The following is a 56339-nucleotide window of genomic DNA, read 5'->3' on the forward strand; positions in this document are numbered from 1 at the left end:
CTGCACGCCTACCTCCAGCACGGCGGGCGTCCCGCCTTCGAGGTCCGCGCCGTCCTGGCCGCCACCCTCTCCCCCGCCTGGGGCATCTACAGCGGTTACGAACTGTGCGAGAACACCCCGCTGAAGGACGGCAGCGAGGAGTACCTCGACTCGGAGAAGTACCAGCTCAAACCCCGCGACTGGGAAGCCGCCGCCCGCGAGGGCCGCACCATCGCCCCCCTCATCACCCGGCTCAACACCGTCCGGCGGCGGCACCCGGCGCTCCAGCGCCTGCGGAACCTGCACTTCCACCGGACCGACAACGATGCCGTGCTCGCCTACAGCAAGAGCACCGGCACGGACACGGTCATCGTGGTCGTCAACCTGGACCCGCACCACACCCAGGAGGCCACGGTCTCGTTGGACATGCCGCAACTCGGCCTGGACCGGCACGCCGCCCTGTCGGTGCACGACGAACTGACGGGCGAGACGTACCACTGGGGCAGGGCCAACTACGTGCGTCTGACGCCCGGCAGGACGCCGGCGCACGTGCTCCACGTCGGGCGATCGACGCCCCAGAGCGAAGGGTCCGCAGTGTCATGACCGTCAACGAGCCCGTTCCGGACACCTTCGAGGACACGCCCGCCAAGGACCGGGACCCGGAGTGGTTCAAACGCGCCGTCTTCTACGAGGTCCTGGTGCGCTCCTTCCAGGACAGCAACGGCGACGGCATCGGCGACCTGAAGGGCCTGACCGCCAAGCTCGACTACCTGCAGTGGCTCGGCGTGGACTGCCTGTGGCTGCCGCCGTTCTTCACGTCACCCCTGCGGGACGGCGGTTACGACGTCTCCGACTACACCGCCGTCCTCCCGGAGTTCGGCGACCTGGCCGACTTCGTGGAGTTCGTCGACGCCGCGCACCAGCGCGGCATGCGCGTGATCATCGACTTCGTCATGAACCACACCAGCGACCAGCACCCGTGGTTCCAGGAGTCCCGCAAGAACCCCGAAGGCCCCTACGGGGACTACTACATGTGGGCCGACGACGACAAGCAGTACGATGACGCCCGGATCATCTTCGTGGACACCGAGGTGTCCAACTGGACCTTCGACCCGGTGCGCGGCCAGTACTACTTCCACCGCTTCTTCTCGCACCAGCCGGACCTCAACTACGAGAACCCGGCCGTGCAGGAGGAGATCCTCGCGGCCCTGCGGTTCTGGCTGGACCTGGGCATCGACGGCTACCGCCTCGACGCGGTCCCCTACCTCTACGCGGAGGAGGGCACCAACTGCGAGAACCTCCCCGCCACGCACGCCTTCCTCAAACGGGTCCGCCGCGAGATCGACGCGATGTACCCGGACACCGTGCTGCTGGCCGAGGCCAACCAGTGGCCCGAGGACGTCGTCGACTACTTCGGCGACTACCCCTCCGGCGGCGACGAGTGCCACATGGCGTTCCACTTCCCCGTCATGCCGCGCATCTTCATGGCCGTACGGCGGGAATCCCGCCATCCGGTCTCGGAGATCCTCGCCAAGACCCCCGCGATCCCGTCCGGCTGCCAGTGGGGCATCTTCCTGCGCAACCACGACGAGCTGACCCTGGAGATGGTCACCGACGAGGAACGCGACTACATGTGGGCCGAGTACGCCAAGGACCCGCGGATGCGCGCGAACATCGGCATCCGGCGGCGCCTGGCACCCCTGCTCGACAACGACCGCAACCAGATCGAGCTGTTCACGGCCCTGCTCCTGTCCCTGCCCGGCTCGCCGATCCTCTACTACGGCGACGAGATCGGCATGGGCGACAACATCTGGCTCGGCGACCGCGACGCCGTCCGCACCCCCATGCAGTGGACCCCCGACCGCAACGCCGGCTTCTCGACGTGCGACCCGGGACGCCTCTTCCTCCCCACGATCATGGACCCCGTCTACGGCTACCAGGTCACCAACGTCGAGGCCTCGATGTCCTCCCCCTCGTCGCTGCTGCACTGGACCCGCCGGATGATCGAGATCCGCAAGCAGAACCCCGCCTTCGGACTCGGCTCCTACACCGAACTGCCGTCCTCCAACCCGGCGGTGCTCGCCTTCCTGCGCGAGTACGGCGACGACCTGGTGCTGTGCGTGAACAACTTCTCCCGCTTCGCCCAGCCCACCGAACTCGACCTGCGCTCCTACGACGGCCGGCACCCGGTCGAACTGATCGGCGGGGTCCGGTTCCCCGCCATCGGCGAACTGCCCTACCTGCTCACCCTGCAAGGCCACGGCTTCTACTGGTTCCGGCTCACCCGAGTCGCATCCCGCATCGGCCGCCGCCGCTGAACCGGCGGCGCCGAGGAAAGGACGCGTCACCATGCCGAAGACCATCACTCCCCGACCGAGATCCGCCACCGGCCTCGACGGGCCCCTGGCCTCGCTGGGCGGGCTGCTGCGCGAATGGCTGCCGGGCCAGCGCTGGTTCGCGGGCAAGGACCGGCCCGTCACCGACCTGTCGGCGCTGTCCGTCACCGAGCTGTTCCCGGGGTGCCTGCACCTGCTGGTGCACGCCTCGCACGCGCCGGTGCCCGCCCCCGGCGGCACCCCGCCGCCCGGGGACTGCTACCAGCTGCTGCTGGGCCTGCGCCAGCAGCCCGCCCCACGGCTGGAGCGGGCGTTCATCGGACGCGCCGAGGAGGGACCGCTGGCCGGCCTCGCGGTGTACGACGCGCTGCACGACCCGCGCTCGGCCCACCTGCTGCTGGAGCGGCTGCGGCAGCCCGGCGCGGCGGGCCCCCTGCGCTTCGAGGCGGACCCGGCCGCCGAGCTGCCCGGCGGTCTGCCGCCGCGCCTGCTGGACGCGGAGCAGTCCAACTCGTCGATCGTGTACGGCGACGCCTTCATCCTGAAGGTGTTCCGCCGGATCCAGGCGGGCGTCAACCCGGACCTGGAGGTGCCGGCCGCGCTGGCCGCCCAGGGCTGCGCCCGGGTGCCCGCGCCGGTCGCCTGGTTCACCACGACCGCCCCCCGGCCGGCCACCCTCGGAGTGCTGCAGCCGTTCCTGCCGGACGCCGCCGACGGCTGGACGCTGGCGCTGCGCGCGCTCGCCGCGGGCGACCACTTCACCGTCGAGGCGCGGGCGCTGGGCCGGGCCATGGCCGAGGTGCACCTGGCGCTGGCCGAGGCCTTCCCGGCGGCCGGGCCGGCCGAGAACAGCCGCACGGCCGAGGCGATGTGCGCCCGGCTGGACGCCGCCGCGCAGGCCGTGCCCGCGCTGCTGCCCTTCGTGCCCGGCCTGAAGGCCGCGTTCGGCGCGCTGGCCACGTGCGACACCGGGCCGCCCGCCCAGCGCATCCACGGTGACCTGCACCTCGGGCAGGTGCTGCGGGCCGGCCGCGACTGGTTCGTCATCGACTTCGAGGGAGAACCCTCCCGGCCGCTGTCGGAGCGGCGGGCCCCGCAGTCCCCGGTGCGCGACGTCGCCGGGATGCTGCGCTCCTTCGACTACGCGGCCCGGCAGCGCCGCCCGTGGCGACCCGAGTGGGCGCGCCGCTGCCGGGAGGCGTTCTGCGCGGGCTACGCGGCCCGTGCCGGCTGGGATCCACGCAAGAAGCACGCGCTGCTGCGCGCGCACGAGACGGACAGGGCGGTCTACGAGGTGCTGTACGAGGCGAGACACCGACCGGACTGGCTGCCGGTGCCGATGGCGGCGATCAAGCGGCTCGCCGTGTGGGGAGGCTGACCCATGACACTGCGCGACACCAGGCCGCCCGAGGCGACGGAGCCCCGGCCGCCCGCCGCCGCCCCTCCCCCGAAAGCCGCCCCGGACGTCGTCCGGGCGGACCCCGGTCCCCACGCGCTCGACCCCGCCGACCGCGGCTGGCTGCTGGCCGGGGCGCATCACGACCCGCACGCCCTGCTGGGCGCCCACCCGGTGCCGGGCGGCACGCTGTTCCGGGCGCTGCGCCCCAACGCCCGGTCGGTGAGCGTCGTGACCGACGGCGTCCGCACTCCGCTAGAGCCGGAGGGCGACGGCCTGTTCGCCGCCGTCCTGCCCTGCCCGGCGATCCCGGCGTACACCCTGCTGGTGGCGTACGACGAGGGTGAGCTGGAGGTGCACGACCCGTACCGCTTCCTGCCCGCCCTCGGCGAGCTGGACCTGCACCTGATCCGGGAGGGCCGGCACGAGCAGCTGTGGAAGGCGCTCGGCGCCGAGCCGATGGTCCACGAGGGCGTCGCCGGCACCCGCTTCACCGTGTGGGCGCCCAACGCCCGGGGGGTCCGGGTGGCCGGGGACTTCACGTACTGGGACGGCACGCAGTACCCGATGCGGTCCCTCGGGGCGTCCGGGGTGTGGGAGCTGTTCCTGCCCGGCGTCGGCGAGGGCGCCCGGTACAAGTTCGAGATCACCTCCCGGCACGGTCACCGGTTCCTGAAGGCGGACCCGATGGCGCGGGGCACGGAGGTGCCGCCGGACACCGCGTCGATCGTGACGGCGTCGCACTACGAGTGGGGCGACGCCGCATGGATGGCCCACCGCGGTGACACCCCGGTGCACCGGGCGCCGTTCTCGGTGTACGAGGTGCACCTGCCGTCCTGGCGGCCCGGCCTCACCTACCGCGAGCTCGCGGAGCAACTGCCGGCGTACGTGACGGAGATGGGCTTCACGCACGTGGAGCTGATGCCGGTGGCCGGGTACCCGTTCAGCGGCTCCTGGGGCTACCAGGTCACCTCCTACTACGCCCCGACGCCCCGGCTCGGCTCCCCCGACGACTTCCGGTACTTCGTGGACGCCTGCCACCGGGCCGGCCTCGGCGTGATCATGGACTGGGTGCCGGCGCACTTCCCCAAGGACGACTGGGCGCTGGCCCGGTTCGACGGGGAGCCGCTCTACGAGCCCGGCAACGCCCTGCGCGCGGAGCACCCGGACTGGGGGACGTACGAGTTCGACTACGGCCGCACCGAGGTGCGCAACTTCCTCGTCGCCAACGCCGTCTACTGGTGCGAGGAGTTCCACATCGACGGCCTGCGCGTGGACGCGGTCGCCTCGATGCTCTACCTCGACTACTCGCGGGACTCCGGCCAGTGGGAGCCGAACGTGTTCGGCGGGCGGGAGGACCTGGACGCGGTGGCGTTCCTGCAGGAGATGAACGCCACCGTGTACCGCCGCTGCCCCGGCGTGGTGACCGTCGCCGAGGAGTCCACGGCCTGGGAGGGGGTGACCCGGCCGACGGACAGCGGCGGGCTCGGGTTCGGGCTGAAGTGGAACATGGGCTGGATGCACGACTCGCTGGAGTACATCCAGAAGGAGCCGGTGCACCGCAAGTACCACCACGACGAGATGACCTTCTCCATGGTGTACGCCTACAGCGAGAACTACGTCCTGCCGATCTCCCACGACGAGGTGGTGCACGGCAAGCAGGCGCTGGTGTCGAAGATGCCCGGCGACTGGTGGCAGCGGCGCGCCAACCACCGCGCCTACCTCGGCTTCATGTGGGCCCACCCGGGCAAGCAGCTGTTGTTCATGGGGCAGGAGTTCGCGCAGGGGGCCGAGTGGTCCGAGGAGCACGGCCCCGAGTGGTGGCTGCTCGCCGACGACTACCACTCCGCCGGCGACCACCGGGGCGTGCAGGACCTGGTGCGGGAGCTGAACACGGTGTACCGGGCGACGCCGGCGCTGTGGCAGCGGGACACCGATCCGGGCGGGTTCCGGTGGGTGCTGTGCGACGCGGCGGACGACAACGTCCTGGCGTTCCTGCGGTTCGCCGACGACGGGTCCCCGCTGCTGGCGGTGTCCCACTTCTCCCCCGTCGTCCGGCACGACTACCGGCTGTGGGTCCCGGAGGAGGTCCCCGCCTGGCGGGAGGCGCTGAACACCGACGACGTCCGCTACGGCGGCAGCGGCGTCGGCACGCGGGGGCCCGTCGAGCCCGAGGACGGGTCCCTGCGGCTGACCCTTCCCCCGCTCGCCACCGTCTGGCTGGCGCCGGAGCGCTGAAGGCCGCAGGTGTCGGCGGCCGTCCGGGGGGCAGTCGGGGTCATACAGACCCAGCGACTGCCCCTTGTGGCATGGAAGAAGGGCGGCACCACGTGCGCACCGTCGGAGTGGAGGAGGAACTCCTTCTGGTCGACCCGGACAGCGGCGACCCGAAGGCGCTGGCGGCGGCCGTGCTCGCGCGCGCCGAGCAGGACGATCCGGAACAGGACGTCTTCGAGAAGGAGCTGTTCGGGCAGATGCTGGAGTTCGCCACGCATCCGCAGTCGGACATGGCGTCCCTCGGCGAGGAGATCGCGCGCTGCCGCAAGGAGGCGGCCCGGCACGCCGGGGAGATCGGCTGCGGGGTCGCGGCGCTGGCCAGCTCCCCCCTGCCGGTGAGCCCTTCCCTCAGCATGAACGAGCGCTACCGGTGGCTGGCCGAGCGGTACGGCGTCCCCACCCGGGAGCAGTTGGTGTGCGGCTGCCACGTCCATGTGTCGGTGGAGTCCGACGAGGAGGGCGTCGCCGTCCTCGACCGGCTCCGCCCGTGGCTGCCCGTGCTCCGCGCGATCAGCGCGAACTCCCCGTTCTGGCAGGGCCGCGACACCGGTTACGGCAGCTACCGCAGCCGGGTGTGGAACCGCTGGCCCTCGGCCGGCCCGACCGAGCTGTTCGGCTCCCCGGAGCGCTACCACCGGCGGGTGGCGGACATGGTCGCCACGGGCGTCATCCTCGACGAGGCGATGGCCTACTTCGACGCCCGGCTGTCCGCGCGCTATCCGACGGTCGAGCTCCGGGTCGCGGACGTGTGCCTGTCCGCGGAGACGGCCGTGTTCATCGCCACGCTGAGCCGGGCCCTGGTGGAGACGGCCGCGCGGGACTGGCGGGCCGGCCGGCCCGCGCCCGACCACAGCGTGAGCGTGCTGCGGCTCGCCGACTGGCAGGCCGCCCGGTACGGCCTCGAGGGCGAGCTGCTCGACCCGGTGACGCTGCGGCAGCGGCCCGCCGAGAAGGTGCTGCGGTCCCTGCTGGAGCACACCGGGGACGCGCTCACCGCCACCGGCGACGCGGAGCGCGCCGAACAGGCCGTCGCCGATCTGGTGCGGCACGGGAACGGCGCGCGCGAGCAGCGGCGGCTCATGGAGCGCACCGACAGCCTGCGCAGCGTCGTCACCGAGTGCGTGCGCCGCACCCAGGGCTGAGCGGGCCGGTCACAGGATCAGCAGCAGGGCGTAGACCAGGAAGAAGGCGGCGATCAGCGCGACCAGGAGCAGGATGACGGTCAGCGGCGCCTTGGCCCAGTCCCTGCGCTGGACGTTCGGCTGCCGGGGCCCGGCCTCGGGCATGCTGCTCTCGGCGGGCGGGGTCTCGCCGGGCGGAACTCCCCCGCCTGGTTCCAGACCGGTGGTGCGCTCGGGTTCCGGATCGGGGTTCACATAGCTCATGGCTGCCGAGTCCCCAGGACACGCCCGCATCATCAAGCGATCAGAACTTCTCCGTTCTCGGTACCGAACGCGCTCACCTGGGCTACATTCGAGCACCGCCGACACAGAGCCGGTCGGCGGAGTGACCCTCCGTACACCCAGGAGCAGCGCATGCGGAACGTCGCCCTCGCTCCGGCCGGCGCCCCGCCGGCCCCCGGCGGCCTCGCCGACAGCGTCTTCGAGAACGCGGACCGGAACCCGGCGCTGCCGGTGCTCGCCCGTCGGGCTCCCGGTACCGCCACCGGCTGGGAGGAGGTGACGGCGGCCGAGCTGCGGGACGAGGTGACCGGCCTCGCCAAGGGCCTGGTCGCCTCGGGGATCTCCCCGGGTCACCGGGTGGCCCTGATGGCCCGCACCCGCTACGAGTGGACGGCGCTCGCCCTCGCGCTGTGGGCCGTGGGCGCCGAGGTCGTGCCGATCCATCCGGCGTCCTCCCGCGACCAGGTCGAGTGGATCCTGAGGGACGCCGGCTGTGTGGCCGTGGTCGTGGAGGACGAGCAGGGCGTCATGACCGTCGGCAGCGTGTGCACGCGGCTGCCGCGGCTGCGGCACGTCTGGCAGCTGGACGCGGGCGCGCCGGCCGAACTGGCCGAGCGGGGCGCGGCCGTGCCGCACACCACCGTGGAGTCGCTGCGCCGGATCGTGCTGCCCGACTCCACCGCGGCCGTCGTCTACACCTCCGGCGCCTCGGGCCGCCCGCTGGGCTGCGCGCTGAGCCACCGCGCCATGGCCTACCCCTGCGACACCCTGCTGGCCGGGTGGGGGCACACCGCCGCTCCCCCGGGCGAACAGCCGGCCGTGCTGCTGTTCCTGCCGTTGTCCCACGTCTACGGCCTCATGATCATGCTGACGTGCGTGCGCGGCGGGTTCCTGCTGGCCCACGAACCGGAGACGACGGAGGCGGCGCTGTCCTCGGCGCTCACGACGTTCCGGCCGACGTACCTGTACGGGGTGCCGTCGCTGTTCGAGAAGCTGTACAAGAACTTCCTGCGCGCCGCCGAGAAGGCGGGCCGCGGCGCCCTGTTCGAACGGGCCGCGCAGACCGCGCGGGACTTCGCCGAGGCCGAGGAGCGCCGCCGGCTGGGCGCCGGGCCGGGCCCCGGTCTCGACCTGAGGCTGCAACACGCGCTGTACGAGCGGACGGTGTACCGCCGGCTGCGGGCGGCGCTCGGCGGGCGGGTGGTGCGCGGCACCTCCGGGGGTTCCTCGCTCAACCGCGAACTGTCCCTGTTCTACGAGGGCATCGGGATGTTCGTGCACGACGGGTACGGGCTCACCGAGTGCTCCGGCGGGATCACCGTGCAGCCGCTCGGCCGGGAGAAGTCCGGGACCGTGGGCCGGCCGCTGCCGGGCACCGAGATCCGGGTGGCGGACGACGGGGAGATCCTGGTGCGCGGGCCGTCGGTGTTCCAGGGCTACGTCGGCGACGAGGCGGCGACGCGTGCCGCGCTGCGCGACGGCTGGCTGGCCACCGGGGACATCGGGCGGCTGGACCCCGAGGGCTATCTGACGATCACCGGGCGCAAGAAGGACGTCATCGTCACCAGCGGCGGCCGGAGCGTGTCCCCGGCCCTGCTGGAACAGCGGCTGCGCATGCACCCGCTGGTGCACCAGGCCGTGGTGATCGGCGACGACCGCCCCTGCGTCGGCGCCCTGATCACCCTCGACCCGGACCTCCTGGCGCACTGGCGGACCGCCCTGGCGCTGCAGGGCGACTGGCCGGTCCCGGCAGGCCGGGAGGAGAACGCGCTGCGGGAGGAGATCGCGCGGGCCGTGGCCTCGGCCAACAGTGCGGTGTCCCGGGCGGAGTCCATCCGGGTCTACCGTGTGCTGCAGGAACCGTTCGCGCCGGACAACGGGCTGCTGACGCCGTCCATGAAGGTGCGCCGGGACGCCGTCGTGCGGCACTATGCGGCCGAGATCGAGGCGATGTACCAGGCGCGTTCCCTGGCGCGCCGGAGCCCGCGGGAACCGGCCGACTGGGACGAGCCGGACGACGTCTTCCGCTGAGCAGGCGGACCGTGCGGACCGCCGGACCGGCAGGAGGACGGATAGCCTGCGCGGCTGTGGGAACCCGCCCTGCGCAAAGAGAGATCAGCGACGACGACCGTCCTGGCCGCAGGGGGCCGAACCGGCCCCTCGTCGGCCGGGGCCGGGGACTGTGAGATGGCAACGGAGCCGCGTTGGGACGACACACCGCCCTCGGAGGAGAGGTACGAGCGTACGTTCTCCTTCCCGGGGGAGCTGCGCAACGTCACGGAGGCACGGCTCGCGGCGGAAGAGTTCCTGAGCGTGCTGGCGAGAGAGACGCCGCCGAGCGCGCTCGAGTACTGGGACGACATCCTGCTGGTCGTCACGGAACTGGCCGCGAACGTGATCCAGTACGCGCCGGGCCCGTTCGACCTGCGGATGCGCCGCACCTTCGACGGGGTGCACGTGACGATGCGTGACACGAGCACGACCAAGCCGGAGCCGCGGCCCTTCCATCCGCGCTCGGGCGGCGGCGGCATCGGCTGGCATCTGGTGCACACGCTGTGCACCCAGGTCAGCGTCGTCGTGCACGACCGGGGCAAGGACATCCACGTGTTCCTGCCGTGGTGACGGACGTGTTCCTGCCGTGGTGACGGACGTGTCCCTGCCGTGGTGACGGACGTGTCCCTGCCGTGGTGGCGGGTGTGCGACGTGTAGGCGTGCGCCGATCGGTTACTCCACCCCGTGTGAGGGCACGCTGGTGCCACGCGTTCGCCTGCCCGCCGCCTGCGGACCGCGAAGCGGCCGGAGGCCCGGTGGGATCGACGGGAGGATCCGGGGCATGCGAACGGCGTCGAGTCGGACCGCCCGGAGCCGAGAGAGGGATGAACACCGTGACACGACCCAGGATCCTGGTGGTTGGCGCAGGCTTCGCCGGAGTGGAGTGCGTCCGCCGCCTGGAGCGGAAGCTGAGCCCCGGCGAAGCCGAGGTCACGCTGGTGACGCCGTTCTCCTATCAGCTGTACCTGCCGTTGCTGCCCCAGGTCGCCTCCGGCGTGCTCACGCCGCAGTCGATCGCCCTGTCCTTGCGCCGGAGCAGCAGGTACCGCACCCGGATCATCCCGGGCGGCGCGATCGGCGTGGACCTGAAGGCCAAGGTGTGCGTGATCCGCACCATCACGGACACCGTCGTCGACGAGCCCTACGACTACATCGTGCTGGCGCCGGGCAGCGTGACCCGCACCTTCGACATCCCCGGACTGACCGAGCACGCCTTCGGGATGAAGACCCTGGCCGAGGCCGCGTACATCCGCGACCACGTCATATCGCAGCTGGACCTCGCCGACGCCAGCGACGACCCGGCCGAGCGGGCCGCGCGCCTGCAGTTCGTGGTGGTCGGCGGCGGGTACGCCGGCACCGAGACCGCCGCCTGCCTGCAACGCCTCACGCACGCGGCCGTCCGGCGGTATCCGCGCCTGGACCCGGGCCTGATCAAGTGGCACCTGATCGACATCGCGCCCAAGCTGATGCCGGAGCTCGGCGACAAGCTCGGCCGCAGTGCGCAGGAGATCCTCAAGCGGCGCGGCATCGAGGTCTCGCTGGGGGTGTCCATCGCGAAGGCCGGCCCGGAGGAGGTCACGTTCACCGACGGCCGGGTGGTGCCGACGCACACCCTGATCTGGACGGCCGGGGTGGTCGCCAGCCCGCTGATCGCCACGCTCGGCGCGGAGACGGTCAAGGGCCGGCTGGCGGTCACCGCCGAGATGTGCCTGCCGGGCCACAACGGCGTGTTCGCGCTCGGCGACTCGGCCGCCGTGCCCGACCTGGCCAAGGGCGACCAGGGCGCGGTCTGCCCGCCCACCGCGCAGCACGCCATGCGGCAGGGCAGGAAGGTCGCCGACAACGTCATCGCGACGCTGCGGGGCCAGCCGATGCAGCCGTACGTGCACAAGGACCTGGGTCTCGTCGTCGACCTCGGCGGCAAGGACGCGGTGTCCAAGCCGCTGGGCGTGGAGCTGCGCGGGGTGCCCGCGCAGGCGGTGGCCCGCGGGTACCACTGGTCGGCGCTGCGCACCAATGTCGCCAAGGCCCGCGTGATGACCAACTGGCTGCTGAACGCGGTCGCGGGCGACGACTTCGTCCGCACCGGCTTCCAGGCCCGCAGGCCCGCCCGCCTGAAGGACTTCGAGTTCACCGACTCGTACCTGACGCCGCAGCAGGTGCGGGCCCGGGTGGAGGGCGCGGCCGACGAGCAGCCGTGAGCCGGCCGTGACCGCAGGGGCCGCCGATCCGCACCGGATCGGCGGCCCCTGCGTCTGTCCGGGCGGGAGCGCGGTCCCCGGCGCCGGGGGCGGGCGGCCCGGACGGCGTGCGATGCTGGGTGCGGAGATCGATCGTCCGGAACGGGAGAGCACAGCGGCGTGAGGGCAGCGCGACGGTCGGAACGGGTACGGACGTGGGACCGGCTCGCGGCCTCGGATCCAGGGCTGCTCCGGCTCACCGCGGGGTTGCGCACGGTCGCCGCGATCGCCCTCACCCTCGCCGTGCTCGCCGTGCTGCGGGTGGCGGTGCCGCAGCTGGTCGCCGGCGCGATGGCGGCGATGGTGGCGACCTTCGCCGTCCGCGAGAAGCAGCGCGCCCGGCAGGCGGTCACCCTCGCGCTCGGCCTGCCCGTCGCCCTGGCCTCGGTGTCACTGGGAGCGCTGCTCAGCGGCCAGGTCGTCGCCGGTGACCTGTTCTTCGTCGCCCTCATCTTCTGCGCGGTCTACGGCCGCCGGTTCGGCGACCGCGGCACGGCCCTGGGTCTGATCGGCTTCCAGAGCTACTTCCTCTCCCTGTTCGTGGGGGCGGCCCCCGCCGCGCTGCCCGCGCTGTCCGGCGTGCTCTGCGTGGCGTTCGCCTGCAGCGCCGCCGCCCGCTTCGCGCTGCTGCCGCAGACCCCCGCCGGCACCCTGGACCGGTTGCGGCGGGCCTTCCGCGCCCGGCTCGCCCAGTTGCTCGCCGCGCAGGCCGAGCTGCTGGACGCCGGCCCCGACGAGGTGGAGAGGGTGCTGGAGGACCTGCGCACGGGCACGGCCCGGCTGCACGAGACGGCCCTGCTGATCCAGGGCCGGCTGGAGGACGGCACCTCCGACCCGGCGGCGGCCCGGCTGCTCCAGCGGCGGATCGCGGACGCCGAGATCGCCGCCGAGCGGCTCGGCCTGCTGCTGCTGACCGCGCGCACGGCCGAGCGCACCGACACCCTCACCCTGCATCTGCCGGGCGCCCCGCTGCCCTCCGGGGGCGTGCTGCCGGTGCGGGAGGAGGCGACGGACGCACTGCGCCGGGACCTTCAGGCGCTGCGGCTGCTGATGCTGCGGCCGGCCGGCGAGGCGGCGGGGACCGCGCTCGCCCAGGTGCGCAACCGGCTGCTCGGCTACCGGGACGAGGAGAACCTGCCGGCGGCCTCACCGGCCGTGCAGGACGTCTTCCGCGGCCTCGGTGAGGCCGCACGGGCCGCGCTGGGCCTGCGGATCGCCATGGACGGCCCGCAGGACGACTCCGACGACACCCCGGCGGCGGCCCGCTCCCGCGAGGAACTGGACGCCGAGGACGCCGCGATCGAGGCCGGCGAGGCCGGCGAGCGGCAGGAGCCGGGGCCGGCGGGGCTGCGGCGGCCCACGACCCGGGCCGCGGTCCAGGTGGCCGTGGGTTCGGCGCTGGCGATCGCCGGCGGCGAGCTGCTGTCCACGCAGCGCTGGTACTGGGCGGTGCTGACCTGCTGGATCGTGTTCCTCAACACCGCCTCCACGGGCGAGATCCTGGTGAAGGGCTACCGGCGGCTGCTGGGCACGGTCCTCGGCGTGGTGGCCGGCATCGGGCTCGCCGCCCTGGTCGGACACCACACCTGGACGGCGTTCGCGCTGGTGCTGGTGTGCATCTTCGCGATGTTCTACACCGCGCCGCTGTCGTACACGCTGATGTCGTTCTTCGTGACCGCCATGCTCGGACTGCTGTACACGCTGCTGAACAGCTACAGCACCGCGGTGCTGGTGCTGCGGGTGGAGGAGACGGCCCTCGGCGCGGCCTGCGGGGTGATCGCGGCGGCGGTGGTGCTGCCGGTCCGCACCGACCGCCGTACCGACGAACTGCTGGTGACGGTGCTGGAGCGGCTCGCCGAGGTCACGCGGGGGGCCGTCGACCAGCTCAGCGGCGGGCCGGGCGGGGACCTGGTGGAGCAGGCGCGGGACATGGACCAGGCACTGGCCGACCTGCGCGCGGCCACCCAGCCGCTGACCCATCCGGTCACGCCGCTGCGCGCGCGCCGGGACACCGCGCGGTACGTGGTGGCGCTGCTGGAGACCTGCGCGTACCACGGGCGTTCGCTCGCGGCCACGGCCGAGCTGCTGCCGACCCATCCGGCGATCGCGGCGGATCCGCGGCTGCGCGGGGCGTGCGCGCGGATCGTGCACAACATCGAGGCGATCGCCGCGCACGTCGGGGAGCCGCGCTCCGCGGCCCGCATCGAGACCGGCCCCAGCATCGCGTCGATGCTGGAGCCGGGAACCCTGAGCACCCCGCGCTACGGCCGCGTGACCGACCGGGTGCTGCGCCATCTGCAGCGTCTGGACGAGGCCGTCTCCGGTCTCGCCCGCCCGCTGGGCCTGTCCGGTGGGCCGGCCCAGCAGGGTGGGTGACGCTCAGCGCGGGTCGCCGCCGGGGCGGCGGCCGCCGAGCGCCTCGTCGCGCACCCGGGCGCAGCTCCGGCTGATCAGCCGGGACACGTGCATCTGGGAGATGCCGAGCCGGTCGGCGATACGGCTCTGGGTCATGTCCTCGAAGAAGCGCATGTAGAGAATGGCCCGCTCGCGCTCGGGCAGCCGGCGCAGCCCCTCCTTGGCGGCCTCCCGGTCGACCACCACGTCGAAGGAGCCGTCCGTGGCGCCGAGGGTGTCGGCGAGGCTGTAGCCGTCGTCACCGGCGGACAGCTCCGCGTCCAGGGACAGGGTGCTGAAGCTTTCCAGCGCCTCCATGCCCGCGGACACCTCCTCCTCGGTGAGGCCGGTGTGGGCGGCGATGTCGGCGGCGGTGGGTTCGGGGCTGCCGGGATGCTGGGTGAGTTCGCGCCGGGCCACGCGGACCCGGTTGCGCAGCTCCTGGACCCTGCGCGGCACCCGCAGGGCCCACATCCGGTCGCGGAAGTGCCGCTTCACCTCGCCGGTGATGGTCGGCACGGCGTAGCTCTCGAAGGCCCCCCGGGACGGGTCGAACCGGTCGATGGCCTTCACCAGCCCGAGTGCGGCCACCTGGCGCAGGTCCTCGACGGACTCGCCGCGGTCGCGGAAGCGGCCCGCGATCCGGTGCGCCATGGGCAGCCAGGCGGTGACGAGCTCGTCGCGGACGGCGTCCCGCTCGGGGCCGTCGGGCAGTTCCGCCAGCCGGGCGAAGAGTTGCGCGGTGTCGGGAGCATCGTCGTGGTTCCGCCGGCTGGGCGCCGCGGCGGCGGTGGTGGCGGTCGTGCCGGGACGGCTTGTCGACATGTCGGTCAGCATGCGGAATCGCTCCTGAACGTGGTTTCAGGGCACCTCCCGGAACAGGGGTTCCGGGATCCTGGCCCGAACGGTGGTGTCAGGGGTTCGCCGCGGGTGAGCCGCCGGGCCCGCCAGGAGGGGGCCGCAGCGTGGTCTGCCCGCTGGGCGCGCGCCTCCGGTCCGAAGCACGAAACTCCGTCTGCCCGCCGGCCCCGCGGGCAAACGCCGGTGAGCGGAACTTCGGGAACCGCTTCACCGGAGCGGCACGACGGCCGTGATGCACTTGCCGCCGCGGGGCAGCTCCGCCACCCGGACGTCGCGGGCCAGCCGGCACACGATGGGCCAGCCGCGGCCCCCGGGCCGGGCGCGGTCCTGCTCGTCCGCGGCCGGACGGGCCACCGGGAGGTCGCCGCTGCGGTCGCTGACCGACACCCGCACGCCCCCGGGATCCACGTCGACGTCGAAGCCGGTGATGCCGCCGCCGTGGACCAGGGCGTTGGTGGCGAGTTCGGAGGTGACCAGCAGGACGTCCGCCACCGTCTCGGGCGGGCACGCGAGGGCGCCGTCGCGGCACCGCTCGGTCACGACGCGCTCGACGGTTCTGCGGGCGTCGGCCGGTCGGCACGGCACCCGCCGAGGCCGTTCCGGCAGGGCGGCGGAGGAGCCGGTCCGGTGCATGTCGCGCATCCTTTCCTCCCTGAACGGTGCCCGGATTGCTGTGGTGCTTCCCTTTTCGACTGACCCCGGGCAACGGTGTCAAACACCCCGGACGCCGCTGTCATCACCGGCGGGCGGGCGGGTATCCGTCGGGCATGACCGATGTGGTGGATGCGGACGAGTTGTTGCGGCGGATCCAGCGGGGCCGGGACTGCGCGGCCGAGGAGGAGCGGGCCTGGCGGGAGCGGGCGAGCAGCCTGACGGCGACGGATCCGGAGGGCGCGCGGGAGGCTTCCGTCCGGGCGCAGACGTACGAGGCGGTGCTGCGGGTGCTGGGGGAGATCGTGAACCCCGGCCGAGGGGGTGAGGGGGCGGACGGAGTGAAACAGGTCACCTGACCCGCTGCGGGGTTGGACGCCCGCCCGCGAGGTGGTTTATCGTTCATACATACGTGACGGCGGCAGGGAGTGGAACCGTCCTTCCCTCCTCCCCGCGTCACCGCGAGCGGCCCTGGCTGGTTTCCCCCGTCCAGCCAGGGCTTTTTCCTGCCCGCACACCGGTGGGCGGGCGGCACGCCGTTTCCCGAGGTGCTCGGGACGGCGGCAGCGGCTGGAATGGGCTTAGGCACAGCACCCGACCCGCACCGCCGCCGGCGAGGAGCCCCCCGGATGACCAAAGCGATCAAACTGCTCACCGCCCTGCCCCAGGCGCAGCGCGAGCGCCTGATGGAGCTGGCCGAGGAGGTCTCCTTCCCGGAGGACACCCGCATCTTCGAGGCGGGCGGCACGGCGGACCGGTTCTGGGTGATCCGCTCGGGTGCGGTGCACCTGGACCAGCAGGTCACCACCCGGCAGCGGGTGACCGTGGCCACGCTCGGCGCCGGCGACCTGCTCGGCTGGTCCTGGCTGTTCCCGCCGTACCGCTGGGACTTCGGCGCGGTGGCGTTCAGCAATGTGCGGGCCTACGAGTTCGACGGGCCGTCGGTGCTGGGGCTGTGCGTGGAGGACCCGCTGCTCGGGCTCTCGCTGGTGCGGACGGTGGCCGAGATCCTCGCCCACCGTCTGGAGACCACCCGCGGGAAGCTGATGGACCAGTACGCGATCCGCCGGCAGAGGCCGCTGTAGCCGTCAGATCCGGTAGCGGCGCAGCGCGGGAACGGTGAGGGCCAGGGCCAGCATCACCACGACGACGAGCGCGCCGCCGCCTGCGACGGCGGCCCGGGGCCCGAAGGCCGCGCCGGCGGTCCCGTGCAGCGCGTCGGCCAGTCGCGGCCCGCCCGCGACGACCACCGTGAACACGCCCTGCATCCGGCCGCGCATCTCGTCGGTCGCCGCCGACAGCAGGATGGCGCCGCGGAACACCATCGAGACCATGTCCGCGATCCCGGCCGCGGCGAGGAAGGCCACGGCGACCCGGAGGTCGCCGCTCAGCCCGAACCCGGCGACGGCCGCACCCCAGGCGACCACCGACCCGACGACCATCCAGCCGTGCCTGCGCACGCGCGAGAACACCCCGGAGAACAGTCCGCCGAGCACCGCGCCGACCGGTATGCCCGCGAACAGCACGCCGAGCGCGAGCCCCTCGCCCCAGGCGGAGTAGGTCTGGGCGGCCAGCTCCGGGAACAGCGCGCGGGGCATGCCGAACACCATGGCGACGATGTCGGCGAGGAAGGACAGCAGCAGCACCGTGTGCCGGGAGATGTACCGGAATCCGGCGGCGACGTCCCGCACCCCGGCTCGGCGGGCGGCCCCGCCGAGCGGCGGCAGGGAGGGCAGCCGCACGACGGCCCACACGGTCGCGCACAGCGCCAGGGCGTCGATCAGGTACAGGTCGGGCACCCCGACGACCGGGATGAGGGCGCCGGCGAGCAGCGGGCCCGCCACCAGGCCGGTCTGCATCACCGTCGAGCCGAGCGCCCCGGCCGCGGCCAGCTGGTCGGCCGGCACCAGCCGGGCGATGGAGGCGTTGCGGGCCGGGGCGTTGAGACCGAAGAACGCCTGCTGCACGGCGAGCAGCACCACGAGGACCCCGACCGAGTCCGCACCGGTGACGGCCTGTGCCCAGAACAGCAGCGAGGTCACCGCGATGCCGCAGTTGGTGACCAGCAGCAGCTTGCGGCGGTCCACCGTGTCGGCGACCGCCCCGCCCCACAGCGCGAAGACCACCATCGGCACCAGGCCCGCGAGGCTCGCGTAGCCGACCCAGGCGGAGGACCGGGTGAGGTCGTAGATCTGCTTGGGGACGGCGACGGCGGTCAGCTGGCTGCCGACGGCGGTGACGACGGTCGACGACCACAGGCGCCGGTAGGCGGGGATCCGCAGGGGGCGGGTGTCCATCGCCCAGCGGCGCCAGCCGCGCCGGGGCGGTACGCCGGACGGCCCGCCGGTGTCCGTCCCGTCGGCGCCGGTCCCGGTGCTGCTGCTCTCGCTGGTGTCCACAGAAGTCCTGGTCGCTCGTCATGTCTGTCGGTGTGAGAACCCGACTATCCCAGGAACGCCGGCGTGCGCCCAACGGGCGTCTCAGGAGTCCGCGATCAGGGCCGTGCCCATCGCCAGCATCGTGACGGCGACCAGGCCGTCCAGCACCCGCCAGGCGCCGGGCCGGGCCAGGAGCCGGCCGAGCAGGCGGGCGCCGAAGCCCAGCGCGGCGAACCAGCACAGGCTGGCCAGCGCGGCGCCGAGCCCGAAGGTCCAGCGCAGCGGGCCGCGGTCGGCGGCGAGGGAGCCGAGCAGGAACACGGTGTCCAGGTAGACGTGCGGGTTCAGCCATGTCATCGCCAGGCAGGTGAGCACCGCCCGGCGGCGCGAGCCGGCCGCCTCCCCCTCGGCCCGCAGCCCCGCGCCCGGCCTGAGCGCCCGGCGGGCCGCCAGGGCGCCGTAGCAGAGCAGGAAGAGACCGCCGACGATGCCGACCGCCCGCAGCACACCCGGCCAGGCCACCACGACCGCGCCGACCCCGCCCACGCCGAGCGCGATGAGCAGCGCGTCGGACAGCGCGCAGATGCCGACGACGGCGAGAACGGCGTCCCGGCGCACCCCCTGCCGCAGGACGAAGGCGTTCTGGGCGCCGATGGCGACGATCAGGGAGAGGCCGGTGCCGAAGCCCGCGGCCGCGGCGGTCAGGGTGTGGTTCATGCCGCCGACGCTAAGGAAGGCGTCCACCGCAAGTACAGCTAAAGATCCTTACGTAGCATTAGCCGTCGTGATGACAGAGTTGCCCCTGGAGCAGGTCCGGACGCTGCTGGCCGTCGTGGACGAGGGCACCTTCGACGCGGCGGCCGCCGCCCTGCATGTGACGCCCTCGGCGGTCAGCCAGCGGATCAAGGCCCTGGAGCAGCGCACCGGGCGGGTGCTGCTCCAGCGCACCCGGCCCGTACGGCCCACGGACTCCGGTGCGGTCCTCGTCCGGTTCGCCCGGCAGCTCGCGCGGCTGGAGCGGGACGCCTTCGGCGAACTGGGGCTCGCCGGCGGCGGGGAGCCGACCCGGGTGTCGGTCGCGGTGAACGCCGACTCGCTGGCGACCTGGTTCCTGCCGGCCCTGACCCGGGTGGCGGGCCTCTGCTACGAACTGCACCGCGAGGACGAGGACCACACGGCGGCGCTGCTGCGCGAGGGTCTGGTGATGGCGGCGGTGACCTCCTCGCCCGACCCGGTGCCGGGCTGCACGGTCCGCGTCCTCGGCCGGATGCGCTACCTGCCGGTGGCCTCCCCCGGCTTCGCCGCGACCCACCTGGAGGGGCAGCCCCTGGCGGAGGCGCTGCCCCGGGCGCCGGTCGTGGTCTTCGACCGCAAGGACGACTTCCAGGACGGCTTCGTCCGCCGGCTGGGGCGGGGGTCCGCCGGCCCGCTGCGGCATCTCGTGCCCACCTCCGAGGGGTTCCTGGACGCGGTCGCCGCCGGGCTCGGCTGGGGGATGGTGCCGGAGACGCAGGCCCTCCCGCTGCTGGAACGGGGACGGCTGACCGAGATCGCCCCCGGCGAGTGGACGGACGTCACGCTCCACTGGCAGCAGTGGAAGCTCGACTCGCCCGCGCTGGCGGCCCTGGCCGACGCGGTGACGGCGACCGCGGCCGAGGCGCTGCGCCGCTGACGGCACCCGGCACCGCACCGCCCCGGCGGTGACGCCGGTCCCAGCCGCGCCGCCGGCGGCACCCGGCACCGTGGCACGCCGACGCCCGCGGCACGCCTTACGGATCCGGCACGCGACCGGCGCCCGCCCGGTCGGACGCCACGCCGCCGGCGGCACCCGGCCGGCGGCACCCTCCGGCACCGCGCCCCTGGCGGCGCACACCTCGGCCCACCGGCCGCGGCCACAACGGTCGCGAGCGCCCGACACCGTGGCACGCCGTGGCACGCCGACGCCCGCGGCACGCCTTACGGGCCCGGCACGCGACCGGCGCCCGCCCGATCGGACGCCACGCCGCCGGCGGCACCCGGCCGGCGGCACCCTCCGGCACCGCGCCCCTGGCGGCGCACACCTCGGCCCACCGGCCGCGACCACGACGGTCGCGAGCGCCCGGCATCCAGCCGGCACCGCAGCGCGACGGCACACCGCCGCCGGCGATCACGACGGCCCGGCAGCAGCCGGTGCCGCGACCCGGCACCCCTCCGCCCGGCACCCGGTCGGCGCCGCAAAACGGCACGCGGCGCACGCCCCGGCGCGCCGGCGGCATCGAGGGGCGCGCACCCCGATGAGCCCCTGCGGGCCGGATCGAGGCCGTGACGGCCGTGAGCCCTGCGCTGCCGGGGGCCGCCCGGGGCTTCGGCGGGTGCGCAACCGTGGGCGGGAGGCCGTCGCCGTCCGATCTTCTTCCGGTTGTGCCGTTTCACCCCGTCCGGACCGGTCACCCGAGTCCGGAGCGAACGCATTTGACAGTGCACGGACGATTTACGACCCGATCCAGGAGAATCCGATGGAGAACTGGCGCGACCATGCCGCGTGCCGTCACGAGGACCCCGACCTCTTCTTCCCGATCGGCACCACCGGACCGGCGCAGGTGCAGGCCCAGCAGGCCAAGGCGGTGTGCCACCGCTGCCCGGTCCGGAAGCAGTGCCTGGACTGGGCGCTGGACACCGCCCAGAGCATCGGCGTCTGGGGCGGCACGACCGAGGTGGAGCGCCAGGCGCTGCGGCGCCGTGCGCGCTCCAGGCAGCGCTCCGGCTGACCGGCGCCCTGCGCCGCGGGGGCTCAGCGGCCCCCGCGGCGCAGGGTCCCCCACTCCCGCTCCTGCCGGGCCACCTCGGCCCTGGCCGCGTCGATCACCTCGTCGGCGATCCAGCACAGCGGCTCGACGTCGACCACGAGCGGTTCGTTGTCGGGGCCCCGGCCCGTCTCCCGGCCCTTCAGGAACCAGGGACGCACGCCGGGGCCCTTCTCGTGCGGCAGGTGCGCGTAGTCGTACAGCCGGCGCGCCACCCACAGCTCCACGGACCGGTCCTCCCACCAGTCCTCGACGTCCAGCGGGTTGGCGGACAGCCCGGGCATCGGGACACCGGTCAGCTCGTCGGTGCTGGACACGGCGTCGAGGTCGATGCCCGGGCCTTTGGACCAGCGCACGTACAAACCCCGCTCCCTCTCCACCAGACGAGCCGCTTCGGTGAGCGTGGAGACGACCGGCAGGGCGTCCGCTGTGCTCATGGCATGACCTCCTCGACTGCGCATTGCGCGACCGGAGTACCCCCCGCGCGCGCCGGGAATCAAGCCGTCGCGCGCCCGCCCTCATGCCGTGTCGCCGGGCGGCGGGACGGCGGGCAGCCGCAGCGTGAACACCGCGCCCGCGCCCGGCTCGCTCGCGGCCTCGGCCGTGCCGCCGTGGGCGGCGACCAGGTGGCGGACGATCGGCAGCCCGAGGCCGCTGCCGCCGGTGCGGCGGCTGCGGGACTTCTCCGCCCGCCAGAACCGGTCGAAGACGCGGGGCAGGTCCTCGGGCGCGATGCCCCGGCCGGTGTCGGTGACGGTGAGGACGACGTCGTCGCCGTCGCGGCGGGCGGCGAGGGCGACGGCGCCGTCGGCGGGGGTGTGCCGCAGCGCGTTGGAGACCAGGTTGCCGAGCGCCTGCCGCATCCGCACCGGGTCGGCGTCCAGCCAGGCGGCGTCGTCGGCGTCGGTGCGCAGCACGACCCCGGCGGCGCCGGCCGCCACCCGGTGCGCTGCGGCCACCTGCTCCAGCAGATCGCCGGCCCGCAGCGGCTCGCGGTGCAGGCGCAGGGTGCCGGCGTCGGCGGCGGCGAGGTCCTGCAGGTCGTCGATGATCCGCTGCAGGACGAGCGCCTCCTCGTGCAGGGAGTCCAGCAGCGCCGGGTCGGGGGCGACGACGCCGTCGCGTACGACCTCCAGCCAGCCGCGGATGTTGGTGAGCGGGCTGCGCAGTTCGTGCGCGATGTCGCTGACCATGGCTTTGCGCTGGGCCTCCAGACGCTCGCGGCGCTCGGTCAGGTCGTTGAAGGACTCGGCGAGGATGCCGGTCTCGTCGCGAGTGGTCACCGGGACGCGCACGTGCAGCTCGGGCGGCTGCTGCGCGGCCAGAGTCAGCGCCCGCAGGGGCCGTACCAGCCGGACGGCGACCACGGCGGTCACGGCGACGGTGACGGCGAGGACCAGGCCGGCCACGCCCACCACCTTGGCCTTGTTGGCCGGTGACATGTCGAAGCGGGCGGGGTTCTGGTCGCCGATCCCGAGGAACAGCTCGGCCACCGGGGCGACGTAGGGCTCGAGCTGGGCGCGGCGGGCGGTCATGATGCAGTGCTGGGCCGCCCGGGCGGCGCCGCCCGTCTGCGCACCGGTGTACTTGGCGATCACGCGGCTGCCGCCGAAGGGGTCCTGCGCGCCGGGGTCGAAGAAGGCGGGGAAGACGGGCCCGCCCAGGACCAGCCCGGCCTGCCGCAGGCAGGGCCGGACCAGGCCGGAGAGGGTGTCCAGAGCCTTCGTCTCTGTCGGGGTGGGCGTGTTGAGGCGGCCGTCCTCGCAGTCGGTGGCGCCGAGGCCGGCGGGGTCGGTGTCGTCCGCTCCGGCGACCACGGGCCGGCCGCTCGGGGTGCGGACGACGGTCGCCTGCAGGCCGTAGCGCTCGTAGCAGCGTTCGCGGACGGCGGCCAGCGCGTCCAGCCGGGTCCGCTCCCGGGCCGGCAGCCGGTAGGGGCCCACCACGCGCGGGTCGATGCCGCTGAGCTGGGCGCCGGGCTCGGTGTGGGTGTCGGTGCGCAGGGGGTCGACCGTGGCGGCGGGCCGGGGCGGCAGCGGGGCGCCGCGGGGCGCGGAATCGGCGACGAGAGTGCGGTCGGCGGTGGTGAGGGCGATCCGGCGGCCGGTCGTCGCGGCCAGTTCGCGGACCGTCCGCCGTACGCCGGACCAGTCGGAGTGGGTGGCGGCGTAGCCGCTGAGCCGGGCGAGGATGCGGTTGTCGGCGGCGAGGTCCTGGCCCTGCTCCTCCTTCAGCGCGCTGGTGGTGGTGGTGACCGCGAGCCAGGCGGTGGCGGCGACCGAGCAGACGGCGATGAGGGCCGAGACGGACAGCAGCCGGACGAGCAGCCGCTTGCGCAGCGGAATCCGGCGCCGCCCGTTGCCCTGCGCGGGGCGCGCGCTCCCCCGCCGCGGTTCCTCCCGGTCGTGGCGGGTCATGGGCGGGCGGCGCTCAGTTTGTAGCCGACGCCGAACACGGTCAGCAGACGGGCCGGGCGCCGCGGGTCGGGTTCGATCTTGCGGCGCAGGTTCATGATGTGGACGTCGACGGCCCGTTCCGTGGATGCCCGGTCGAAGCCGCGGGTGCAGTGCAGCAGCTGGCGCCGGGTGAACACCCGCTCCGGTTCGCCCGCCATGGCCAGCAGGATCTGGAACTCGGCAGGCGTGCACTCCACCGGCGTGCCGTCGCAGCGCACCTCGTGCCGTACCGGGTCGACGCTGATGGCGCCGGCCCGTACGACTCGGTCGCCGTCCCGTACGGCGCCGCCCCGCCCGCTGCGCCGGAGCACCGTGCGGATACGGGCCATCAGCTCGCGCGGGCTGTACGGCTTGGTCATGTAGTCGTCGGCGCCGAGTTCGAGGCCAAGCAGCACGTCGTCCTCGGCGGAGCGGGCGGTGAGCATCACGACGGGGACGTCCGGGTCCGCGCCGCCGCGCAGTGCCCGGCACACGCCGAAGCCGTCGACCACGGGGAGCATCAGGTCGAGGACGACGAGGTCGGGTCCGAGGCGGCGGGCGGCGTCGAGCGCGGCCGCGCCGTCGTGCACGACGGTGGCGTCGTGGCCCTCGGCCTGCAGGGAGCGGCGGATCAGCTCGGCCTGCTTCTCGTCGTCCTCGGCGACCAGCACATGTGCGCACACGAGTTCGGAGTCTAGGGGCGGCGTGTGAGGAAGCGGTGAGGAGCGCGCACCCGTTCCCGGCGTCGGCGGTGCTGCCCGGCCGATGCGCCCGGAGGCCGGGTGTGCCGGACCGTTATGTTGATCGGGACATCCGGCAGGCGGAGGTGGCATGCGGACGGCTGAAGAACGGGCCGGGGAGGCGGAAGTCCCCGAAGCGGACACGGCGGCGACCGACGACGCCGCCCCCGGCTGGCACCGGCGCTGGCCGCTGCTGCTGCTGGGCGCGGCCACCGTTCCGGGCGTGGTGCTCTACCTCGTGGGGCGGTGGGCGGAGACACCGGCGGGGCAGGCGTGGCGGACCGTCTGTCTGGCCGTGACGGTGCAGGCGCTGCCCTTCCTCCTGCTGGGCACGGCCCTGTCCGGTGCCATCAACGCCTTCGTCCCGGCGCGGGTCTTCACCCGGGTGCTGCCGCGCCGGCCGGTGCTCGCGGTACCGGTGGCCGGTGCGGCGGGGGTCGTGCTGCCGGGCTGTGAGTGTGCCTCGGTGCCGGTGGCGAGCAGCCTCATCGGGCGGGGCGTCGCGCCTGCGGCCGCGTTCGCGTTCCTGTTGTCGGCGCCCGCGATCAATCCGGTGGTGCTGACGGCCACCGCGGTCGCCTTCCCCGGTCAGCCGGCCATGGTCGCCGCCCGGCTGCTGGCCTCGCTGGGCACCGCGTCGGTGATGGGCTGGCTGTGGCTGTGGCGGGGGCGGCCCGAGTGGCTGCGGCCGGTCGCACGGCACAGCGGCCATCGGCCGGGGGGCAGCCGCTGGCGGGAGTTCCGGGTCGGTTTCCAGCACGACTTCCTGCACGCGGGCGGTTTCCTGGTGGTGGGCGCGATGGCGGCGGCCACGTTCAATGTGGCAGTGCCCCGTTCCGTGCTGGACGCGTTCTCCGGATCCTTCTGGCCGTCGCTCCTGTTCCTGGCCGGGCTGGCGATCGTGCTGGCGGTGTGTTCGGAGGCGGACGCGTTCGTGGCGGCCTCGCTCAGCGGATTCCCACCGGTCGCGCGGCTGGCGTTCATGGTGGTCGGCCCGATGGTCGATCTGAAGCTCATCGCCCTGCAGGCGGGCACGTTCGGCCGGGCGTTCGCGGTCCGGTTCTCCGCCGCGACCGTGGCCGTGGCGGTACTGGCCAGCGCACTGACCGGAGGAGCACTGCTGTGAGACGCCCGGTACCGACGATCCTGCTGCTCCTCTGCGGCACCGGCCTGCTGCGCATCGCGCTGTTCACCGATCTGTACCTGCGGTACGTCAAGGAGGGCATGCGCCCGCTGCTCATCGCGTCCGGTGTGCTGCTGGTCCTGCTGGGAGCGGCGGACGCGGTGTCGTACGTGCGGCGTCGCGGGAACGGCGCACCCGCGGACCGCGGCGACCAGAGCGGGCCCGGCGAGCGCGGCGACCAGGAGGGGCACAGCGACCAGGAGGGCCACGGCGGCCACGGCCATGGTCACCCTCACTCCGGTGCGCCCCGTGCCGCGTGGCTGCTGTTCCTCCCGGTTCTCAGCCTGGTGCTGTGGGCCCCGCCCGCCCTCGGCGCGTACACCGCGTCCCGCCAGCCGCCCAGGGCCGTCACGCAGCAGAGCGCGTTCGACCCGCTGCCGGCGGCCTCGCCCCTCCCCCTCACGCTCTGGGACTTCATCCGCCGCGTCCAGCAGGACCCCACGCGGGCCATCGAGGGCCGCACCGTGCGGATGACGGGTTTCGCCACCCCCGGCAAGCGGGGCGGCGGCTGGTTCCTGAACCGCATCATGATCTCCTGCTGCGCGGCGGACGCCCAGTCCGTGCGGGTGCGGATCTTCGGCGCCCCTGCCCCGGCGGCCGGCACCTGGGTGACCGTCACCGGCACCTGGCACTCCGGTGGCGCCCTCGGCACGGCTTCCGCATCCGTCGCGCTCGATGCCCGTTCCGTGCACAGGGTGGCCAAGCCGGCGAACGCGTACACCGACGCCCTCCCGCTCACCCCCTCACGGTGAACCGGGCGGCCGTCCGCCGTTGCCCGGCGCGGACGGTGCTCACCGGCCGCTCCTCATGACACCGGGCAGCTCCCCCGCGTGGGCCGTCAGAGTGAGCCGGACGTGGCGGCCCTCGCTCCGCAGCCAGTAGCGCCTGCGCTGGACGCCGGGGTCGAAGCGGCGCCTGCCGCGCCGGTGCGAGTGGGACATCCGGTGCCCGAAACCGGGGCGTCGGTCGCAGCTTAATGAAAATGAAAACCATCGTGTATTGTGTGGCGCATGGCCCGTAACGAACTGCGCCCGATCATCAAGCTGCGGTCCACCGCCGGCACCGGCTACACCTACGTGACCCGCAAGAACCGCCGTAACGACCCCGACCGGCTGACGCTGCGCAAGTACGACCCCGTCGCCGGCCGCCACGTCGACTTCCGTGAGGAGCGCTGAGAGCCGTGAAGCCCGGAATCCACCCCGCCTACCGTCCGGTCGTCTTCCGTGACCGGGCCGCCGGCTTCGCCTTCCTGACGCGCTCGACCGCCACGAGCGACAGGACCGTCCAGTGGGAGGACGGCCACACCTACCCGGTCATCGACGTCGAGATCTCCTCGGCGAGCCACCCCTTCTACACCGGGACCCAGCGCGTCCTGGACACCGCCGGACGGGTCGAGCGCTTCGAGCGGCGCTACGGCAGCGGACGGAGCGAGCGGTGAGCGGAGGACTGGCGCGGCTGCCGGTCGCGATCGTCGCCGGGTTGCACGCGGACGCCCGCCGTGCCGCCGTGGAGGAGATCCTGCGCTCGGTCCCCGGCGCGGTCGTGCTGCACCACGACCTGACGTCCGCCGTGGACGGCAGGGTGCGCCGCACCGTGCGCGACTCCGGCGGCCTGCTCGACCGCGGCGAAGCGCCGCTGGTCAACGGCTGCGCGTGCTGCGCGCTGCGGGAGGACCTCGTCCCCGAGCTGCTACGGCTCGCCGGAGAGGGCAGGCACCGGCTGGCCGTCGTGGAACTGTGGGACTCCGTCGAACCCCAGGCCATAGCCGGTGTCGTCACCGCCGCAGGCGCACCGCTGGCGCTGACCGGGGTCACCACCGCGGTCGACCCCGCGCTCCTCCTGCCCTGTCTGACCGACGGCGACGACCTGGCCGACGTGGGCCTCGCCGCCGCCGCGACGGACCGGCGCACCGTCGCCGACACCTTCGCCCGGCAACTGGAGTACCCCACGCTGCTCGCCGTCGCGGAGGACGGCTCAGCCGCCGGACCGGCGGAGGACCGCGACCACGCGCTGCTCTCCCAGCTCACGCCGGGCGCACGCCCGGTGCGCGTGGGCGACGGCCGGCTGGGAGTCGCGCTGCTGGAGGGCTTCGACGTCGCGGCGGCCGCCGCGCGCCTCCATCCGGCGTGCGCGCTGCTCCCGCAGGAGAGCGACGAGCACGGAGTGAGCACCTTCGTCTGGCGGCGCGCACGGCCCTTCCACCCGCAGCGCCTCCACGCGGCGCTGGAGGACCTGGCCTGTGCGGCCGCCCGCAGCCGCGGGCGCTTCTGGCTGGCCGACCGGCCCGACACCCTGCTGTCCTGGGACGCCGCGGGCGGCGCCCTGTGCGTGGAGTCGGTCGGGCCGTGGCTGGCGGCGCTGCCCGATGCCGCCTGGGAGATGGTGCCCGCCGAACGCCGTCTCGCCGCCTCGCTGGACTGGCACCCCGAACACGGCGACCGCTGCCAGTACCTCACCTTCACCTCACCGGGCCTGGACCGCGAAGGCCTGCCGGCTCTGCTCGACTCGTGCCTGCTCACCGACGACGAGTACGCGGCGGGCCGGGACTGCTGGCGGCGGCTCCCGCCCGCCTTCGACGACTTGCTCGACCCTGTGACCTGAAAGAGAGGACGGACCGCACCATGCCGAGCCGTACGACCGCCGGGCGCCGGGACGCCGCGCGCCGGCGCAACCCGCTGGACGCTGCCGGCATCACCCGCATCGACTACAAGGACACCGGCCTGCTGCGCAGGTTCATCTCCGACCGAGGGAAGATCCGCAGCCGCCGGGTGACCCGGCTGACGCGACGGCAACAGCGGCGACTGGCGCGCGCCGTGGCGAACGCGCGCGAGATGGCGCTCCTGCCCTACGGCTCCCGATAGCCGGGACGGCCGGCCACTTCCCGGACGCACCCTGGCGCTCAGCGGGCGAGCCAGTCGGCAGGGCCCATGACGATCACCGGGTGCCGGTCCGGGTCGAGGGTGCGCAGCAGGTCCTTCATGTGGGCCTTGGCGAGGCCGACGCAGCCGTGGGTGGGCCCGCCGTGGTCCACGTGCAGCCACACTCCCCCGCCGCGCTCCGGGCCGAGGGGCCTGGTCCAGTCCAACGGCGAGGTGCCGGGCCTGCGGTTGTAGTCGATGGCGACGACGTAGTCGAAGGAGCCTTCGAGCGACTCGCCCTCGAAGCCGGTTCCGGGCGAGCGGAATCCGCCCGAGCGGTGGTAGGGGAGCCTGCTGCCGGGGTCCGGAAGCAGGCCGCCGGCGTCGGAGAGGGTGTGGACGCCGATCGGGGAGCGCAGGTCGCCGGCCATGTGGTGGGCGCTCCAGCCGTGCAGGGCGTTGTGCGCGGGCCAGGCAGGGCCCGCCTGCCAGCCGGTGGGGGTGCGCCGGTGCAGGACGGCGGTGCAGCGCGGGGAGTTCCTGCCGCGCCCGGTGACGACGACGGCCTGCGCGCACCGCCCGGGTATCGCCGCGGACCGCTCGGGGCCGAGACCGGGGATGCCCTGCGGCGCCGGCGCCGCGGACGTCTCGGGTACGGACGTCTCGGGTACGGGAGTCGGGCGGCGGGACGGCCTGCGGCGCTCGGTCGCCTCGGCTCCGCCGCCGCAGCCGGTGAGCAGCAGCGGGGAGGCGAGGAGAGCGAGGGCGGTTCTGCGCTGGATCATGAGCCGACCCTGGCCGACGGTTGTGTGGAACCGGTCAGGGTGCGGCGGTGGTTCGGCTCGCCCGGCGCGCAGGGCGTCGACGGGGCCGTGCGCCCGGACGCGGCGCCGCCGGGGTCACCGGCGCGGTGGGCGGTGCGCGGCCGGGGGGCTGCCCGCAGGGGCGTCGGGCGCGCGCTCCTCGGGCGGCGGATCGGCCGGGCGCCGTTCCCGTGGGCCGGGGCCCGTCACTCCCCCGGCCCGGCACGTCGCGCCGCGTCGCCGCCCGGTGGCGGGGGTGCGCCGCGTTAGGCTCGCGGGACCGTCCGCGACCCGAGAGGGGCCCGACCGTGAGTGTGCGCCTGCGCCGCGTCTACGAACCGCCCGAGCCCGACGACGGCCTGCGCGTGCTGGTCGACCGGCTGTGGCCGCGCGGCCTCGCCAAGGACGCCGCCCGGGTGGACGAGTGGCCCAAGGGGCTGACCCCGTCGGACGAGCTGCGCAAGTGGTACCACGCGGGCGAGGGCCCGTACGAGGAGTTCCGCCGCCGGTACTCGGCGGAGCTGGACGCGCCGGAGGCCGCCGAACTCCTCGACGGCCTGCGCGCGTCGGCCCGCGCGGGGCGGGTGACCCTGCTGACGGCGTCGAAGAGGCCCGAGTCGAGCCATGCGCAGGTGCTGGTGGAGCTGCTGGGCGGCTGAGTTCAGCCCGTCTGCCGGGCCGCGTGCCGGCCCGCGGCCCGTCCCGAGAACAGGCAGCCGCCGAGGAAGGTGCCCTCCAGGGCGTTGTAGCCGTGGACACCGCCGCCGCCGAACCCTGCCACCTCGCCCGCCGCGTACAGGCCGTCGATCGGGGTGCCGTCGGCGCCGAGGGCACGGGAGTCGAGGTCGGTCTGGATGCCGCCGAGGGTCTTGCGGGTGAGGACGCGCAGCCGGACCCCGATGAGGGGACCGGCGGCCGGGTCCAGGAGGCGGTGCGGGGCGGCGACCCGGCCGAGCCGGTCGCCGATGTAGCGGCGGGCGTTGCGGATGCCCTGGATCTGGGCGTCCTTGCTGTACGGGTTGGCGATCTGCAGGTCGCGGGCCTCGATCTGGCGGCGGACCTCGGCCGGGTCCAGCAGCGCCTCGCCGGTGAGGGCGTTCATCCTGTCGACCAGCTGTTCCAGGCCGGCGGCGGTGACGAAGTCGGCGCCGTGGTCGAGGAAGGCGCGCACCGGTCCGGGGGCGCCCTTGCCGAGCAGCCGGTCGCGCAGCACGGCCTTGCGGTCCCCGGCGGTGATGTCGGGGTTCTGCTCGGAGCCGGACAGCGCGAACTCCTTCTCGACGATCTTCCGGGTGAGGATGAACCAGGAGTGGTCGTAGCCGGCGATGTCCTCGGTGGTGCGCAGGTACCTGAGGGTGCTGAGGGTGTCGTAGCCGGGCAGGCAGGGGTCGGGCAGCCGGCGGCCGAGGGCGTCGAGCCAGACGGAGGACGGGCCGGGCAGGATGCGGATGCCGTGGCCGGGCCAGACGGGGTTCCAGTTCTGCAGGCCCTCGGTGTAGTGCCACATGCGGTCGCGGTTCACGAGCCGGACGCCGGCCTCGGCGCTGATGTCGAGCATCCGGCCGTCCACGTAGGCCGGGACCCCGGTGACCATCTCGGCGGGGGGTGTGCCGAGCCGTTCGGGCCAGTGCCGGCGGACGATGTCGTGGTCGGCGCCGATGCCGCCGGTGGTGACGACGACGGCCTGGGCGGTGAGGGAGAAGTCGCCGATCCGGTCGCGGCCCGAGGCGACGCCGCGCGGGGAGTCGTCGGGGGCGAGGACGGCGCCGCGCACACCGCGTGCCGTGCCGTTCTCGACGACCAGCTCGTCCACCCGGTGGCGGTGGTGGAACGTGAGCAGCCCGTCCCGGGCGGCCTGCCGGGCGTACCGGACGAAGGGCTCGACCACGCCGGTGCCGGTGCCCCAGGCGATGTGGAAGCGCGGGACGGAGTTGCCGTGTCCGTCGGCCCGCAGGTCGCCGCGCTCGGCCCAGCCGACGGTGGGCAGCAGTTCGATGCCGTGCCCCCGGAGCCAGGACCGCTTCTCGCCGGCGGCGAACTCGACGTAGGCGCGGGCCCAGCGGACTGCCCAGGAGTCCTCGTCCTGGAGGCGGTCGAACTGGGCGCTGCCCCGCCAGTCGGTCCAGGCGAGCTCGAAGGAGTCCTTGATGCCGAGGCGCCGCTGTTCCGGCGAGTCGACGAGGAAGAGGCCCCCGAAGGACCAGAACGCCTGGCCGCCGAGGTTGGCGGCGTTCTCCTGGTCGACCAGGGCCACCCGGCGGCCCCGGCTGGTGATTTCGTGGGCCGCGACCAGGCCGGCGAGCCCCGCTCCGACGACGATGACGTCCGCGTCCATGGCGACTGTGTCCTTTCCGAGGGTCATGCCGGGGTACGGCTGCCGTCCGTGAGCAGGGCGGTCAGCAGCTGCTTCAGCCAGGCGCGGGCGGCCTCGACGTCCTTGTCCAGCAGCAGTTGGGTGGTGACCCCGTCGTATGCGGCGACCACGGCGCGCGCGGCGCCGTCCGCGTCGCCCAGGACGGCGGGGAGTCCGGTGCGGCCACGGGCCCGGGAGAGCCGGCCGGCGACGGCACGCCGGAGCCGGGCGCGGTGGTCGAGGAGGGCGCGGGCGACGGCCGGGTCGCGGGCGGCGTGCACCAGGAAGTCGGTCTTCACCAGCAGCCAGTCCACGTCGAGCAGCAGCGCCTCGCTCACCCGGTCGACGGCGGCGGGCACGTCGAGGCCGGGTCCGTCCTGGGCGAGCGCGTCGGCCACCTGGGAGGCGATGAGGTCGGCGCGTCGGCGGTACAGGGCGAAGAACAGCTCGTCGAGGGTCGTGAAGTTCGAGTAGAAGGCGCCCCGGCTGTATCCGGCCGCCTCGCAGACCTCCTCGATGGAGACCCGGCCGAACCCCTTGGCGGCGAACACCGCGAAGGCGGCGTCGAGCAGCCGGGCGCGGGTGCGGATCCGGCGCCGCGTGACGCGCCTGGGTGTGTCTTCGCCCGGCACCGGGGGCTCCCGTCCTGGATCGTCCGGTCGTCCGCACCACGGTCGTCCGGTCACCGGCATCGCTGGATACGCGAATGTATCGGATGCATCGGTGTATCGAAAGGGGCGGCGCGGCGGACGGAAGATCACGAAATGGAACGTGCATTCGAATGCGGAGTACGCTGGGGGCATGGCCACGCACCTCCAGGGGTCCCTGTTCGACCAGAGCGACGAGCTGCGGCTCGGCCCGCTCGACGGGCTGTGCCGGACCGTGCTCGGCGAAGGCGCCTGGATCGACGTCCTGCCGGGCTGGCTGAGCGGGGCCGACGCCCTGTTCGAGATGCTGGCGGCCGAGGTGCCGTGGCGGGCCGAACGCCGGAAGATGTACGACAACGTGGTCGCCGTCCCCCGCCTGCTGGCGTTCTACGGCGCGCAGGACCCGCTCCCCCACCCCGTCCTGGACGAGGCCCGCACCGCCCTGTCGCGCCACTACGCCGAGGAGCTGGGCGAACCGTTCACCACCGCCGGACTGTGCTTCTACCGCGACGGCCGGGACAGCGTGGCCTGGCACGGCGACCGGATCGGCCGGGGCGCCCGCGAGGACACCATGGTGGCGATCCTCTCCGTGGGCGCGCCCCGGGACCTGCTGCTGCGCCCGGCCGGCGGAGGCGGCGGCACACTGCGGCGGCCTCTCGGCCACGGCGACCTCATCGTGATGGGCGGCTCCTGCCAGCGCACCTGGGAACACTGCGTCCCCAAGACCAGCCGGGCCGCGGGGCCGCGCATCAGCATCCAGTTCCGCCCGCACGGCGTGCACTGACGTCACCGCCGGGCACCGCCCGCGCCGACGTGGCCGCGGCCGCCCGGCGCTCTTGCGCGGGGCGGCGGCCCGTCTGATTGGCTGGGCCCGACGACCGCCGTCCAGGATGCGGGGAGATCATGAGGGCAGAGGTACGCCAGGTCGCCGACGGCGCCTATCTGGTGCACGGCCACCACACCAACTGGGTCATCCTCAAGGACGGCGACGCCGTCACGCTGGTGGACACGGGGTATCCCGGCGACCGGCAGGGGCTGCTGGAGTCCCTGGCTGCGGTGGGCAGTTCACCGGAGGCGGTCGTGGCCGTCCTCATCACCCACGCGCACAACGACCACCTGGGCTCGGCCGAGTACCTGCGCGCCGCCCACGGCACCCCGGTCCACCTGCACCCTGCCGAAGTCCCGCACGCACGCCGGGACTTCCTCCAGCAGGCCACCGTCGCCGACGTCGTCCGCAACGCCTGGCGGCCCGGCGTGCTGCCCTGGGCGGTGCACGTGGTCCGTGCCGGCGGCACGCAGAACCACCCCGTCACGGCGCCCGAGCCGCTCCCGGCCGACGGGCCGCTGGACCTGCCGGGGCGTCCCGTCCCGGTGCACACCCCCGGCCACACGGACGGCCACTGCGTCTACCACCTGCCCGGGGCCGGCCTCGTCGTCTCCGGGGACGCCCTGGTCAGCGGGCACGCCACCAGCCGTGTCAAGGGCCCGCAGCTGCTGCCCGGCTTCTTCCACCACGACCGCGCCCGGGCCCTGGCCTCCCTGGACACGATCGGCGCGCTCGACGGCGACACCCTGCTGCCCGGCCACGGCCCGGTCCACCACGGCCCGGTGCGGGCGGCGGTCGAACAGGCCCGGGAACGGGCCCGGGGGCGCGAGGGCAGGCGACCGTAGTCGCGCGGGCCACGGCCTTGCGGACCAGCGCGACGCACCCGGGGCGCCCGCGCTCCCGCTCGCCCTGCCCCGGGACACGGCCCTGGGTCCGCCGTCCCCGGAGCACCTCGTGCCGCTCCCCCGCGGCAACTCCCGGCAGGTCGTAGCGGTACGCGCACGCCGGTACGGCTGCCGCCTCGCCGGGTCCGCCCGGGGCGACTGCGCCACCCTGGTCCGGCGGGACGCGGGCGCCGGCGCGGCCTGTCCGGTCGGCGCCGGGACCGGTGGCCTGCACGCCCGGCTCGGCCCCGGGCGGCGGGAGCACGGCCTCGAACGGGCCCGGGACATCAGTGGGGAAGTGCCGGGGGCGTGCGGCGCGCCGCACCCGTCCGCCGCCAGGTCGCCTTCGGGCGTACAGGGCGCGGTCGGGAAGCCGGCCCGCGTCCCGCCCACCCGGCGCGCGAGCGGCACCGCGCCGCGCGCCGGATCCGCCGTCCGAGCAGCCTCCGGGCCCGCCGCGGCCGGGATGCGGACCGAGCGCTCCCCCGGCGGCGACACCGTCGCCTTCGCGCCCGAGGCCGCCGACCGCCGGACACCACCGGCAGCCGCCGCGGCTCACCGGCCCGGAGCGCCGAGAGGGAACCGGGCACGGCGGCTCCTCGGCCCGCGCAGGCGGAAGCCACCGCCCCGGCGCGGGTCACTCGTGCGGGACCACGGCCACCGGGCACTCGGCGTGGTGCAGCACCCCGTGCGCGACCGAGCCGATGCGGGCGCCGACGGCCGTGCGGTGGGCCCGGCGTCCGACGACCACCAGCTGGGCCCGGCCCGTCAGCGACAGCAGCACCTGCCCGGCGCTGCCCATCTCGACGTGCTCCGCCACCGGAACCTGCGGGAACCGCTCCCGCCACGGCCCGAGGGCCTCGGCCAGCGCCTGCTTCTCGTACGGTTCGAGACCGCCCGCCTCGTCCAGCAGCTTCAGCGAACCCGGGCTGTAGGCGAAGACCGGCGGCAGCGTCCACGCCCGGACGGCGCGGACGGCCGCCCCCCGCGCCGCCGCCGTCTCGAACGCGAACCGCAGCGCCGCCGCGCTGTCCTCCGGGCCGCCGTGCTGGCCGACCACGACGTCCCCCGCGGCCGCCTCCGCCGCCGGCCGGTCCCCGGCACGCACCAGCACCACGGGCCGGGCCGCCTCCGCGATCACCTGCTGGCCGACCGAGCCCAGCAGGAACCCGACGACCGGTCCGTGCCCGCGCGAGCCGAGCACCAGCATCTCGGCGTCGGCCGTCGCGGCGGCCAGCTCGTCCGCGGCCCCGCCCTCCACGACGTCGGTGCTCACCGTCAGCTCCGGATGCCGCTGTGCGACCGTGCGCACGGCCTCCGCCACGCCCTTGGACACCCACTCGCGCTGCGTCTCCCGGCCGGCGGCGGCGAGCGCCTCGGCGTACCGCCAGGCGTGCACCACCCGCAGGGGCAGCCGGCGCCGCACGGCCTCCCGGGCCGCCCATTCCAGCGCGGCCACGCTCTCCGCCGTACCGTCCACCCCTGCCGTGATCGGGCGTGCCATCCGTGGGCCTCCTCCGTGTCTGCCGTGTCTGCGCCGCTGCGGAGCCAGTCTTCCCTACGTTGCCGCCACGACCTTGCAGGGGGAGCAGACGCTCGGAGGGCACCGCGTTCCGCGTGCGCACCGCACCCCGGAGCTGATCACGGTCCGCCGCTTGCCGGAGCGGACCGGCGCGATCGAACATACGATGGGCTTCGAACCGGTGCGGTGGTCCCCGCGACACCGTCCCGCGGAACCGACGCCCGGGGTGGGAGACGTATGGCACAGGCCGCCGACGCAGCGCGGACCGTCATCCTGACCGTGGACGACGACCCGGGTGTCTCCCGTGCCGTCGCCCGCGACCTCAGGCGGCGCTACGGCGAGTCGTACCGGATCGTGCGCGCGGAGTCCGGTGAGTCCGCGCTGGAGGCGCTGCGCGAGCTGAAGCTGCGCGGCGACCTGGTGGCGGTGATCCTGGCCGACTACCGGATGCCGCGGATGAACGGCATCGAGTTCCTGGAGCACGCGCTGGACGTGTATCCGGGGGCGCGCCGGGTGCTGCTGACCGCGTACGCGGACACCGAGGCGGCGATCGACGCGATCAACGTGGTGGACCTGGACCACTACCTGCTCAAGCCGTGGGACCCGCCGGAGGAGAAGCTCTATCCGGTCCTGGACGACCTGCTGGAGGCGTGGCGGAACAGCGCCTACAAGCCGGTGCCCAGCACCAAGGTGGTGGGCCACCGCTGGTCGGCGCGCTCCTCGGACGTGCGCGAGTTCCTGGCCCGCAACCAGGTGCCCTACCGCTGGTACTCGGTGGAGGAACCGGAGGGGCGGCGGCTGCTGGCGGCGGCCGGGCAGGACGGGCAGCGGCTGCCGGTGGTGATCACCCCGGACTGCACGGTCCTGGTCGAGCCCGAGGCGCCCGAGCTGGCCGCGCGGGTCGGCCTCGCGACGACGCCCGCGGCCGACTTCTACGACCTGGTCGTGATCGGCGGCGGGCCGGCCGGACTCGGCGCCGCCGTGTACGGGGCCTCGGAGGGCCTGCGGACCGTGCTGGTGGAGCGGTCGGCGACCGGCGGGCAGGCCGGGCAGAGCTCCCGGATCGAGAACTACCTCGGCTTCCCCGACGGCGTCTCCGGCGCCCAGCTCACCGACCGGGCGCGGCGGCAGGCCGCCAAGTTCGGCGCCGAGATCCTGACCGCGCGGGAGGTGACCGGCCTGGAGGCCAGCGGCGCCGCGCGGGTCGTACGGTTCGCGGACGGCTCCGCGATCGCGGCGCACAGCGTCATCCTGGCGACGGGCGTGCAGTACCGGCAGCTGGAGGCCGCGGGCTGCACCGATCTGACCGGCTGCGGGGTGTTCTACGGTTCGGCGCTGACCGAGGCGGCCTCCTGCCAGGGCCAGGACGTGTACATCGTCGGCGGCGCCAACTCGGCGGGCCAGGCGGCGATGCACCTGTCCCGGGTGGCGAAGTCGGTGACGCTGCTGGTGCGCGGCCCGGACCTGTCGGCGTCCATGTCGCACTACCTCATCCAGCAGATCAACGAGACGAAGAACATCTCGGTGCGCTGCCGCACGGAGGTCGACCAGGCGCACGGGTCGGACCGCCTGCGGCAGCTGACCCTGCGTCACACACTGACCGGGGAGACCGAACGGGTCGACGCCCAGTGGATGTTCGTGTTCATCGGCGCCGCCCCGCTGACCGACTGGCTGGACGGGACGGTGCTGCGCGACGGGCGCGGGTTCATCCTGGCGGGGCCCGACCTGACCGCCGACGGACGCCCCCCGGCCGGCTGGGAGCTGGACCGCCCGCCGTACCACCTGGAGACCAGCGTGCCCGGCGTGTTCGTGGCGGGTGACGCGCGCGCCGAGTCGGCCAAGCGGGTCGCGTCCGCCGTCGGAGAGGGAGCCATGGCCGTGATGCTCGTCCACCGGTATCTGGAGCAGTCGTGAGCGGGCAGGTCGTGGCGTGCAGCCCGCAGGAGATCGGCTCGCTGTTCCTGTTCGAGAAGCTGAGCCCCGAGCAGCTGGGCCGGCTGTGCAGCCAGGGCCGGGTGGAGCTGTTCCAGCCCGGCCCGGTGTACACCGAGGGCGACCCCGCCACCTGCTTCTTCGTGATGATCGAGGGCACGGTGGTGCTGTCCCGCCGGGTCGGCGGCGACGACGTGGAGGTCACCCGGACCTCGCAGCCGGGCGTGTACGCGGGCGCGATGCAGGCCTACCTCGGCGACCGGGTGCGGCAGGTCTACAACAACTCGATGCGGGTCACCGAGCCGACGCGGTTCTTCGTGCTGCCGGCGGACCTCTTCGCGGACGTCATGCGGGAGTGGTTCCCGATGGCCGTCCACCTGCTGGAGGGCCTGTTCTTCGGCTCGAAGAACACCCAGGCCATGATCGGGCAGCGGGAGCGGCTGCTGGCGCTCGGCTCGTTGTCGGCGGGGCTCACCCACGAGCTGAACAACCCGGCCGCGGCGGCCGTCCGGGCCACCTCGACCCTGCGGGAGCGGGTGGCGAAGATGCGGCACAAGCTCGCCGTGATCACCGAGGGGCCGTTCTCCCGCGACACGCTGGCCCGCCTGATCGAGATCCAGGAGCGCACCGCCGAGCGGGTGGCCAAGGCCCCGGCGCTCAGCCCGCTGGAGGCCAGCGACCGGGAGGACCTGCTCACCGACTGGCTGGAGGACCACGGCGTCGGCCACGCCTGGCAGGTGGCGCCCACCTTCGTGCAGGCCGGACTGGACGTCGACTGGCTGGAGCAGGTCGCGGCCGTCGTGGACGAGGACATCCTGCCGAACGCGGTCGGCTGGCTGAACTACACCATCGAGACCGAGCTGCTGATGAACGAGATCGAGGACTCCACCACCCGCATCTCGCACCTGGTCGACGCGGCGAAGCAGTACTCGCAGCTGGACCGGGCGCCGTACCGGGTGGTGGACGTGCACGAGCTCCTCGACAGCACCCTGCTGATGCTCTCCGGGAAGTTCGACCCGGGCATCCGCGTCGTCAAGGAGTACGACCGCACGCTGCCGCCGGTGCCCGCCTATCCGGCGGAGCTCAACCAGGTGTGGACCAATCTCGTCGACAACGCCGTCTCCGCCATCAGGAGCGCCGGCGGCGAGGGCACGCTGACGGTGCGGACCGCGCGCGACCACGAGCGGCTGCTGGTGGAGTTCCGGGACACCGGGACCGGTGTGCCGCCCGAGATCAAGGACCGGATCTTCGACCCGTTCTTCACCACCAAACCGGTCGGCGAGGGCACCGGGCTCGGCCTGGACATCTCCTGGCGGATCGTGGTCGACAAGCACCACGGCACCCTGCGGGTCGAGTCGGTGCCCGGCGACACCCGCTTCCAGGTGCTGCTGCCCCTGACCGCCGCCACCCCCGACGAGGAGCCGGCATGAACGACGTCGACGGAATCGACCCCCGTGTCCCGCCCAGCGGCACGGGCTGCGCGGAGTGCGAGGAGGCGGGCGGCTGGTGGTTCCATCTGCGCCGCTGCGCGCAGTGCGGGCACATCGGCTGCTGCGACGACTCCCCCTCGAAGCACGCCACCGCCCACTTCCGGGAGACGGGGCATCCGCTGATCCGGAGCTTCGAACCGGGCGAGGGCTGGTTCTGGAACTACGCCACCGACGAGCTGTACGCCTCCGGACCCGAGCTGGCGCCCCCGGCCAGCCGGCCCCCGGAGCAGCCGGCCCCCGGGCCGGCGGGCCGGGTCCCGGACGACTGGGCACGGACGCTGCGCTGAGGCCGGCGGCGGGGGCTGAGCGGCCCCGGCGTGCGGATGCCCCGCGCGGGGCGGGGCATCCGGTGGCGCCGGGCTGTGCCGGGGCGTCCGTCAGCGGCGGGCGGCCGGGGTGTTGGCGGCGGTGACGTTGACCGCGGCCCACGACTTGTCGACCGTCTTGTACTCGGTGCTGCCGGCTCCGTACAGGTCCTTGGCCGCCTTCAGCGTGGCGACGCGCGCCTGGTGGAAGTCGGTCGTGGAGACCATGTAGCGGGTGAGGGCGCGGTAGTAGATCGCGGTCGCCTTGCTGCGGCCGATGCCCTTGACCGTGATCCCGTGGTACGTCGGCGAGTTGTAGGTGACGCTGCCGATCTTCTTCTTGCCGCTGCCCTCCGCGAGGAGGTAGTAGGCGTGCGAGGAGACACCCGAACCGGCGTGCACCTCGGTGAAGTAGGTGTCCGCGGACCAGTAGTCGATCGTGCCCTCGAGCTTGTCGAGCGACGGGTGGTCCAGACGGCGCAGGAACTTCTGGTCGAGGCCCAGCTTCTCGCCGACCAGGTAGTCCGGAGTGTCCTTGGCGTTGTTCGCGTAGAACTCGACGTTCGAGCCGAAGATGTCCGCGAGCGACTCGTTCAGCGAGCCGGGCTCGCCGTACTGGTTGCCGTCGGAGTCGACGATCGTCGGCTGCAGGTCGGCGGTCGCCTCCACCACGCCGTGGGTCAGCTCGTGACCGGTGACGTCGAGGACGACGAGCGGCTTCTTGAACACCTGGCCGTCGCCGTCGCCGTACAGCATGCAGGTGCAGGCGGGGTCCCAGAAGGCGTTCGGGACCTTCCTGCCCCAGTGGACCATCGCCTGGGCGGCCTTGCTGTTGTTGCGGATGCCCTTGCGCTTGAACGCGGACTTGTAGAAGTCCAGCGTCTTGGTGACGCCGTACTGGGCGTCGGCGGCGGCGCTGGCCCGGCTGGTGGTCTTGCCGTTGCCCCACACGTTGGTGGTGTTGGTGAACTTGGAGCCGGCGCTGAACTTCTGCGTCTCCGCCCCCTTGGCGTCGCGTGTCTCGGTGCCGTACCGGCTGGGGTCCTTGAGCTGGTAGTGGCCGCGCGAGGTCTGCGTGGTGGTGAGGCCGACGCTGCCCACGAAGAGGGTCTTGCCGGTGCCCTTGGCGGCCGACGGGTAGCTCGTGGCGCCGGAGACGCCGGAGCCGAGCAGGCCGGCCGTGGCGGAGGCGGATCCGGTGCCCGTGGCCGGGTCGAGGGTCTCGCCGCGCTCGCGCAGTGCGTCGAGCAGCTTCGGGGACAGGAACTCGTCCCGGGTCGGCGTGTTGCTGCGCACCTTGCCGGTCACCGCGTCGACGACGACGGTGCGGGAGCTGCCCTCGGCGGTCACGGTCACCTGGTAGGCGAGGGCGGAGGCGCCACCGCGGGCGTCCACCACGAGCTGGGCGCCGCCCGCGTCGCCCCCGGCCGCGCGGGCGGCCTTGGCGGCGGCCTGGGCCGCGGTCAGCTTCGCCTCGGAGGTGGCGGCCTCGACGGCGTGGCCGGCCGCGCGGGTCACGCCCGTGTAGCCGAGTCCCCGGTCGAGGTGGACGATGAGGTCGCCGCCGAGCACCGGCAGACCGTCGTGGGTGCGCACGAAGCGGACGTGGCGGCCGCCCTCGGGGTCGATCATGACGTCCCGGGCGTGCAGTTCGTCGCCCTCGGAGACGCCGGTCGCCGAGGCGTGCGCGAAGGCCGCGGTGCGCGCCGCCTCCACCACGACCGCGGCGTCCGGTGCGCTGGAGGCGGCGGGGCGCTCCACCCCCGCGGAGGCGCCCGCGAAAGCCGTGCCGGCCAGGCCCGTGGCAGCCGTCGTCACCGCGACGGCGACCGCCAGGGTGCGTATGTGCGGTCTACGCAATCTGATCAGGGTTCCTTCGTCCGAAGGCGGCGAGGACATCAACCGCCTTGAGGCGTGGCGCGGTTGGACGCCACGGGGGCCTGTCCGGCCCCAGGGGGCAACCCTTATGGATCAGTCATGTTCACGTAAAGCCGGAATGATCGATTTCGCGAACGTCTATGGCAATATTTTGCAAATGAACGCCACAGGGTGATCACAAGACCACCAACTGTGTGTCGGCTGTGGAGACGTCGCGGCCATCCCCTAGGTTCCCAGGGCGGAATGTGACTGATATCGCATCAGAAGCTGATGGGAGTGGGTGCCGGATGGTCTCAGCAACGGTGGGCCGGGGAGCGGTCCTCGGAGCGGTCGCGCTGTCGCTCCTCGCGGTACCCGCGCGGGCCGCGACCGGGGAGCCGGGCACCCCGGCGGCAGCGGCGCTCCCGGCGCCCGACACCGCGGGCCTGGCCGCGGTGCTGCGGTCGGCGGTGGACCGGGGCGCGCCGGGCGTCCTGGCCCGGATCGACGACCGGGGACGGACCTACCGGATGACGCGCGGCGTCGCGGACCGCGCCACCGGGCGGGCCATCAGCACGGCCGACCGGTTCCGGGTGGGCAGCGTCACCAAGACCTTCTCCGCCGTCGTCCTGCTGCAACTCGCCGACGAGAAGCGGCTGTCGCTCGACGCACCCGTCAACCGCTACCTGCCGGGGCTGCTGCCCGACGACCGCATCACGGTCCGTCACCTGCTCGGCCACCGCAGCGGGCTGTACGACTACACGAACGACATGTTCGCCAGCAGCGTCTCCGGCTTCGAGGCGGTGCGGAACAAGGTCTTCACCTACCGGCAGCTGGTCGCCCTCTCCCTGAAGAAGCCCCGCACCAACGCGCCCGGCGCCGCCTACGCGTACTCCAACACCAACTTCGTCGTCGCCGGGCTGCTCATCGAGAAGCTCACCGGGCACTCCGTCCGGACCGCGTACCAGAACCGGATCATCGCGCCGCTGCGGCTCACCGACACCTTCTACGTCCATCCGGACACCGCGATCCCCGGCCGGTACGCCCGCGGGTACCTGACGCCCGACGCGGCGGGCGCCCCGCTGGTCGACGCGACCGCCCAGACGGTGTCCTGGGCGCAGAGCGCGGGTGCGCTCATCTCCAGCGCGCGGGACCTCGATGTCTTCTACGGAGCCCTGCTGAGCGGGAAGCTGCTGTCCCCCGCGCGGCTCGCGGAGATGGAGCGGTTCGTCAAGGTGAACGGCACGACGGCGTACGGGCTCGGGCTGCGCCGGCGGGACCTGTCCTGCGGGGTGTCGGTGTACGGGCACACGGGCGCCGTGCAGGGCTACTACACGTACGCCTTCGCGACGAAGGACGGCGGCCGGAGCCTGACGGCCGTGGCCAACACCTCCAACAACGGCGCGGTGCTCGACACGCTGGCCGGAGCGCTGGAGTCGGCGTTCTGCGGGAAGCCGGAGGCGGGGTGAGCGAGGGCGCTCCCCCCGGGGCGGGCCCCCGCAGCGGTCAGGGGGTCGCGGGGTTCTGCAGGTGCCGGCGTGCGGCCAGGGCGAGGGCGGTCTCGACCAGGTCCGCGGGGCGCGACAGGGAACGGCCGGTCAGCCGCTCGTAGCGGCGCAGGCGGTTCAGCACGGTGTTGCGGTGGCAGTACAGCCGCCTGCTCGCCCGCTGGGCGGAGCCGTCGCACTCCAGCCAGGCGGTCAGGGTGGCCAGCAGCACGTCGGCGTCGGCCGGCTCCAGCCGGCCGAGCGGGCCGAAAGCCCGTTCGGCCAGCAGGGCGGCGAGTTCCGGGCAGGACACCAGGAGCGCCTCGGGGAGGCGGCCGTCGAGCCGCACGGTGCCGCCCGTGCCGGGGCACAGGCGCAGGGCGGTGTCCGCGGACCGGCGCGCCTCGCCGACGCGGGCCAGCCCGTCGACGGCGAGGCCGACGCCGACGCGCAGGCCCGGCGGCGGGCCGGCCGGTGCGGCGGCGAGGCCGTCGGCGGCCAGGACGATGCCGTGGTCCGTCTCCGGGCCGGTGTGCCAGTGCACCCGCGCGTCCCCGGGCAGCAGGGCGCGCACGGCGTCCGGGGACCGCGCTCCCGCGACGGCGACGACGACGTAGCGCCCCTGCTCGGGCAGGCCGAGGGCCTGTGCCGTCCCGGGCAGGTCGGCGATGCGCCCGGTGCCGTCGAGGAGGGCGGCGGCCAGCAGCCGCACCCGGTTCTCCCGCCGCCGCAGAAGCCGTTGTTCGGTCTGCCGGTAGGCGTCGGCGACGAGCGTGCAGTGCTCGTCGACGAAGTCCCAGACGTCTCCCGCCACATGCACCAGGAGCCGGACGTCCTCCGGGGCGGTGCGACAGGTGACGTCGACGAGTTCCTGCCACACCAGGGAGCCGCCCAGCCGGTAGGCGTGCAGCACGGCGTCCAGGGGCAGGCCCTGCTCGGCGCGGGCGACCCCGATGCGCCAGGAGCAGCTGCGCGCGGCGTCGCGGGTGCCGCGCGGGTCCAGCAGGGAGGCCACGCTGTGCCCCAGCGAGCGGTGCACCTCCTGCCGGATGCCCGGGTGGTCGTCGTCGAGCGCGGCCCGGTAGGCGGGTTCCCGCTCCCGCAGTGCGGCGACCAGCCGGTCGGTGAGGCCGGGCAGCTCGCGCAGCAGCGTGCGGGCGGCGCCGTGCAGCGCCCGCAGGGCGTCGGCGTCGACCAGCGACCGGGCCCGGGCTGCGCGCGGCCGGGGTGCGGGCTGCGCCCCCGGACGGAGGACGGGGCGTGGCCGTACGGCAGGGTGCATGGCGGTACTCCCCAGGCTCGGCTGACTCGTCGTTCAGGAAGAATGACATACCGATCGGTCGGTCCCTAGGGGTGTGCAACGGTCCTCTCCGCCTGTTCCACCAGGCGCGCCAGCTCCACCCGGGAGCGGACGCCGAGGGCCGCGAAGACGTTGCGCAGGTGGTAGTCGACGGTCCGGGTGCTGACGGACAGGCACAGGGCCACCTCGCGGTTGGTGAGGCCCTGGGCGACTCCGCGGGCGATGCGCAGCTGCTGCGGGGTCAGCCGGGCCAGCCCGTCCGGCAGACCCGCCCTCGCCGCCGCCGACGCCCCGCCCGTCCCGGCCACCCCGTTCGCCCGGAGTTCCGCCGCCGCCTGCTGGACCCACGGACGTGCGCCGCAGCGCTCGAAACCCAGCAGGGCGGCCTGCAGACGGTGGCGTGCCTCGCGCAGACGGCGGCGTCTGCGCAGCCACTTGCCGTACAGCAGCTCGGTACGGGCCCGTTCGAATACGCCTGCGGCTTCCTCGTGCCGCCGCAACGCCTGCCGGTACAGCGGGTCGGCGGCGTCGGGCGGAGCCAGCAGCGCCCGGCAGCGCAGCAGTTGGGCGGGGGCTTGCGGGTCGGCGTCGCAGGCCGCCCAGCGGGCGAGGTCCTCGACCGCGCCCTGGGCCCGGTCCGGCAGGCCGGCGAGCGCGCACGCCTCCACGTAGCAGGGGACGGCGAGCATCCAGACGGCGAAGTGACCGCGTTCCCGGCCGGGCCGCACCAGCGGGCGGAGCCGTTCGGCGGCCTCCCGCGGCCGGCCGTGGCCCAGGTCGGCGCGGGCGGTCGCCCACTCGCTCAGGGCGGCGGCCTGGGCCAGCCCGTGCCGGCGCGCGGTGGCCAGGGCGTCCGTCGCATGCTCGGCGACGGTGGCGGCCTCGCCCTCGATCGACGCCGCCAGGGCCAGCACGGCGTGGTGGTGGGCGGCCGTGTTGGTCTGCCCGGTGCGGTAGGCGCTGCGCAGCCCCTCCTCGGCATGGGTACGGGCCAGCGCGTGCCGGCCGGCCCTCAGTTCGCTGTAGGCCAGGTACTCCAGGGCGCGCGCCTCGTGCACGGCGTACCGGTGCGTGCGGGCCGCCGCGAGCGCCCGCGCGCCGGCCCGCCGGGCGGCTTCGACGTCACCGAGCAGCAGCCCCGCCGAGGCCGCCCGCAGCAGGCGCTCGCAGTCGTCCGCGGAGCCCGGCGGCCGTCCGGGGTCGTCCGCCGCCCCCGGGGCCGGCTCGGGGTCGTGGGCCCGTCCCGCCCGGTCCGCCACTCGGCGCAGCGGCGCGGCGGCCTGGTCGAAGCGGCCCTCCAGGACGGCGCGCAGGCCCGCGCGGTGGTCGCGCAGGACGGCGGACGGTGCGGCAGCGCCGGCCGGCCGGGGCGGAAGGCCCGGGTCGGTTCCGGGTGGCTGGTCCGGGAGGCGAGGGTCGGTTCCGGGTGGCTGGTCCGGGAGGGCCGGGTGCGCGCCGGACCCGGGGCGGCCGTGGGCCGGGTCCCCCGCCAGCGCGCGCAGGCACGCCGTGCGGTCGCCCGCCGACCACGCGGCGTCCGCGGCGGCCAGTGCGGCCTCGGCGGACCGCTCGGGATCGTGCGGGGCGAACAGCGCGGCGGCGAGCAGCAGGGTCTCGCAGGCATCGTCGACCGGGCCGTCCCAGCGCAGCACGGTCCCGCGCAGCAGCTCGGCACGCGCGCGTACCGCCGGGGACGCCGGACGGCCGCGGGCCGCGTCGAGCAGTCGCAGCGCCCTGGCCGGCTGCCCGGCCAGCAGGGCCTGTTCGGCGGCGGCCGTGTACCGGCCGGCCTGCTCGGCGCCGTCGGCCGTGAGTTCGGCGGCGCGTGCGTGGGCGAGGCAGCGCAGTGCGGGCGCGGCCGCCGACGAAGGGTCGGCCGCGGCGGCCGTGAGATCGGCCGCGAACGGCGCGGCGGGGGCGGTGAGGGCCCATGACCGGTGGAGCAGCGCCGGGAGGCCCCGCCCGTCGGGCAGCGCCCGGGCCAGCGCCTCGTGCGCGGCGCGTCGCCGCCCGGCCGACGCGGCGGCGTACACCGTGCGGCACAGCAGCGCGCTGCGGAAGCCGAGCCGGCCGTCGAAGGCGTGGAGCGCTTCGGGCAGCGGGGCGGCACACGGCAGGAGTCGGCCGTCGTCGGCGCCCTGCGGACCGGGGGCGTGGCACGGCCCGGGCCCGTCGGCGGCGGCCGGCCCGTCCGGCGGTGCGGCACCGCACGGCGGGACAGGGCCCGCACCGCCCCGGCCCCCGCGGGCGGGAGGACCGCCGTCGGGTGCCGACGGCTGCTGCGGGGCGTGCCGGGACCCGTGACCGGCGAGATACGCCGTCGCCCGCCGCACGAGCTCGGCCTCGGCGGTCGGCTCCTGCGACGCGTGGACCGCCGCGGCGGTCACGAGCAGCAGGTCCCGGTGTCCGCGGAGCGAGGCGGCGAGGCGACCGCCGGCCAGCGCGGTGAGCGTCCCGGCGTCGGCCAGGGGACGCGGCAGCGGCGCCCGGCCGCCGCGCTGGTCCGGGGTCAGGCGGTGCAGCAGGCCGAGCAGGAGTCCGGGGTTGCCCTCCGCGGCGGCCGTGATCTCCTCCCGCACCCGGGGGTCGAGCGCTCCCCCGGCCGCCTCGTCCAGCAGGGACGCCGCGTCCGGCGCTGCCAGGGGGGCCGGCCGCAGCAGCGGCAGGCCGGTGAACTCGGGGTCGACGGGCCGGTGTCCGGCGACGCTGAGCAGGAGGGCGAGCCTGCCTCCGCCGGGCAGGCGGGCGGCGAGCCGGCCGAGGGCGGCGCGGGAGGCTGCGTCCCACCGGTCGGCGTCGTCGACGCAGAGGAGGAGGGTCCCGGGTGCGGCCGTGGCCTCCAGCGCGCCGATGAGGTCACCCACCGGGCCGGCGGCGCACGCGGCGGGCGCCCCGGCCGCCCGGCACAGGGCGCGCAGGGCGGCCAGCGGCTGCCGGAACCGCGCGCCGCGGCCCGGCACGCTCACGACGGGCCCGGCCGTGTACGCGCGGGCGGCGGCGGCCAGGAAGGCGGAGCGGCCGCCACCGGGCTCGGCGGTCACGACGCAGGCCCCGCCGCCGCGCAGCCGGTCCACCAGCGCCGCCGCCTCGTGCCGTCGCCCCGGCCGGTACCGGGGCGCGGCGGGTCCCAGGGGGGTCCGTCCCGTCATTCCCGCGACGTTACTGAGGCGTCAGACAGCGCGGAAGCTGTCCGTCCGGGCCGCCGCACGGCTGAACGGCCCGGTCACCTGCGGGTTCGGCTCAGGTCCGGGCGGCACGGCCTGTGGCAGGGCACAACGTGCCGGCCGGCACGCGGTGCACGGGCACAACGCCGGCGGCGACCGCCGCCACGGGCGGTCGCCGCCGGGTCACGGACGCGCGGGCACCGGGGCCGCGGACGGTCCGGGTGGTGCGAGGACCGCGATCGCGCCGTCGGCCGGCTCCGTGTGCGGGCGGGCCGTCAGGAGGTGTGCGGGCAGTTGCCCCGGTACTCCTCGATGGTCAGGCCCGGTCGCGGCAGGGGGCAGAGGAACTGCTCGTAGCGGGTGTCGTCGTCGATGAACCGCTTCAACCACGCGACGCTGTACTTCGCGATCGTGGTGTTCGAGGTGTTGGGCGTGAAGTGGGTGGCGCCGTTCAGCTCCAGGTACGCGCGGTCGAGGGAGCCGGGCAGGGTGTTGTAGAACGGCTCGGCGTGGCTCGCGACGGGGGCGATCGTGTCGCCGTCGGCGCCGAAGATCAGCGTGGGGGTCTTGATCTCGGGCCAGGTCTTGTCGAGGTTCCACGGTGTCAGCGGGATCGCCGCCTGCAGCGAGGGACGCGCCTTCGCGGCCTCCAGACTGCCGCCGCCGCCCATGGAGTGGCCCATGACGCCGAGGCGGGTGGAGTCGATGCGGCCGCGGACGGAGCTGCTGCGGGTCAGGTAGTCGAGGGCGGCGAGCAACTGCGCCCCGCGGGAGTCGGGTTGGTCCAGCGTGCTGAGCGTGTCGATGGTGAGGACGACGAATCCCTGGGACGCCAGCCGCGGGCCGAGCCAGGAGATGGAGGACTGGGTGCCGGTGTAGCCGGGTGAGACGGCCACGGCCCCGAAGGTGCCGTCGGCGGTGCTGGTCGGGTAGTAGACGGTGCCTCCGCCGAATCCGGTGACGGAGAGCCGGGAGACGGTCGTCTCGGAGACGGCGTACGGGCCGCGGGCCGCCTCGATGCTCGATTCGGTCGGCGCCGGACCGCGCTCGTAGGGGTTGTCGGCGCCGTGGGCCGTGGGCCCGCCGAGCAGGGTCAGGCCGACGACGGCGCCGACCGTCGCGGCGAGGGCCGCCGGCCGCCCGGTACGGCGGCCGGGGCGGGCCGGGGACGGGCGGTGGGCCGGGTGGCGGGCCGGTGCCGTGGTGCTGGTGCGCGGGTGCTGCACGACGAGTCGTCCTCTCGGTCGTGGCGGGCCGCCCGTCGGGATCCGGGGACACGCACAGGCGTGCCGCGGCCGAAGGGCGCCGCCGTGGGGATGGCGGTGCCACTGTCGGGGCTCGCCGGTCCGGACCGGACCGGCGATGTCACCGGTCTTGTCGGGACGCTCGCGGGACGATCCGGCCGGCCAGGCCTCCCGGCGCGTGCCGGAGACGTCCGGCCGGCCGGGGGGCGGCGCGGGCCGTGCGCAGCCGGAGGCATGGCGTGTTTCCGCACCGGTACGATCCGTGGTCTTGGCGGAATCCCGCCCTCCGGGACACCATGCCCCGCATGAAGGGTGATCTTTTCTCCAGTCAGCACGTGGTGCAGCCGGCCGTGGCGCCGGGGATGTCCGTCGAGAACGCCAAGTGCATCAGGTACGCGGTCGACGGCGAGATGTACGCCCGCCAGGGCGCGATGGTCGCCTACCGCGGCAGCCTCGCCTTCGAGCGCAAGGGGCAGGGCGTCGGCGGCATGCTGAAGCGTGCGGTCACCGGTGAGGGTCTGCCCCTCATGGCGGTGCGCGGGCAGGGCGAGGCCTGGTTCGCGCACGAGGCGCAGAACTGCTTCATCGTCGAGGTCGAGCCCGGCGACCGGTTCACCGTCAACGGCCGCAACGTCCTGTGCTTCGACGCCTCGCTGTCGTACGAGATCAAGACGGTGAAGGGGTCGGGGATCGCCGGCGGCGGCCTGTTCAACAGCGTGTTCAGCGGGCAGGGCCGGCTCGGCCTGATCTGCGAGGGCAACCCGCTGGTCATCCCGGTGACCGCGCAGGCGCCGGTGTACGTCGACACGGACGCGGTGGTGGGCTGGACCGCGGACCTGCAGACCTCGCTGCACCGCTCGCAGTCCATCGGCTCGATGCTGCGCGGCGGTTCCGGTGAGGCGGTGCAGTTGATGCTGCAGGGCGAGGGGTTCGTGGTGGTGCGCCCGAGCGAGGTCACGCCCCAGAAGGCCCAGCAGCACTGAACGGGGGCGGAGCGGTGGCCCGGCGACGCGAAGTGATCCACGTCGCACGGGCAACCCCGGCCGCCGTACCGGCGTCTTGATCGGCGACAGACCGAGCCCCGGCCGGCAGGCCGGGGCATGTTTCCGAGCAGCTATACACGGCGGGTATACGCTCCGTGTATAGAAGGGTACGCATGTACGGCAAGGCTTTCGCCCCGGAATACCAGGGCGCCCTGAACTCCCTGTCCGTCAACTCCTCGCTGATCGATGTGCTGGCCGAGGCCACCGAGCGGCTGCGCGAGGCGGAGCGGGCCGGACAGCCCGGCGAGGCGGCGCGCTGCGGGCTCGCGGTCGCCGAGGCGCACCGGCGGCTCGGCCACGTACGGGACGCCGACCGGGCCTGGAAGGCCAGCTACCGCGCAGCCCGCGAGGCCGGCGACACCGCCGCGATGGCCTGGGCCCTGTGGAGCGGCGGCACCCTGGCCCGGCAGCGCGGGGCGTTCCCGCTGGCCTGGCGGCTGCTGAAGCTCGCGGCCGACCTCGGCGAGCGCGGCGGGGACGTCGTCGTCCGCGGCTACTCGCTGGCCGGCCTCGCGGAGACCGGCCGCATCCAGGGCGACTACGCGGCGGTCGGCCGGCTGCACGAGCAGCTGCTGGCCGAGGCCCGCAAGCGGGGCGAGGCCCGGCACACGGTGTGGGCACTGGAGGGCATCGCCCAGATGCACCGCAACACCGGCGACCACGACACGGCGTACGCCCTGTTCGCGGAGGCGGCCCGGATAGCCGAAGGGGCCGACGACCGGCGCGGGCACGCCTGGGCGCTGCGCGGACTCGCGGACGTGCTCTCGGTGCGCGACGGCGACACCGGGCGCGCGCTGGAGCTGCTGTCGCAGGCGGAGGCCACCTGCCGGGAGATGAACCTCTCCAGCGCGCTCGCCTACAACCACAAGATGCAGGGCAACGTCCTCTACCGCGCCGGACGCTACGCCGAGGCCCGGGACCGGTACCGGCTGGCGCTGGCGGAGTTCAGGACCATGAGCGAGCCGCGCGGCGAGGCGCTGTCCCGGCTGGGCCTGGCCAAGTCCCTCGCCCGGCTCGGCCGCGACCGCGCCGAGACGGCCGCCGAACTCGCCGACCTGGCCCGGACGCTGGAGCGCAGCGGACTGCGGCACGCGCGGGAGATGGTGGCCCGGGCGCAGCGGGAGTTCGGCCTCGACGCGGAGGCCGTGCGGTGACGGCCCCACTCGCCTCGCCGGTCCAGGACTCGGCCCGGCACATCCTCACCCGCTGCCGGGACCTGGTGCGGCCCGCCCTGGAGGAAGCGGTGGGACGGCTGCATCCCTGGGTGGCCGAGATGGCCGCGTACTCCTTCGGCTGGTGCGAGGTCGGCGGGGCGCCCGCCACGGCCCCCGGCGGCAAGGGGGTACGGCAGGCGCTCGCGGTGCTGGGCGCCGAGGCGGCGGGCGGCGACGGGCGGGCCGGCGTCCCGGCGGCAGTCGCGGTGGAGCTGGTGCACGCCTTCTCCCTGCTGCACGACGACATCATGGACGGCGACCCGATGCGGCGCCGCCGCCCCGCGGTGTGGCGGGCGTACGGCACGGGCCCGGCCGTCCTGGCCGGGGACGGCCTGTTCGCGCTGGCGGTGGACACCCTCGCCGCGGCGCCCGAGGGCCCCGGCGCGGTGCGGCTGCTCTCGGCGGCCCTCGCCGACCTGGTGCGCGGGCAGGCCGACGACCTGCTGTTCGCCGAACGCCCCTGGACCGGGCCACAACGGGTGACGCCCGAGGAGTACCGGACGATGGCCGAGGGCAAGACCGGCGCGCTGCTGGGCTGTGCCGTCGCGCTGGGCGCCGCGCTCGCCGGGGCGCCCCCGGCCACGGTCGGCGCCCTGGACCGGGCCGGGCGGCATCTCGGGGTCGCCTTCCAGCTGGTGGACGACGTGCTCGGCGTGTGGGGCGATCCGGCCGTCACCGGCAAGCCCGTGGGCGGCGACCTGCGGGAGCGGAAGAAGACGCACCTGCCGGCGCTGCTCGGCTCCCCCGGGCGCGAGAAGGACGCCGCGGCGCTGATCGAGGCGGCGGGGGGCCGGACGGCGGCCCTGGCCGAGGCCCGCGCCCACACGGCCGCCGCGCGGGCGCTGCTCGCCGGCGCCCCGCTGGCCGGCGGGGCCGCCGGGGATCTGTCCCGGCTGCTGGACTTCCTGGCCGGCCGCGAGCTGTAGCCGTGATCCGCGATGCGTTGACCCCTGGCGCCCCGGCGGGTGAAGGTGCCGGGGGCGCGGTTCCCGACCCGCGCCGGAAGGGTGAACCACCTTGATCGGCATCTCGGACATCGAAGCCGCCGCACGGCGGATCGCCGGACACGTCGTACGGACGCCGACGGTACCGAGCCCCGGCCTGGGTGCGCTGCTCGGCGTGCCCGTCACCGCCAAGCTCGAACTGCTCCAGCGCACCGGCTCGTTCAAGGCCCGCGGGGCCACCGCGAAACTGCTGTCGCTGAGCGAGGCCGAGCGGGCGGCCGGTGCGGTCGCGGTCAGCGGCGGCAACCACGGCGTCGCGCTGGCGGTGATGGCGGCGGCCCTCGATGTGAAGGCGACCGTCGTGATGCCGCGCACCGCGCCCGCGCGGTCCCTCGCGCTCGCCCGGGACGCCGGGGCGTCGGTGCGGATCACCGACGGCATGGACAGCGCCTTCCGGCTGGTGACGCGGCTGCGGGACGAGGGGCTGACCCTGGTGCACCCGTTCGACGACCCGGTGGTGATCGCCGGACAGGGCACCGTGGGGCTGGAGCTGGCCGAGGACGCCGGGGAGCTGACGGACGTCGTCGTCAGCGTCGGCGGCGGCGGACTGATCGCCGGCATCGCGGCGGCCCTGCGCGCCCGGCGGCCGGGCGTGCGGGTGTGGGGCGTGGAGACGGAGGGCGCCGAGGCGATGTCCGGGGCGCTCAGGGCCGGCGGTCCGGTGCCGGTGCCATTGTCCTCCCTGGTCACCACGCTCAGCGCACCGTCGGTGTCACGGCTGACGTACGACCACGCGGCCGCGCTCGTCGAGGAGGTCCTCGTCGTGCCGGACCGGGACGCCGTGCAGGGCTGCCTGGAGCTCGCCGACCACGCCAAGGTGTGGGCGGAGCCGGCCGCGGGCTGTCTGCTGCCGGCCGCCCGGCGGGTGGCGGCACGGGTCGGCGACGGCTGCCGGCTCGGACTCGTGGTGTGCGGGGGCAACACGACGCCTCAGGAGATCATCGGCTGGGCCGAGCGCTTCGGACTGCTGTGAACCAGGACCGCGCCCCTCGCTCGCCTTCGGTTGCCCGCAGCTCGACGGCCGGTCGAGTCGATCGTCCGCGCCTCGCGGGCGAGGGCGGAACGGCCCGGCACGTCCCGAAGAGGGCGAAGCCGGGCTTTCAGGGATGCACGCGGATGAACGCGGCCCAGCTGCTGGCGCCGGGGACGTTCCCGCGGGCGTTCCGCATCCCGCGGGGCCGAGCCCGCGCGCCGGCCGTTTTCCGTCGGCCGAGCCGGGGACTCGCCCCCCATGGTGCGAATCGGATACACGATGATGACCGAGCAGGCCGGTCCCCGGGACCTGGTGGACCACGTCGTACAGGCGGAGGAGGCCGGGTTCGACTTCTCGGTGACCTCGGACCACTACTTCCCGTGGCTGCGCTCGCAGGGACACTCCTCGTACGCGTGGAGCGTGCTGGGCGCCGCCGCTCAGGCCACCTCGCGGATCCCGCTGATGACCTACGTCACCTGCCCCATCCTGCGCTACCACCCGGCGGTCGTGGCGCAGAAGGCGGCGACGGTGCAGCTGCTGTCGCAGGGCAGGTTCCGGCTGGGGCTGGGCGCCGGCGAGAACCTGAACGAGCATGTGGTGGGCGGCGGCTGGCCGCCGGTGGACGTGCGCCACGAGATGCTGGAGGAGGCGGTGCAGATCATCCGGGCGCTGTTCGAGGGCGGCCACGTCACCCACCACGGGCAGCACTACGACGTGGAGTCGGCCCGGCTGTGGGACCTGCCGGAGGAGGCGCCGCCGATCGGCATCGCCGTCTCCGGCGAGCAGTCCTGCAAGCTGGCGGGGCGCCTGGCGGACCTGGTCGTGGCGACCGAGCCCAAGGCCGGGCTGCTGGAGGCGTTCGACCGGCACGGCGGCACCGGCAAGCCCCGCGTCGGCCAGCTCCCGGTGTGCTACGACCCCGACCGGAACACGGCCGTCGAGCGCGCCCACGCCCAGTTCCGCTGGTTCGGCCTGGGCTGGAAGGTCAACGCCGAGCTGCCGCATCCCGACGCCTTCGAGGCCGCGACGCAGTTCGTGACCCCCGACGACGTCGCCTCCGCCATCCCGTGCGGCGACGACCCGGACGCGTTCGTGGAGGCGGTGCGGCCGTACGCGGAGGCCGGGTTCGACGAGATCGCCCTGGTGCAGATCGGCGGTGACACCCAGCCGGAGTTCCTGGACTGGTCGGCGAAGACGCTGCTGCCGGCCCTGCGGGAGGCGTTCGGGTGACGCGGGCCGGCGGGCGGGGACCGCGGAAATCAGTCACGCGGGTGAGCATCACCCCCTGAGCGGGGGTATGAGGGGGCTCTACGCCGATCATTGCCGGAGGCCCCCGCGTGAACCCGTTCGTGCACAAGACCCTGGTGGTGCAGCTGCTCTCCCACGGCACCGGACGGTGTCCGGTGCTGGCCCACCTCGGCTACGACGCCGGCGACCCGTTCGCCGTCACCGCCGTCTTCGCCCACGACGGGCATGTGCTGGCCACCTGGCGGCTGGACCGCGAGATGCTCGCCGCGGGCCTCGCCGGGCCGGTCGGCATCGGGGACGTGCGGATGCGGCCGGAGGCCACCGGCCCGTGGCACGAGCTGCGGATGGAGTTCCTCGGGGACGTCCGCCCGGACGGAAGCCGGCACCGCGCGGTGGTGTTCGCCTGGGCGCCCGCGATCGCCGCGTTCCTGCGCGAGACCCACCGCGTCGTCCCGCCGGGGCGGGAACGCGTCCCGGTGGACGAGGTGCTGGCGGAGATCCTCTCCGCGGCTGAGTAGCCGTACTCATGCCGGTCCCCGGTCCCGCGGCCACGATGGGCTCCTACGACGCCTCGGGCAAGGAGCCCCGCCGTGACCGTGACCGCACCGCGTTCCCTCCCGTTCCGCACGCCGCGCCGCGTGCCGCCCGTCCTGTTCGCCGGCGTTGCGGCCGTGGGGCTGGCGGTGTCGGCGTGGGGCGCACGCGACCGCGCCACCTGGTTCCTGGAGACGGTGTGGGCGCTGGCCGGCCTGCCCGTGGCGGTGCTGGCTCGGCGGCGCTTCCCGTTGACGGGGCTGCTGTGCGGGCTGCTGACCGTGCACGCGCTGGTCCTCGCGGTCGGCGGTCACTACACCTATGCGCAGGTCCCGGCGGGCGACTGGGTGCGCGACGCCTTCGGCCTGGAGCGCAACCCCTACGACCGCTTCGGGCATCTGATGCAGGGTTTCGTACCGGCCGTGCTGGTGCGGGAACTGCTCGTCCGCACCTCGCCGTTGCGCGGCAGCCGCTGGCTCGCGCCGCTCACGGTGTGCGCCTGTCTGGCCTTCAGCGCCTGCTTCGAGCTGCTGGAGTGGCTCGCGGCCGAGATCGCCGGGCACGGCGCCGACGCGTTCCTCGCGACCCAGGGCGATGTGTGGGACACCCAGTGGGACATGTGCTGCGCGCTGGCCGGGGCGGTGCTGTCCCTGCTGCTGCTCAGCCGGGTGCACGACCGTCAGCTGCGCGCGCTCGGCGGCGCGGCCGCGGCTCGCGGCGGTCAGTAGGACCCGCTGCGGTCGCCCGAGCGGGACGAGTGCTTGCGGCGGGCCCACAGGGGCAGCCCGTACCAGCAGACCAGGTACCAGGTGACGACGGCCGAGACCAGGTACGGGACGTAGCCGTCGTGCGTGGCCACCCGCAGGATCAGCAGCAGCGACGACGTCATCGTCGCCAGCAGCAGGACCAGGCCGACGAACGTCAGCCGGGAGGCCAGCCGCACCGCCTGCGGCTTGACCCGGCGGCCGGACACCAGGCGGTGCAGGGAGACCGGTCCTATGAGCGCGCCGGTCGCGCAGGCGCCCAGGACGACGGTGACGATGTAGATCGCCTTGTCGACGTCGGCGAGCTGCGCGTACTTCGGCTGGAAGACGACCGTCAGCAGGAAGCCGAACAGGATCTGCACACCTGTCTGCGCGACGCGGACCTCTTGGATGAGCTCGCCCCACATCCGGTCGGCACGCTCCTCCTCGGTCTCGTTGCGTCCTCTGCGCCGTGCTTCCTCCGTCATGCGGAGCGTGTAACCCCGGCGCCGTTCCTTCAAACGGCCCAGGTCCCGGCCTCTACCAGCGGTGCTCGACCTGGTCCCGGATCCGGCGGTCGTACAGCTCGCGGACCGCGGTGACGGTCTCCTCGGGCAGCGGCGGCAGTGTGGCCGCGGCTGCGTTGGCGCGGGCCTGCTCCGGGTTGCGGGCGCCGGGGATCACGGTGGTCACGCCCTCCTGCTCGATGATCCAGCGCAGCGCCAACTGCGCGGGCGTGTACCCCTGCGGGGCGAGCGCCGCGAACTCGGCGGCGGCACGGACGCCGGAGTCGTAGTCGACGCCGGAGAACGTCTCGCCCTGGTCGAAGGCCTCGCCGTGCCGGTTGAAGGTGCGGTGGTCGTCGGCCGCGAACACCGTGTCCCGGGTGTACTTGCCGGACAGCAGCCCGGAGGCCAGCGGCACGCGCGCGATGACGCCGACGCCGGCCTCGCGGGCTGCGGGCAGCACCTCGCGGAGGGGTTTCATGCGGAACGGGTTGAGGATGATCTGCACGCTGGCCACGTTGGGCCGGGCGATCGCGGTGAGCGCCTGGGCGCAGGTCTCCACGCTCACCCCGTACGCGGCGATGCGCTCCTCCTCGACCAGGGTGTCCAGGGCGTCGAAGACCGCGTCCGAGGAGTACACCGGGGTCGGCGGGCAGTGCAGCTGGACCAGGTCGACACGGTCGACGCCGAGGTTGCGGCGCGAGCGGTCGTTCCAGGCGCGGAAGTTGTCCAGGACGTAGTTCTCGGGGATCTGCTCGGCGCGGCGGCCCATCTTGGTGGCCACCAGCACGTGCAGGTCGGGTCGTGCGCGCAGGAACGAGGCGATGGTCTCCTCGCTGCGCCCGTCGCCGTACACGTCGGCGGTGTCGAAGAAGGTGACCCCGGACTCGGCCGCCGCCTCCAGCACGGCGAGGGCCTCCTTGTCGTCCACGTGGCCCCAGTCGGCGCCGAGCTGCCAGGTGCCGAGGCCGACCACCGATGCCCACTGCCCCGACCTACGGAATGCGCGTTCGTCCATGGCGCCCAGTCTGTCACCCGGCACGGCGTCCCGCGGACCCGTGCGGCGCGGTGGGCGGGTCAGCCCCGGCGGGCGGTGGACCGGGCGTGCAGGGCGCGGGCCGCGCGGGGGCCCAGCCAGCGCTTGAGCCGGCGCAGCGCCTCCAGCCGCCCGGCCGCCTTGTCCAGGCCGTAGTACAGCTGCGGCGGGACGTACGGCAGCAGGGGCGAGTGGCGCTGGCCGAGCAGGGCGAACATCCGGTGCGGGGGCAGGTGGATGTAGCGGGGCAGGTTCTCG

General features: G+C 74.5%; 52 protein-coding genes and 1 pseudogene (1 of these 53 running past the window's edge). 33 read left to right on the forward strand and 20 right to left on the reverse strand.

Annotation, left to right across the window (positions count from 1 at the left end):
• The 5 genes from ABZ261_RS17905 to ABZ261_RS17925 all read left to right on the forward strand — a co-directional run.
• Positions 1–582: alpha-glucosidase C-terminal domain-containing protein (locus tag ABZ261_RS17905; RefSeq protein WP_356860147.1), on the forward strand; the 582-nt coding region annotated here is incomplete at its 5' end.
• Positions 579–2297: a maltose alpha-D-glucosyltransferase gene (gene treS / locus ABZ261_RS17910; RefSeq protein ID WP_356860149.1), complete on the forward strand. Its 1719-nt coding sequence runs from the start codon at positions 579–581 to the stop codon at positions 2295–2297. The genes ABZ261_RS17905 and treS, both read left to right, overlap by 4 nt.
• Before the next feature lie 31 nt (positions 2298–2328).
• The gene (locus tag ABZ261_RS17915) at positions 2329–3693 is read left to right on the forward strand and encodes a maltokinase (protein WP_356860151.1); all 1365 of its coding nucleotides are present in this window, start codon (positions 2329–2331) and stop codon (positions 3691–3693) included.
• Between the two features lie 3 nt (positions 3694–3696).
• Positions 3697–5949 (forward strand): 1,4-alpha-glucan branching enzyme, encoded by a 2253-nt coding sequence (glgB, locus tag ABZ261_RS17920; protein WP_356860153.1) that lies wholly within the window; start codon positions 3697–3699, stop codon positions 5947–5949.
• Positions 5950–6041: 92 nt separating this feature from the next.
• Positions 6042–7130, forward strand: coding sequence for a glutamate--cysteine ligase (locus tag ABZ261_RS17925; protein WP_356860155.1), 1089 nt, complete (start codon positions 6042–6044; stop codon positions 7128–7130).
• A 9-nt stretch (positions 7131–7139) separates the two neighbouring features.
• On the opposite strand, the gene ABZ261_RS17930 is transcribed toward ABZ261_RS17925, so the two are convergent.
• On the reverse strand, positions 7140–7373 hold the full coding sequence (locus ABZ261_RS17930) for a DUF6480 family protein (protein WP_356860157.1): 234 nt from the start codon (positions 7371–7373) through the stop codon (positions 7140–7142).
• 150 nt (positions 7374–7523) lie between these two features.
• On the opposite strand from ABZ261_RS17930, the gene ABZ261_RS17935 reads away from it, so the two are divergent.
• The 4 genes from ABZ261_RS17935 to ABZ261_RS17950 all read left to right on the forward strand — a co-directional run bounded on the left by ABZ261_RS17935 (position 7524) and on the right by ABZ261_RS17950 (position 14059).
• On the forward strand, positions 7524–9422 hold the full coding sequence (locus ABZ261_RS17935; protein WP_356860158.1) for an AMP-dependent synthetase/ligase: 1899 nt from the start codon (positions 7524–7526) through the stop codon (positions 9420–9422).
• A 156-nt stretch (positions 9423–9578) separates the two neighbouring features.
• A complete protein-coding gene (locus tag ABZ261_RS17940; RefSeq protein ID WP_356860160.1) occupies positions 9579–10013 on the forward strand; it encodes an ATP-binding protein in 435 nt (144 codons plus the stop codon).
• Positions 10014–10267: 254 nt separating this feature from the next.
• Positions 10268–11644, forward strand: a complete 1377-nt coding sequence (locus ABZ261_RS17945) for an NAD(P)/FAD-dependent oxidoreductase (RefSeq protein WP_356860162.1) — start codon at positions 10268–10270, stop codon at positions 11642–11644.
• 159 nt (positions 11645–11803) lie between these two features.
• Positions 11804–14059: an FUSC family protein gene (locus ABZ261_RS17950; protein WP_356860164.1), complete on the forward strand. Its 2256-nt coding sequence runs from the start codon at positions 11804–11806 to the stop codon at positions 14057–14059.
• Between the two features lie 3 nt (positions 14060–14062).
• On the opposite strand, the gene ABZ261_RS17955 is transcribed toward ABZ261_RS17950, so the two are convergent.
• Positions 14063–14914, reverse strand: coding sequence for an RNA polymerase sigma factor SigF (locus ABZ261_RS17955; protein ID WP_356860166.1), 852 nt, complete (start codon positions 14912–14914; stop codon positions 14063–14065).
• A 231-nt stretch (positions 14915–15145) separates the two neighbouring features.
• Positions 15146–15580 (reverse strand): ATP-binding protein, encoded by a 435-nt coding sequence (locus ABZ261_RS17960; RefSeq protein ID WP_356860168.1) that lies wholly within the window; start codon positions 15578–15580, stop codon positions 15146–15148.
• A 125-nt stretch (positions 15581–15705) separates the two neighbouring features.
• Between ABZ261_RS17960 and ABZ261_RS17965 the strand changes: the two genes are divergently transcribed.
• Both ABZ261_RS17965 and ABZ261_RS17970 read left to right on the forward strand, forming a co-directional pair.
• Positions 15706–15948, forward strand: coding sequence for a hypothetical protein (locus tag ABZ261_RS17965; RefSeq protein WP_356860170.1), 243 nt, complete (start codon positions 15706–15708; stop codon positions 15946–15948).
• A gap of 270 nt (positions 15949–16218) precedes the next feature.
• Positions 16219–16674 carry a cyclic nucleotide-binding domain-containing protein gene (locus tag ABZ261_RS17970; protein ID WP_356860172.1) on the forward strand — a complete coding sequence of 152 codons (456 nt, stop codon included), beginning with the start codon at positions 16219–16221 and terminating at the stop codon, positions 16672–16674.
• Positions 16675–16677: 3 nt separating this feature from the next.
• Here the strand turns inward: ABZ261_RS17970 and ABZ261_RS17975 are convergent, their stop codons facing one another.
• Together ABZ261_RS17975 and ABZ261_RS17980 are read right to left on the reverse strand one after the other, a co-directional pair.
• Positions 16678–17988: an MFS transporter gene (locus tag ABZ261_RS17975; protein ID WP_356860174.1), complete on the reverse strand. Its 1311-nt coding sequence runs from the start codon at positions 17986–17988 to the stop codon at positions 16678–16680.
• Between the two features lie 81 nt (positions 17989–18069).
• The gene (locus ABZ261_RS17980) at positions 18070–18684 is read right to left on the reverse strand and encodes a LysE/ArgO family amino acid transporter (RefSeq protein WP_356860176.1); all 615 of its coding nucleotides are present in this window, start codon (positions 18682–18684) and stop codon (positions 18070–18072) included.
• Between the two features lie 67 nt (positions 18685–18751).
• On the opposite strand from ABZ261_RS17980, the gene ABZ261_RS17985 reads away from it, so the two are divergent.
• Together ABZ261_RS17985 and ABZ261_RS17990 are read left to right on the forward strand one after the other, a co-directional pair.
• A complete protein-coding gene (locus ABZ261_RS17985) occupies positions 18752–19639 on the forward strand; it encodes a LysR family transcriptional regulator ArgP (RefSeq protein ID WP_356860178.1) in 888 nt (295 codons plus the stop codon).
• 823 nt (positions 19640–20462) lie between these two features.
• Positions 20463–20714 (forward strand): WhiB family transcriptional regulator, encoded by a 252-nt coding sequence (locus tag ABZ261_RS17990; protein WP_356860180.1) that lies wholly within the window; start codon positions 20463–20465, stop codon positions 20712–20714.
• A 23-nt stretch (positions 20715–20737) separates the two neighbouring features.
• Here ABZ261_RS17990 and ABZ261_RS17995 read toward each other — a convergent pair whose 3' ends face one another.
• From ABZ261_RS17995 to ABZ261_RS18005, 3 genes are all read right to left on the reverse strand, one after another.
• Positions 20738–21187: a DUF6098 family protein gene (locus ABZ261_RS17995; RefSeq protein WP_356860181.1), complete on the reverse strand. Its 450-nt coding sequence runs from the start codon at positions 21185–21187 to the stop codon at positions 20738–20740.
• A gap of 81 nt (positions 21188–21268) precedes the next feature.
• The gene (locus tag ABZ261_RS18000; protein ID WP_356860183.1) at positions 21269–23167 is read right to left on the reverse strand and encodes a HAMP domain-containing sensor histidine kinase; all 1899 of its coding nucleotides are present in this window, start codon (positions 23165–23167) and stop codon (positions 21269–21271) included.
• Complete coding sequence (locus tag ABZ261_RS18005; RefSeq protein ID WP_356860185.1) at positions 23164–23868, reverse strand: response regulator transcription factor; 705 nt, start codon at positions 23866–23868, stop codon at positions 23164–23166. Before ABZ261_RS18005 ends, ABZ261_RS18000 begins: the two co-directional genes overlap by 4 nt.
• Before the next feature lie 148 nt (positions 23869–24016).
• On the opposite strand from ABZ261_RS18005, the gene ABZ261_RS18010 reads away from it, so the two are divergent.
• Together ABZ261_RS18010 and ABZ261_RS18015 are read left to right on the forward strand one after the other, a co-directional pair.
• Positions 24017–25051, forward strand: coding sequence for a permease (locus tag ABZ261_RS18010; RefSeq protein WP_356860186.1), 1035 nt, complete (start codon positions 24017–24019; stop codon positions 25049–25051).
• Positions 25048–25860, forward strand: coding sequence for a TIGR03943 family protein (locus tag ABZ261_RS18015; RefSeq protein WP_356860188.1), 813 nt, complete (start codon positions 25048–25050; stop codon positions 25858–25860). Before ABZ261_RS18010 ends, ABZ261_RS18015 begins: the two co-directional genes overlap by 4 nt.
• A 75-nt stretch (positions 25861–25935) precedes the next feature.
• Here the strand turns inward: ABZ261_RS18015 and ABZ261_RS18020 are convergent.
• A pseudogene (locus ABZ261_RS18020) lies at positions 25936–26070 on the reverse strand (bL28 family ribosomal protein); the annotation flags it as partial.
• A 48-nt stretch (positions 26071–26118) separates the two neighbouring features.
• Here ABZ261_RS18020 and rpmG point away from each other — a divergent pair.
• From rpmG to rpsR, 4 genes are read left to right on the forward strand one after another with little or no spacing between them, the layout of a single operon-like run.
• Positions 26119–26283 carry a 50S ribosomal protein L33 gene (rpmG, locus tag ABZ261_RS18025; RefSeq protein ID WP_017949758.1) on the forward strand — a complete coding sequence of 55 codons (165 nt, stop codon included), beginning with the start codon at positions 26119–26121 and terminating at the stop codon, positions 26281–26283.
• A gap of 5 nt (positions 26284–26288) precedes the next feature.
• Positions 26289–26546, forward strand: a complete 258-nt coding sequence (locus tag ABZ261_RS18030; protein ID WP_356860191.1) for a type B 50S ribosomal protein L31 — start codon at positions 26289–26291, stop codon at positions 26544–26546.
• Entirely contained in the window at positions 26543–27709 is a 1167-nt protein-coding gene (locus ABZ261_RS18035; RefSeq protein WP_356860193.1) for a GTP-binding protein, read from the forward strand. The genes ABZ261_RS18030 and ABZ261_RS18035 overlap by 4 nt, the downstream gene beginning before the upstream one ends.
• Positions 27710–27729: 20 nt before the next feature.
• A complete protein-coding gene (rpsR, locus tag ABZ261_RS18040; RefSeq protein ID WP_356860195.1) occupies positions 27730–27969 on the forward strand; it encodes a 30S ribosomal protein S18 in 240 nt (79 codons plus the stop codon).
• A 38-nt stretch (positions 27970–28007) separates the two neighbouring features.
• Here rpsR and ABZ261_RS18045 read toward each other — a convergent pair whose 3' ends face one another.
• On the reverse strand, positions 28008–28751 hold the full coding sequence (locus ABZ261_RS18045; RefSeq protein WP_356860196.1) for a L,D-transpeptidase family protein: 744 nt from the start codon (positions 28749–28751) through the stop codon (positions 28008–28010).
• Positions 28752–29077: 326 nt separating this feature from the next.
• Between ABZ261_RS18045 and ABZ261_RS18050 the strand changes: the two genes are divergently transcribed.
• Positions 29078–29428 carry a DUF488 family protein gene (locus ABZ261_RS18050; protein ID WP_356860198.1) on the forward strand — a complete coding sequence of 117 codons (351 nt, stop codon included), beginning with the start codon at positions 29078–29080 and terminating at the stop codon, positions 29426–29428.
• Positions 29429–29430: 2 nt separating this feature from the next.
• On the opposite strand, the gene ABZ261_RS18055 is transcribed toward ABZ261_RS18050, so the two are convergent.
• Positions 29431–31104, reverse strand: coding sequence for an FAD-binding dehydrogenase (locus tag ABZ261_RS18055; protein ID WP_356860200.1), 1674 nt, complete (start codon positions 31102–31104; stop codon positions 29431–29433).
• A gap of 23 nt (positions 31105–31127) precedes the next feature.
• Positions 31128–31754, reverse strand: coding sequence for a TetR/AcrR family transcriptional regulator (locus tag ABZ261_RS18060; protein WP_356860202.1), 627 nt, complete (start codon positions 31752–31754; stop codon positions 31128–31130).
• 169 nt (positions 31755–31923) lie between these two features.
• On the opposite strand from ABZ261_RS18060, the gene ABZ261_RS18065 reads away from it, so the two are divergent.
• A complete protein-coding gene (locus ABZ261_RS18065) occupies positions 31924–32553 on the forward strand; it encodes an alpha-ketoglutarate-dependent dioxygenase AlkB (RefSeq protein ID WP_356860204.1) in 630 nt (209 codons plus the stop codon).
• Positions 32554–32672: 119 nt separating this feature from the next.
• Entirely contained in the window at positions 32673–33440 is a 768-nt protein-coding gene (locus ABZ261_RS18070; protein ID WP_356860206.1) for an MBL fold metallo-hydrolase, read from the forward strand.
• Positions 33441–34116: 676 nt separating this feature from the next.
• On the opposite strand, the gene ABZ261_RS18075 is transcribed toward ABZ261_RS18070, so the two are convergent.
• Positions 34117–34983: a universal stress protein gene (locus tag ABZ261_RS18075; RefSeq protein WP_356860208.1), complete on the reverse strand. Its 867-nt coding sequence runs from the start codon at positions 34981–34983 to the stop codon at positions 34117–34119.
• 255 nt (positions 34984–35238) lie between these two features.
• Here ABZ261_RS18075 and ABZ261_RS18080 point away from each other — a divergent pair, with 255 nt between their 5' ends.
• The 3 genes from ABZ261_RS18080 to ABZ261_RS18090 are packed head-to-tail and all read left to right on the forward strand — an operon-like array spanning position 35239 to position 38710.
• Positions 35239–36915 (forward strand): FAD-dependent oxidoreductase, encoded by a 1677-nt coding sequence (locus ABZ261_RS18080; RefSeq protein ID WP_356860210.1) that lies wholly within the window; start codon positions 35239–35241, stop codon positions 36913–36915.
• Complete coding sequence (locus tag ABZ261_RS18085) at positions 36912–38363, forward strand: ATP-binding protein (RefSeq protein ID WP_356860212.1); 1452 nt, start codon at positions 36912–36914, stop codon at positions 38361–38363. The genes ABZ261_RS18080 and ABZ261_RS18085 overlap by 4 nt, the downstream gene beginning before the upstream one ends.
• Positions 38360–38710, forward strand: a complete 351-nt coding sequence (locus ABZ261_RS18090; RefSeq protein WP_356860214.1) for a UBP-type zinc finger domain-containing protein — start codon at positions 38360–38362, stop codon at positions 38708–38710. The genes ABZ261_RS18085 and ABZ261_RS18090 overlap by 4 nt, the downstream gene beginning before the upstream one ends.
• Before the next feature lie 90 nt (positions 38711–38800).
• Here ABZ261_RS18090 and ABZ261_RS18095 read toward each other — a convergent pair whose 3' ends face one another.
• Positions 38801–40588, reverse strand: a complete 1788-nt coding sequence (locus ABZ261_RS18095) for a M4 family metallopeptidase (protein ID WP_356860216.1) — start codon at positions 40586–40588, stop codon at positions 38801–38803.
• Positions 40589–40893: 305 nt separating this feature from the next.
• Between ABZ261_RS18095 and ABZ261_RS18100 the strand changes: the two genes are divergently transcribed.
• Positions 40894–42054: a serine hydrolase domain-containing protein gene (locus ABZ261_RS18100; RefSeq protein ID WP_356860218.1), complete on the forward strand. Its 1161-nt coding sequence runs from the start codon at positions 40894–40896 to the stop codon at positions 42052–42054.
• Positions 42055–42091: 37 nt separating this feature from the next.
• Here the strand turns inward: ABZ261_RS18100 and ABZ261_RS18105 are convergent, their stop codons facing one another.
• The 3 genes from ABZ261_RS18105 to ABZ261_RS18115 form a co-directional block, all read right to left on the reverse strand.
• Entirely contained in the window at positions 42092–43354 is a 1263-nt protein-coding gene (locus ABZ261_RS18105) for a helix-turn-helix domain-containing protein (protein WP_356860220.1), read from the reverse strand.
• A 65-nt stretch (positions 43355–43419) separates the two neighbouring features.
• Positions 43420–46521: a LuxR C-terminal-related transcriptional regulator gene (locus ABZ261_RS18110; protein ID WP_356860222.1), complete on the reverse strand. Its 3102-nt coding sequence runs from the start codon at positions 46519–46521 to the stop codon at positions 43420–43422.
• A 290-nt stretch (positions 46522–46811) separates the two neighbouring features.
• A complete protein-coding gene (locus ABZ261_RS18115; RefSeq protein WP_356860224.1) occupies positions 46812–47762 on the reverse strand; it encodes a dienelactone hydrolase family protein in 951 nt (316 codons plus the stop codon).
• A 323-nt stretch (positions 47763–48085) separates the two neighbouring features.
• Here ABZ261_RS18115 and ABZ261_RS18120 point away from each other — a divergent pair, with 323 nt between their 5' ends.
• From ABZ261_RS18120 to ABZ261_RS18150, 7 genes are all read left to right on the forward strand, one after another.
• Positions 48086–48763 (forward strand): AIM24 family protein, encoded by a 678-nt coding sequence (locus ABZ261_RS18120; protein WP_356860226.1) that lies wholly within the window; start codon positions 48086–48088, stop codon positions 48761–48763.
• 173 nt (positions 48764–48936) lie between these two features.
• Positions 48937–49977, forward strand: a complete 1041-nt coding sequence (locus ABZ261_RS18125) for a tetratricopeptide repeat protein (RefSeq protein WP_356860228.1) — start codon at positions 48937–48939, stop codon at positions 49975–49977.
• Positions 49974–50963 carry a polyprenyl synthetase family protein gene (locus tag ABZ261_RS18130; RefSeq protein ID WP_356860230.1) on the forward strand — a complete coding sequence of 330 codons (990 nt, stop codon included), beginning with the start codon at positions 49974–49976 and terminating at the stop codon, positions 50961–50963. The genes ABZ261_RS18125 and ABZ261_RS18130 overlap by 4 nt, the downstream gene beginning before the upstream one ends.
• A gap of 91 nt (positions 50964–51054) precedes the next feature.
• A complete protein-coding gene (locus tag ABZ261_RS18135; protein ID WP_356860232.1) occupies positions 51055–52014 on the forward strand; it encodes a pyridoxal-phosphate dependent enzyme in 960 nt (319 codons plus the stop codon).
• A gap of 258 nt (positions 52015–52272) precedes the next feature.
• Positions 52273–53244, forward strand: a complete 972-nt coding sequence (locus ABZ261_RS18140; protein WP_356860234.1) for an LLM class F420-dependent oxidoreductase — start codon at positions 52273–52275, stop codon at positions 53242–53244.
• 107 nt (positions 53245–53351) lie between these two features.
• The gene (locus ABZ261_RS18145; RefSeq protein WP_356860236.1) at positions 53352–53780 is read left to right on the forward strand and encodes an SsgA family sporulation/cell division regulator; all 429 of its coding nucleotides are present in this window, start codon (positions 53352–53354) and stop codon (positions 53778–53780) included.
• 120 nt (positions 53781–53900) lie between these two features.
• Positions 53901–54524 carry a DUF2238 domain-containing protein gene (locus ABZ261_RS18150; RefSeq protein WP_356860352.1) on the forward strand — a complete coding sequence of 208 codons (624 nt, stop codon included), beginning with the start codon at positions 53901–53903 and terminating at the stop codon, positions 54522–54524.
• Here the strand turns inward: ABZ261_RS18150 and ABZ261_RS18155 are convergent.
• The 3 genes in view from ABZ261_RS18155 to ABZ261_RS18165 are tightly spaced (at most 59 nt apart) and all read right to left on the reverse strand, a layout consistent with a single transcriptional unit that may run on beyond the window.
• Positions 54518–55027 (reverse strand): DUF6328 family protein, encoded by a 510-nt coding sequence (locus ABZ261_RS18155; protein ID WP_356860238.1) that lies wholly within the window; start codon positions 55025–55027, stop codon positions 54518–54520. The two genes, ABZ261_RS18150 and ABZ261_RS18155, sit on opposite strands and share 7 nt — an antisense overlap.
• A 52-nt stretch (positions 55028–55079) precedes the next feature.
• Entirely contained in the window at positions 55080–56063 is a 984-nt protein-coding gene (locus ABZ261_RS18160; RefSeq protein ID WP_356860240.1) for an aldo/keto reductase, read from the reverse strand.
• A 59-nt stretch (positions 56064–56122) separates the two neighbouring features.
• Positions 56123–56339 carry the final stretch of an FAD-dependent monooxygenase gene (locus ABZ261_RS18165; RefSeq protein WP_356860242.1) on the reverse strand. The gene runs 986 nt beyond the window's last position, so the window shows 217 of its 1203 coding nt (coding positions 987–1203); the start codon falls outside the window, past its right edge; the stop codon is at positions 56123–56125.

The organism is Streptomyces sp. NPDC006193 (genome assembly GCF_040613915.1).
Lineage (GTDB): Bacteria > Actinomycetota > Actinomycetes > Streptomycetales > Streptomycetaceae > Streptomyces.

Excerpts from the sequence above, each read along its gene's own strand:
- treS (WP_356860149.1), top strand. The coding sequence starts at position 579 with ATGACCGTCAACGAGCCCGTTCCGGACACCTTCGAGGACACGCCCGCC.
- ABZ261_RS17915 (WP_356860151.1), top strand. The coding sequence starts at position 2,329 with ATGCCGAAGACCATCACTCCCCGACCGAGATCCGCCACCGGCCTCGAC.
- glgB (WP_356860153.1), top strand. The coding sequence starts at position 3,697 with ATGACACTGCGCGACACCAGGCCGCCCGAGGCGACGGAGCCCCGGCCG.
- ABZ261_RS17930 (WP_356860157.1), bottom strand. The coding sequence starts at position 7,373 with ATGAGCTATGTGAACCCCGATCCGGAACCCGAGCGCACCACCGGTCTG.
- ABZ261_RS17935 (WP_356860158.1), top strand. The coding sequence starts at position 7,524 with ATGCGGAACGTCGCCCTCGCTCCGGCCGGCGCCCCGCCGGCCCCCGGC.
- ABZ261_RS17940 (WP_356860160.1), top strand. The coding sequence starts at position 9,579 with ATGGCAACGGAGCCGCGTTGGGACGACACACCGCCCTCGGAGGAGAGG.
- ABZ261_RS17945 (WP_356860162.1), top strand. The coding sequence starts at position 10,268 with ATGAACACCGTGACACGACCCAGGATCCTGGTGGTTGGCGCAGGCTTC.
- ABZ261_RS17955 (WP_356860166.1), bottom strand. The coding sequence starts at position 14,914 with ATGCTGACCGACATGTCGACAAGCCGTCCCGGCACGACCGCCACCACC.
- ABZ261_RS17960 (WP_356860168.1), bottom strand. The coding sequence starts at position 15,580 with ATGCGCGACATGCACCGGACCGGCTCCTCCGCCGCCCTGCCGGAACGG.
- ABZ261_RS17965 (WP_356860170.1), top strand. The coding sequence starts at position 15,706 with ATGACCGATGTGGTGGATGCGGACGAGTTGTTGCGGCGGATCCAGCGG.
- ABZ261_RS17970 (WP_356860172.1), top strand. The coding sequence starts at position 16,219 with ATGACCAAAGCGATCAAACTGCTCACCGCCCTGCCCCAGGCGCAGCGC.
- ABZ261_RS17980 (WP_356860176.1), bottom strand. The coding sequence starts at position 18,684 with ATGAACCACACCCTGACCGCCGCGGCCGCGGGCTTCGGCACCGGCCTC.
- ABZ261_RS17990 (WP_356860180.1), top strand. The coding sequence starts at position 20,463 with ATGGAGAACTGGCGCGACCATGCCGCGTGCCGTCACGAGGACCCCGAC.
- ABZ261_RS17995 (WP_356860181.1), bottom strand. The coding sequence starts at position 21,187 with ATGAGCACAGCGGACGCCCTGCCGGTCGTCTCCACGCTCACCGAAGCG.
- ABZ261_RS18000 (WP_356860183.1), bottom strand. The coding sequence starts at position 23,167 with ATGACCCGCCACGACCGGGAGGAACCGCGGCGGGGGAGCGCGCGCCCC.
- ABZ261_RS18010 (WP_356860186.1), top strand. The coding sequence starts at position 24,017 with ATGCGGACGGCTGAAGAACGGGCCGGGGAGGCGGAAGTCCCCGAAGCG.
- rpmG (WP_017949758.1), top strand. The coding sequence starts at position 26,119 with ATGGCCCGTAACGAACTGCGCCCGATCATCAAGCTGCGGTCCACCGCC.
- rpsR (WP_356860195.1), top strand. The coding sequence starts at position 27,730 with ATGCCGAGCCGTACGACCGCCGGGCGCCGGGACGCCGCGCGCCGGCGC.
- ABZ261_RS18045 (WP_356860196.1), bottom strand. The coding sequence starts at position 28,751 with ATGATCCAGCGCAGAACCGCCCTCGCTCTCCTCGCCTCCCCGCTGCTG.
- ABZ261_RS18055 (WP_356860200.1), bottom strand. The coding sequence starts at position 31,104 with ATGGACGCGGACGTCATCGTCGTCGGAGCGGGGCTCGCCGGCCTGGTC.
- ABZ261_RS18065 (WP_356860204.1), top strand. The coding sequence starts at position 31,924 with ATGGCCACGCACCTCCAGGGGTCCCTGTTCGACCAGAGCGACGAGCTG.
- ABZ261_RS18070 (WP_356860206.1), top strand. The coding sequence starts at position 32,673 with ATGAGGGCAGAGGTACGCCAGGTCGCCGACGGCGCCTATCTGGTGCAC.
- ABZ261_RS18075 (WP_356860208.1), bottom strand. The coding sequence starts at position 34,983 with ATGGCACGCCCGATCACGGCAGGGGTGGACGGTACGGCGGAGAGCGTG.
- ABZ261_RS18080 (WP_356860210.1), top strand. The coding sequence starts at position 35,239 with ATGGCACAGGCCGCCGACGCAGCGCGGACCGTCATCCTGACCGTGGAC.
- ABZ261_RS18090 (WP_356860214.1), top strand. The coding sequence starts at position 38,360 with ATGAACGACGTCGACGGAATCGACCCCCGTGTCCCGCCCAGCGGCACG.
- ABZ261_RS18100 (WP_356860218.1), top strand. The coding sequence starts at position 40,894 with ATGGTCTCAGCAACGGTGGGCCGGGGAGCGGTCCTCGGAGCGGTCGCG.
- ABZ261_RS18105 (WP_356860220.1), bottom strand. The coding sequence starts at position 43,354 with ATGCACCCTGCCGTACGGCCACGCCCCGTCCTCCGTCCGGGGGCGCAG.
- ABZ261_RS18110 (WP_356860222.1), bottom strand. The coding sequence starts at position 46,521 with ATGACGGGACGGACCCCCCTGGGACCCGCCGCGCCCCGGTACCGGCCG.
- ABZ261_RS18120 (WP_356860226.1), top strand. The coding sequence starts at position 48,086 with ATGAAGGGTGATCTTTTCTCCAGTCAGCACGTGGTGCAGCCGGCCGTG.
- ABZ261_RS18125 (WP_356860228.1), top strand. The coding sequence starts at position 48,937 with ATGTACGGCAAGGCTTTCGCCCCGGAATACCAGGGCGCCCTGAACTCC.
- ABZ261_RS18140 (WP_356860234.1), top strand. The coding sequence starts at position 52,273 with ATGGTGCGAATCGGATACACGATGATGACCGAGCAGGCCGGTCCCCGG.
- ABZ261_RS18155 (WP_356860238.1), bottom strand. The coding sequence starts at position 55,027 with ATGACGGAGGAAGCACGGCGCAGAGGACGCAACGAGACCGAGGAGGAG.
- ABZ261_RS18160 (WP_356860240.1), bottom strand. The coding sequence starts at position 56,063 with ATGGACGAACGCGCATTCCGTAGGTCGGGGCAGTGGGCATCGGTGGTC.